This is a genomic window from Mesorhizobium sp. M1078 (assembly GCF_040318615.1).
GTDB lineage: Bacteria > Pseudomonadota > Alphaproteobacteria > Rhizobiales > Rhizobiaceae > Mesorhizobium.
Genome location: NZ_JAMYMP010000002.1, coordinates 1 through 54,477 on the forward strand (window position 1 = coordinate 1; position 54,477 = coordinate 54,477).

Annotated in this window: 56 protein-coding genes, 1 tRNA gene and 2 pseudogenes (1 of these 59 only partly in view); 21 read left to right on the forward strand and 38 right to left on the reverse strand. The window is 63.2% G+C overall.

What is annotated here, in order from left to right; genetic code table 11:
• Nucleotides 1-141: 141 nt before the first annotated feature.
• Nucleotides 142-735 (reverse strand): biotin transporter BioY, encoded by a 594-nt coding sequence (locus tag NKH38_RS04130; protein WP_352904330.1) that lies wholly within the window; start codon nucleotides 733-735, stop codon nucleotides 142-144.
• A gap of 117 nt (nucleotides 736-852) precedes the next feature.
• Between NKH38_RS04130 and NKH38_RS04135 the strand changes: the two genes are divergently transcribed.
• The gene (locus NKH38_RS04135; RefSeq protein WP_023692735.1) at nucleotides 853-1,761 is read left to right on the forward strand and encodes an MBL fold metallo-hydrolase; all 909 of its coding nucleotides are present in this window, start codon (nucleotides 853-855) and stop codon (nucleotides 1,759-1,761) included.
• Between the two features lie 4 nt (nucleotides 1,762-1,765).
• Here NKH38_RS04135 and NKH38_RS04140 read toward each other — a convergent pair whose 3' ends face one another.
• Nucleotides 1,766-2,548 carry a DUF1499 domain-containing protein gene (locus NKH38_RS04140; RefSeq protein WP_023684603.1) on the reverse strand — a complete coding sequence of 261 codons (783 nt, stop codon included), beginning with the start codon at nucleotides 2,546-2,548 and terminating at the stop codon, nucleotides 1,766-1,768.
• 122 nt (nucleotides 2,549-2,670) lie between these two features.
• Nucleotides 2,671-4,299, reverse strand: a complete 1,629-nt coding sequence (locus NKH38_RS04145) for a fatty-acid--CoA ligase (RefSeq protein WP_023732079.1) — start codon at nucleotides 4,297-4,299, stop codon at nucleotides 2,671-2,673.
• Nucleotides 4,300-4,626: 327 nt separating this feature from the next.
• Between NKH38_RS04145 and NKH38_RS04150 the strand changes: the two genes are divergently transcribed.
• Nucleotides 4,627-4,986, forward strand: a complete 360-nt coding sequence (locus NKH38_RS04150; protein WP_023670697.1) for a hypothetical protein — start codon at nucleotides 4,627-4,629, stop codon at nucleotides 4,984-4,986.
• Between the two features lie 158 nt (nucleotides 4,987-5,144).
• Nucleotides 5,145-5,534, forward strand: a complete 390-nt coding sequence (locus NKH38_RS04155; RefSeq protein WP_023731365.1) for a DUF427 domain-containing protein — start codon at nucleotides 5,145-5,147, stop codon at nucleotides 5,532-5,534.
• A 165-nt stretch (nucleotides 5,535-5,699) separates the two neighbouring features.
• On the opposite strand, the pseudogene NKH38_RS04160 reads toward NKH38_RS04155, so the two are convergent.
• From NKH38_RS04160 to ppdK, 3 genes and pseudogenes are all read right to left on the reverse strand, one after another.
• Nucleotides 5,700-6,469, reverse strand: a pseudogene (locus tag NKH38_RS04160) (polysaccharide deacetylase family protein).
• Between the two features lie 89 nt (nucleotides 6,470-6,558).
• A complete protein-coding gene (locus NKH38_RS04165; protein WP_023670694.1) occupies nucleotides 6,559-7,659 on the reverse strand; it encodes a glycosyltransferase family 9 protein in 1,101 nt (366 codons plus the stop codon).
• Between the two features lie 174 nt (nucleotides 7,660-7,833).
• Nucleotides 7,834-10,539: a pyruvate, phosphate dikinase gene (gene ppdK / locus NKH38_RS04170; RefSeq protein ID WP_352760691.1), complete on the reverse strand. Its 2,706-nt coding sequence runs from the start codon at nucleotides 10,537-10,539 to the stop codon at nucleotides 7,834-7,836.
• A gap of 217 nt (nucleotides 10,540-10,756) precedes the next feature.
• Here ppdK and NKH38_RS04175 point away from each other — a divergent pair.
• Nucleotides 10,757-11,101, forward strand: a pseudogene (locus NKH38_RS04175) (VOC family protein).
• Between the two features lie 110 nt (nucleotides 11,102-11,211).
• A tRNA-Gln gene (locus NKH38_RS04180) sits at nucleotides 11,212-11,286 on the forward strand.
• Nucleotides 11,287-11,403: 117 nt separating this feature from the next.
• On the opposite strand, the gene NKH38_RS04185 is transcribed toward NKH38_RS04180, so the two are convergent.
• The 4 genes from NKH38_RS04185 to NKH38_RS04200 all read right to left on the reverse strand — a co-directional run bounded on the left by NKH38_RS04185 (nucleotide 11,404) and on the right by NKH38_RS04200 (nucleotide 17,873).
• On the reverse strand, nucleotides 11,404-11,712 hold the full coding sequence (locus NKH38_RS04185) for a hypothetical protein (RefSeq protein ID WP_023670691.1): 309 nt from the start codon (nucleotides 11,710-11,712) through the stop codon (nucleotides 11,404-11,406).
• Between the two features lie 1,230 nt (nucleotides 11,713-12,942).
• Nucleotides 12,943-16,401 (reverse strand): chromosome segregation protein SMC, encoded by a 3,459-nt coding sequence (smc, locus tag NKH38_RS04190; RefSeq protein ID WP_352904331.1) that lies wholly within the window; start codon nucleotides 16,399-16,401, stop codon nucleotides 12,943-12,945.
• Nucleotides 16,402-16,470: 69 nt separating this feature from the next.
• Nucleotides 16,471-17,199 (reverse strand): DsbA family protein, encoded by a 729-nt coding sequence (locus NKH38_RS04195; RefSeq protein WP_023692056.1) that lies wholly within the window; start codon nucleotides 17,197-17,199, stop codon nucleotides 16,471-16,473.
• Nucleotides 17,200-17,366: 167 nt separating this feature from the next.
• Nucleotides 17,367-17,873, reverse strand: coding sequence for a DUF721 domain-containing protein (locus NKH38_RS04200; RefSeq protein WP_023687168.1), 507 nt, complete (start codon nucleotides 17,871-17,873; stop codon nucleotides 17,367-17,369).
• 50 nt (nucleotides 17,874-17,923) lie between these two features.
• On the opposite strand from NKH38_RS04200, the gene mutY reads away from it, so the two are divergent.
• Nucleotides 17,924-19,045 (forward strand): A/G-specific adenine glycosylase, encoded by a 1,122-nt coding sequence (mutY, locus tag NKH38_RS04205; protein ID WP_023731298.1) that lies wholly within the window; start codon nucleotides 17,924-17,926, stop codon nucleotides 19,043-19,045.
• Nucleotides 19,046-19,067: 22 nt separating this feature from the next.
• Nucleotides 19,068-19,679, forward strand: a complete 612-nt coding sequence (locus tag NKH38_RS04210) for an HAD family hydrolase (RefSeq protein ID WP_023706678.1) — start codon at nucleotides 19,068-19,070, stop codon at nucleotides 19,677-19,679.
• Nucleotides 19,680-19,727: 48 nt separating this feature from the next.
• Here NKH38_RS04210 and NKH38_RS04215 read toward each other — a convergent pair whose 3' ends face one another.
• On the reverse strand, nucleotides 19,728-20,861 hold the full coding sequence (locus NKH38_RS04215) for a site-specific DNA-methyltransferase (protein WP_023668392.1): 1,134 nt from the start codon (nucleotides 20,859-20,861) through the stop codon (nucleotides 19,728-19,730).
• A gap of 188 nt (nucleotides 20,862-21,049) precedes the next feature.
• On the opposite strand from NKH38_RS04215, the gene NKH38_RS04220 reads away from it, so the two are divergent.
• Entirely contained in the window at nucleotides 21,050-21,736 is a 687-nt protein-coding gene (locus tag NKH38_RS04220; RefSeq protein ID WP_023698533.1) for an HAD family hydrolase, read from the forward strand.
• Nucleotides 21,737-21,741: 5 nt separating this feature from the next.
• Here NKH38_RS04220 and NKH38_RS04225 read toward each other — a convergent pair whose 3' ends face one another.
• From NKH38_RS04225 to NKH38_RS04255, 7 genes are all read right to left on the reverse strand, one after another.
• Nucleotides 21,742-22,173 carry a DUF1801 domain-containing protein gene (locus NKH38_RS04225; RefSeq protein ID WP_023731299.1) on the reverse strand — a complete coding sequence of 144 codons (432 nt, stop codon included), beginning with the start codon at nucleotides 22,171-22,173 and terminating at the stop codon, nucleotides 21,742-21,744.
• A gap of 13 nt (nucleotides 22,174-22,186) precedes the next feature.
• A complete protein-coding gene (locus tag NKH38_RS04230; RefSeq protein WP_352760701.1) occupies nucleotides 22,187-22,645 on the reverse strand; it encodes a DUF1801 domain-containing protein in 459 nt (152 codons plus the stop codon).
• Nucleotides 22,646-22,648: 3 nt separating this feature from the next.
• Nucleotides 22,649-22,870: a hypothetical protein gene (locus tag NKH38_RS04235; RefSeq protein ID WP_023731301.1), complete on the reverse strand. Its 222-nt coding sequence runs from the start codon at nucleotides 22,868-22,870 to the stop codon at nucleotides 22,649-22,651.
• Between the two features lie 26 nt (nucleotides 22,871-22,896).
• On the reverse strand, nucleotides 22,897-23,289 hold the full coding sequence (locus tag NKH38_RS04240) for a VOC family protein (RefSeq protein WP_023731302.1): 393 nt from the start codon (nucleotides 23,287-23,289) through the stop codon (nucleotides 22,897-22,899).
• 58 nt (nucleotides 23,290-23,347) lie between these two features.
• Nucleotides 23,348-23,773, reverse strand: a complete 426-nt coding sequence (locus NKH38_RS04245) for an SRPBCC family protein (protein WP_352760706.1) — start codon at nucleotides 23,771-23,773, stop codon at nucleotides 23,348-23,350.
• Nucleotides 23,770-24,093: an ArsR/SmtB family transcription factor gene (locus NKH38_RS04250; protein WP_352760709.1), complete on the reverse strand. Its 324-nt coding sequence runs from the start codon at nucleotides 24,091-24,093 to the stop codon at nucleotides 23,770-23,772. Before NKH38_RS04250 ends, NKH38_RS04245 begins: the two co-directional genes overlap by 4 nt.
• A gap of 196 nt (nucleotides 24,094-24,289) precedes the next feature.
• A complete protein-coding gene (locus NKH38_RS04255) occupies nucleotides 24,290-25,021 on the reverse strand; it encodes a hypothetical protein (protein WP_352760712.1) in 732 nt (243 codons plus the stop codon).
• A gap of 128 nt (nucleotides 25,022-25,149) precedes the next feature.
• Between NKH38_RS04255 and thrC the strand changes: the two genes are divergently transcribed.
• From thrC to NKH38_RS04275, 4 genes are read left to right on the forward strand one after another with little or no spacing between them, the layout of a single operon-like run.
• On the forward strand, nucleotides 25,150-26,547 hold the full coding sequence (thrC, locus tag NKH38_RS04260; protein WP_352760715.1) for a threonine synthase: 1,398 nt from the start codon (nucleotides 25,150-25,152) through the stop codon (nucleotides 26,545-26,547).
• A gap of 14 nt (nucleotides 26,548-26,561) precedes the next feature.
• Nucleotides 26,562-27,854, forward strand: a complete 1,293-nt coding sequence (locus tag NKH38_RS04265) for a M16 family metallopeptidase (RefSeq protein WP_023668402.1) — start codon at nucleotides 26,562-26,564, stop codon at nucleotides 27,852-27,854.
• A gap of 14 nt (nucleotides 27,855-27,868) precedes the next feature.
• Nucleotides 27,869-28,465 carry a GNAT family N-acetyltransferase gene (locus NKH38_RS04270; RefSeq protein ID WP_023668403.1) on the forward strand — a complete coding sequence of 199 codons (597 nt, stop codon included), beginning with the start codon at nucleotides 27,869-27,871 and terminating at the stop codon, nucleotides 28,463-28,465.
• 3 nt (nucleotides 28,466-28,468) lie between these two features.
• On the forward strand, nucleotides 28,469-31,357 hold the full coding sequence (locus tag NKH38_RS04275; RefSeq protein WP_023706671.1) for an EAL domain-containing protein: 2,889 nt from the start codon (nucleotides 28,469-28,471) through the stop codon (nucleotides 31,355-31,357).
• A gap of 195 nt (nucleotides 31,358-31,552) precedes the next feature.
• Here the strand turns inward: NKH38_RS04275 and NKH38_RS04280 are convergent, their stop codons facing one another.
• Nucleotides 31,553-32,161, reverse strand: a complete 609-nt coding sequence (locus tag NKH38_RS04280; protein ID WP_023668405.1) for a YqgE/AlgH family protein — start codon at nucleotides 32,159-32,161, stop codon at nucleotides 31,553-31,555.
• Between the two features lie 215 nt (nucleotides 32,162-32,376).
• Between NKH38_RS04280 and NKH38_RS04285 the strand changes: the two genes are divergently transcribed.
• The 3 genes from NKH38_RS04285 (at nucleotide 32,377) to NKH38_RS04295 (ending at nucleotide 34,344) form a co-directional block, all read left to right on the forward strand.
• The gene (locus tag NKH38_RS04285; protein WP_023706670.1) at nucleotides 32,377-33,183 is read left to right on the forward strand and encodes a protein-disulfide reductase DsbD domain-containing protein; all 807 of its coding nucleotides are present in this window, start codon (nucleotides 32,377-32,379) and stop codon (nucleotides 33,181-33,183) included.
• A gap of 111 nt (nucleotides 33,184-33,294) precedes the next feature.
• The gene (locus tag NKH38_RS04290; RefSeq protein WP_023698522.1) at nucleotides 33,295-33,777 is read left to right on the forward strand and encodes a peroxiredoxin; all 483 of its coding nucleotides are present in this window, start codon (nucleotides 33,295-33,297) and stop codon (nucleotides 33,775-33,777) included.
• 87 nt (nucleotides 33,778-33,864) lie between these two features.
• Nucleotides 33,865-34,344 (forward strand): DUF2938 domain-containing protein, encoded by a 480-nt coding sequence (locus NKH38_RS04295; protein ID WP_023731307.1) that lies wholly within the window; start codon nucleotides 33,865-33,867, stop codon nucleotides 34,342-34,344.
• Between the two features lie 28 nt (nucleotides 34,345-34,372).
• Here NKH38_RS04295 and NKH38_RS04300 read toward each other — a convergent pair whose 3' ends face one another.
• The 13 genes from NKH38_RS04300 to coxB all read right to left on the reverse strand — a co-directional run bounded on the left by NKH38_RS04300 (nucleotide 34,373) and on the right by coxB (nucleotide 44,353).
• Complete coding sequence (locus tag NKH38_RS04300) at nucleotides 34,373-34,996, reverse strand: histidine phosphatase family protein (protein WP_023731308.1); 624 nt, start codon at nucleotides 34,994-34,996, stop codon at nucleotides 34,373-34,375.
• A gap of 29 nt (nucleotides 34,997-35,025) precedes the next feature.
• Complete coding sequence (gene rnhA / locus NKH38_RS04305; protein WP_352760720.1) at nucleotides 35,026-35,571, reverse strand: ribonuclease HI; 546 nt, start codon at nucleotides 35,569-35,571, stop codon at nucleotides 35,026-35,028.
• Complete coding sequence (locus NKH38_RS04310) at nucleotides 35,568-36,530, reverse strand: homoserine kinase (RefSeq protein WP_023731310.1); 963 nt, start codon at nucleotides 36,528-36,530, stop codon at nucleotides 35,568-35,570. The genes rnhA and NKH38_RS04310 overlap by 4 nt, the downstream gene beginning before the upstream one ends.
• A gap of 7 nt (nucleotides 36,531-36,537) precedes the next feature.
• Nucleotides 36,538-37,548: a 4-hydroxy-3-methylbut-2-enyl diphosphate reductase gene (ispH, locus tag NKH38_RS04315; RefSeq protein WP_023731311.1), complete on the reverse strand. Its 1,011-nt coding sequence runs from the start codon at nucleotides 37,546-37,548 to the stop codon at nucleotides 36,538-36,540.
• A gap of 163 nt (nucleotides 37,549-37,711) precedes the next feature.
• Nucleotides 37,712-38,467 carry an SURF1 family protein gene (locus tag NKH38_RS04320; protein ID WP_352638735.1) on the reverse strand — a complete coding sequence of 252 codons (756 nt, stop codon included), beginning with the start codon at nucleotides 38,465-38,467 and terminating at the stop codon, nucleotides 37,712-37,714.
• The gene (locus NKH38_RS04325) at nucleotides 38,464-38,850 is read right to left on the reverse strand and encodes a DUF983 domain-containing protein (protein ID WP_023685423.1); all 387 of its coding nucleotides are present in this window, start codon (nucleotides 38,848-38,850) and stop codon (nucleotides 38,464-38,466) included. The genes NKH38_RS04320 and NKH38_RS04325 overlap by 4 nt, the downstream gene beginning before the upstream one ends.
• Nucleotides 38,851-38,863: 13 nt before the next feature.
• Complete coding sequence (locus NKH38_RS04330) at nucleotides 38,864-39,004, reverse strand: L,D-transpeptidase family protein (protein ID WP_023735578.1); 141 nt, start codon at nucleotides 39,002-39,004, stop codon at nucleotides 38,864-38,866.
• Between the two features lie 76 nt (nucleotides 39,005-39,080).
• A complete protein-coding gene (locus tag NKH38_RS04335) occupies nucleotides 39,081-39,962 on the reverse strand; it encodes a cytochrome c oxidase subunit 3 (protein ID WP_023668416.1) in 882 nt (293 codons plus the stop codon).
• A 1-nt stretch (nucleotide 39,963) separates the two neighbouring features.
• Nucleotides 39,964-40,590: a cytochrome c oxidase assembly protein gene (locus NKH38_RS04340; protein WP_023692073.1), complete on the reverse strand. Its 627-nt coding sequence runs from the start codon at nucleotides 40,588-40,590 to the stop codon at nucleotides 39,964-39,966.
• 8 nt (nucleotides 40,591-40,598) lie between these two features.
• The gene (locus NKH38_RS04345) at nucleotides 40,599-40,754 is read right to left on the reverse strand and encodes a cytochrome c oxidase system small membrane protein (protein WP_023668418.1); all 156 of its coding nucleotides are present in this window, start codon (nucleotides 40,752-40,754) and stop codon (nucleotides 40,599-40,601) included.
• Nucleotides 40,751-41,695 carry a heme o synthase gene (locus NKH38_RS04350; protein WP_352760726.1) on the reverse strand — a complete coding sequence of 315 codons (945 nt, stop codon included), beginning with the start codon at nucleotides 41,693-41,695 and terminating at the stop codon, nucleotides 40,751-40,753. The genes NKH38_RS04345 and NKH38_RS04350 overlap by 4 nt, the downstream gene beginning before the upstream one ends.
• Nucleotides 41,696-41,765: 70 nt before the next feature.
• Nucleotides 41,766-43,418, reverse strand: coding sequence for a cytochrome c oxidase subunit I (gene ctaD, locus NKH38_RS04355; RefSeq protein ID WP_023668420.1), 1,653 nt, complete (start codon nucleotides 43,416-43,418; stop codon nucleotides 41,766-41,768).
• Between the two features lie 38 nt (nucleotides 43,419-43,456).
• A complete protein-coding gene (gene coxB, locus NKH38_RS04360) occupies nucleotides 43,457-44,353 on the reverse strand; it encodes a cytochrome c oxidase subunit II (protein WP_050485823.1) in 897 nt (298 codons plus the stop codon).
• Between the two features lie 363 nt (nucleotides 44,354-44,716).
• On the opposite strand from coxB, the gene NKH38_RS04365 reads away from it, so the two are divergent.
• The 5 genes from NKH38_RS04365 (at nucleotide 44,717) to NKH38_RS04385 (ending at nucleotide 48,194) form a co-directional block, all read left to right on the forward strand.
• Nucleotides 44,717-45,301, forward strand: a complete 585-nt coding sequence (locus tag NKH38_RS04365) for an invasion associated locus B family protein (protein WP_023668422.1) — start codon at nucleotides 44,717-44,719, stop codon at nucleotides 45,299-45,301.
• 73 nt (nucleotides 45,302-45,374) lie between these two features.
• Complete coding sequence (locus NKH38_RS04370) at nucleotides 45,375-45,842, forward strand: YbjN domain-containing protein (RefSeq protein ID WP_352760730.1); 468 nt, start codon at nucleotides 45,375-45,377, stop codon at nucleotides 45,840-45,842.
• Between the two features lie 210 nt (nucleotides 45,843-46,052).
• On the forward strand, nucleotides 46,053-47,465 hold the full coding sequence (tldD, locus tag NKH38_RS04375; protein WP_352760732.1) for a metalloprotease TldD: 1,413 nt from the start codon (nucleotides 46,053-46,055) through the stop codon (nucleotides 47,463-47,465).
• 77 nt (nucleotides 47,466-47,542) lie between these two features.
• Nucleotides 47,543-47,818: an AbrB/MazE/SpoVT family DNA-binding domain-containing protein gene (locus tag NKH38_RS04380; RefSeq protein ID WP_081732289.1), complete on the forward strand. Its 276-nt coding sequence runs from the start codon at nucleotides 47,543-47,545 to the stop codon at nucleotides 47,816-47,818.
• Nucleotides 47,805-48,194 (forward strand): type II toxin-antitoxin system VapC family toxin, encoded by a 390-nt coding sequence (locus NKH38_RS04385; RefSeq protein WP_023692077.1) that lies wholly within the window; start codon nucleotides 47,805-47,807, stop codon nucleotides 48,192-48,194. The genes NKH38_RS04380 and NKH38_RS04385 overlap by 14 nt, the downstream gene beginning before the upstream one ends.
• 66 nt (nucleotides 48,195-48,260) lie before the next feature.
• Here the strand turns inward: NKH38_RS04385 and NKH38_RS04390 are convergent, their stop codons facing one another.
• Both NKH38_RS04390 and NKH38_RS04395 read right to left on the reverse strand, forming a co-directional pair.
• On the reverse strand, nucleotides 48,261-49,496 hold the full coding sequence (locus tag NKH38_RS04390; RefSeq protein ID WP_023668426.1) for a class I SAM-dependent RNA methyltransferase: 1,236 nt from the start codon (nucleotides 49,494-49,496) through the stop codon (nucleotides 48,261-48,263).
• The gene (locus tag NKH38_RS04395; protein WP_352760736.1) at nucleotides 49,493-50,302 is read right to left on the reverse strand and encodes a TlyA family RNA methyltransferase; all 810 of its coding nucleotides are present in this window, start codon (nucleotides 50,300-50,302) and stop codon (nucleotides 49,493-49,495) included. The genes NKH38_RS04390 and NKH38_RS04395 overlap by 4 nt, the downstream gene beginning before the upstream one ends.
• Before the next feature lie 146 nt (nucleotides 50,303-50,448).
• Here NKH38_RS04395 and NKH38_RS04400 point away from each other — a divergent pair, with 146 nt between their 5' ends.
• Entirely contained in the window at nucleotides 50,449-50,850 is a 402-nt protein-coding gene (locus tag NKH38_RS04400) for a GFA family protein (protein ID WP_023692079.1), read from the forward strand.
• Here NKH38_RS04400 and NKH38_RS04405 read toward each other — a convergent pair.
• The 4 genes from NKH38_RS04405 to NKH38_RS04420 form a co-directional block, all read right to left on the reverse strand.
• Entirely contained in the window at nucleotides 50,847-51,131 is a 285-nt protein-coding gene (locus NKH38_RS04405; RefSeq protein ID WP_352760740.1) for a hypothetical protein, read from the reverse strand. The two genes, NKH38_RS04400 and NKH38_RS04405, sit on opposite strands and share 4 nt — an antisense overlap.
• Nucleotides 51,132-51,277: 146 nt before the next feature.
• Nucleotides 51,278-53,191, reverse strand: coding sequence for a 1-deoxy-D-xylulose-5-phosphate synthase (dxs, locus tag NKH38_RS04410; protein WP_352760743.1), 1,914 nt, complete (start codon nucleotides 53,189-53,191; stop codon nucleotides 51,278-51,280).
• A 101-nt stretch (nucleotides 53,192-53,292) separates the two neighbouring features.
• Nucleotides 53,293-54,213, reverse strand: coding sequence for a pirin family protein (locus NKH38_RS04415; RefSeq protein WP_352760746.1), 921 nt, complete (start codon nucleotides 54,211-54,213; stop codon nucleotides 53,293-53,295).
• Nucleotides 54,214-54,223: 10 nt separating this feature from the next.
• A protein-coding gene (locus NKH38_RS04420) for a DUF2277 domain-containing protein (RefSeq protein WP_023668432.1) crosses the window boundary here: on the reverse strand, nucleotides 54,224-54,477 show its 3' portion. Its footprint extends 13 nt past the window's final position; 254 of the gene's 267 nt are visible here — the last part of the coding sequence; its start codon lies off the right edge, out of view; the stop codon is at nucleotides 54,224-54,226.

Sequence of the window (54,477 nt, forward strand, 5' to 3'; positions counted from 1 at the left end):
AATTTACCCCCCCCCAATCCGGTCACCCTCTAAAATCGTGCCGGTTTTGCCCCACCCGCCCCCCCCTCTTAGTTTTTTACCAAAAAAAAAAAACCCCGCGGGCGCGGTGGGCCCCCCCCGGCTCATTGTGTCGTCCGGTTTTCAGGGCTGCTTGGGCAGCAGCGACCATACCGCCGGCACCAGGCTGGCGGCGAGCGCAACCTTGATCAGGTCGCCGAGGACGAACGGCAAAACGCCGAACTGCCACGCCTTTTCCGCGCCGATGAGGGTGGCCAGCCAGGCAAAGCCCATGACCATCATGACGATTTCGGCGACCAGCATGGCGTTGAACAACTTGATCGGGTGGCGGTCCCAGCTGCGGTCGGCGGCCCAGCCGACAATGGCCGCCATGACGACGAAGCCGGCGAGATAACCGCCGGTGCCGCCGATCATGTAGGCGATGCCGATGCCCTTTTCAGGCGTGCTCTGGAAGACCGGGAAGCCCATGGCGCCTTCGGCCATGTAGAGAAGCAGGGTAGCGACGCCAAGCCGCAGGCCAAATGCGGTGGCGATCAGCAGGACGGCCAGCGTCTGCATCGAGATGTCGACCGGCCCGAGCACGACTTTCGTCTTGGCCGACAGGGTCAAAAGCAGCGTTCCGGCGATCGCCAGCAAAAGCTGGGTTGCCAGGCGCTGCGCGCCCTCCTGGGGCAAAGCGAGAGAAACAAGCGGGCGCATCGTCGTTGCAAGTGCCATGGTCTTCCCCAATCCGGATTGCCGCAGATCGCGGCCTTGCGTTTTTCTATATTGGCTTCCGTGTTATGCGGCAATCAGTTTTGCCGTCTTCCTGAACAGAGATTCAACGACACCGCCATGGCGCTCAAATTCGACACCAGCTTCGATCCGGCCTATGGCGAGGGCGTCACCGTTGCGCCGGACGTCTTGCGCGTCACCGCCAAAAACCCCAGCCCGTTCACCTTTCACGGCACCAACAGCTACATCGTCGGGCGCGATACGCTGGCGGTGATCGATCCCGGCCCCGATGACGAGGCGCATTTCCAGACGCTGCTCAAGGTGATCGCAAACCGGCCGGTCAGCCATATCTTCGTCAGCCACACGCATCGCGACCATTCTCCGCTGGCCGCCCGGCTGAAAGCGCACACCGGCGCTATTGTACTGGCCGAAGGCCCGCACCGCCCGGCAAGGCCGCTGCGGATCGGCGAGATCAACCCGCTCGACGCCAGCGCCGACACGGTTTTCGTCCCGGAGATCGCGTTGCCCGACAATGCGCTGGTCGAGGGCGATGACTGGACGATCCGGACGGTGCTGACGCCGGGCCACACCGCCAATCACGCGGCATTTGCGCTCGAAGGCACTGGCATCCTGTTTTCAGCCGACCATGTGATGGCGTGGGCGACATCGATCGTGGCGCCGCCGGACGGAGCGATGGCCGACTACATGGCCTCGCTCGACAGGCTGATCGCGCGCGGCGATCGCCTGCTGCTGCCCGGCCATGGCGGCCCGGTGACCGCGCCGCGCAGCTTCATGCGCGGCCTCAAGACCCATCGCAAGATGCGCGAACGGGCGATCCTCGAGCGGATCCGCGACAGCGACCGGACGATCCCGGACATGGTCAAGGCTATCTACCGGGACACCGACCCGCGCCTGCATGGCGCCGCCGGCCTGTCGGTGCTTGCCCATCTCGAGGACCTGGTGGCGCGCGGCCTGGTTGCTACCCAGGGTGACCCGGCCATCGACGGCGTTTTTGTGCCGGTGGGGTAGAGAACTATTCAGCCGGCGCGGCACCCACCTGCCCTGCAACCTCCTGGTCGAGTTCGGCGAGGAACCCGACGATGCGCGCCGCATTGTCGCCGAGGTCGTAGCGGCCGTAGCGGGAGGCCGAGCGCATGTCGACGACGATCGTGTCGCCGTCATTGCTGACCCGGATGGCGACGTCGGCGGGCAGGCCGACCACGAAGCTCCGGGCAACGGCCGATATCGTCACCTCGTCCTGACCGTCCGTCACCGGATATGGCGCAGTAAGTTGCCAATCGCGGCGGTCGAGCACGGTTTCAACGGCGTCGACGACGGTTTCGAAAGGCAGATTGTAGCTATGCCCGGTGACCAGCGGATAGGCGTCGGCCTGCAGGCGCGCTTCGCCCGGCGTTGGCAGCGCGAGCACGTTCATGTCCTTGGTGCGGTCGCTGGTGTCGAGCACTGGCGGATTGTCGAGGTCCGTCGTGATGTCCCTCAGGGGCGGCGTGGTCGCCGCCAAATAGGTGGCAAAGCCGTAGGGCGTCAGCACCAGCAGCGCCAGCAGGGCGCCGACCGAGAGGTCGCGGCCGCCACGGTCACCGAAATGCCACAGCCGGGACAAAGCGAGGCCGGCAAACAGCAAAGCGAACGCGGCAAGCAAGGCGACGATCGCCAGCACCCACAGGAAGGCCGGCGTTTCGACCAGTTCGAAATGATGGCCGGCCAGCACGGTCAGCAGCAGGACCAGGGCAAAAGCGCCCGTGCGCCGCGACCAGCCGGCCGCCTTCGATGTCTGCCGCTCGTCAATTTCCATTGTCTTCAGCACCGCCCCAACCCGCACAGACGCTTAGAGCAAAGGATGCTCAAATTGAACATCCCCTGCCCTAACGTTTTTGCCGCCGGTAGCTTGAAGGTCAAGGAAACGCACGGTCCCGGTCAATCCGTCGGCAGGCGGTAGTCGCTGAACTGCTTGCGCAAGGTGATCTTCTGGATCTTGCCGGTGGCGGTGTGCGGGATTTCGCTGATGAAAGCGACGTCGTCGGGCATCCACCATTTCGCCACCTTGCCGTCCATGAACGCCAGTATGTCCGCCTTGCTCGGCTCCTTGCCGGGTTTGGCGACCACGACCAGCAAGGGCCGTTCGCCCCATTTCGAATGATGGACGCCGATCGCCGCGGCCTCGGCGACATCGGGATGGCCGACGGCGAGGTTCTCCAGGTCGATGGTCGATATCCACTCGCCGCCCGACTTGATGACGTCCTTGGCGCGATCGGTGATCTGCATGTAGCCGCCGGAATCGATATGGGCGACATCGCCAGTGTCGAACCAGCCGTCCTTGTCGAACTGCTCGGCGCCGACGCCGCCATAATAGGCGCTGGCGACGGCTGGACCGCGCACCTTCAGCCGGCCGAAGGTCTTGCCGTCCCAGGGCAGTTCCTTGTCGTCATCGTCCGTCACCTTCATCTCGACGCCGAAGGGCGGGTAGCCCTGCTTGCCCTGGATATCGAGCCGGGCCTCGCCCTCGAGCGCTTGATATTGCGGCTTCATGGTGCACAGCGTGCCGAGCGGCGACATTTCGGTCATGCCCCAGGCATGGATGACTTCGACGCCGTAATTGTCCTGGAATTTCCTGGTGATGGCGCGCGGACAGGACGAGCCGCCGATGACGACTTTGCTGAGATGGGGAAGCTTCTTGCCGGTCTCTTCGAGATGCTGCAGCAGCATCATCCAGACGGTCGGCACGGCGGCGCTGAAGGTCACTTTCTCGGTGTCGAGCAGCTCGTAGATCGAGGCGCCGTCCATCTTGCAACCGGGCATGACCAGCTTGGCGCCGATCATCGGCGCGCTCTGGCCAAGGCCCCAGGCATTGGCATGAAACATTGGCACGACGGGGAGGATCGTGTCCCGCGCCGATAGGCCCATGGCGTCGGGCATGGCGGCGATCATGGCATGCAGCACATTCGAGCGGTGGCTGTAGAGCACGCCTTTGGGATCGCCCGTCGTGCCGGAGGTGTAGCACATGCCGGCTGCGGTGTTTTCGCCGAAAACCTTCCAGGCGAAGTCGCCATCGGCCTCGTTCAGCCAGTCCTCATAGGCAACCACATTCGGCAGCGTCGTTTCAGGCAGATGCGCCTTGTCGGTCAGGACGATCACCTTTTTCAGCGATTTGACCGCGCCGGCGATCTTTTCCAGCAGCGGCATGAAGGTCAGGTCGACGAAGATCCCTCTATCCTGCGCATTGTTCATGATCCAGACGATCTGCTCGGGGAACAAACGCGGGTTAAGCGTATGGTAGATGGCGCCGATGCCCATGATGCCGTACCAGGCCTCTATGTGGCGCGCCGTGTTCCAGGCCAGGGTCGCGATGCGGTCGCCGAGCACAAAGCCATCGCGCTCCAACCGTTGAGCGACCTTGAGCGCGCGGCGATGAACTTCAGCATAGGTGGTGCGAACGACAGGACCTTCGATCGAGCGCGAGACGATCTCGCGCGTCCCGTGCTGCCGCTCGGCATTGTCGATCAGCTTGTGGCAGAGCAGCGGCCATTCCTGCATCAGTCCGAGCATCTGGTTCCTCCCATTGCTTCCTCGTTTTTCCCGTCTTTTGTTCCATTGTGGGACGAACGGACGGATTGTCCAGCCATGACGTCTCCAACCGTTAACGGCTGAAGCAAGCAGTGATCGAAAGGCGGGGAAAACCGCCACAATCCGGCCATCGTCGACGTTAAGGTTCGTTAACGGGGTAGGGGTGCGGATTGGCGACTGAAAGAGGTTCGCATGGACACGCAGCTCGACGACAAGCAGATCGACGACAAGCAGATCGACGGCAGGCAGATCGACGACAGGCAGATCGACGACAGGCAGCTGGATGACAGCGGGGCCCAAGACGTGCAGTTGGACGATATTCAACTCGACGACAAAGAGCTTGAAGACACGCTTGCCGCAAGTCTGGCCGATCTCGTGCCGGAGGCCAAAAAGGTCTCCGAAGACGAATTTGTCGAGGTGGTCGGCGGCGCCCTTGAAGCGGTCGGCGGCACGCTGCTGTTCAAAATGTGCGTCCAGAACGAAGGCGAAGGCCAGCATGTCGCCGCCGCATCGATCGGCGATGGCGGCAATCGCCAGTTCCTGCTGCTCACCTTGCCGACAGGCGGCGGCCCACTGAAGGTCGAGACGACGTCAAGAAGCACCAACCCGGTAGCCGGTATTGCCGCGGCCTATGCCGGCCTCATGGACGTGTTCAAGACCGCAGCCTGAGCATTCCACGCGGGATCGTTTTTAGTGATCGGAAGGCCAGCTCTGGGCTACTGGCGAAGGCTTGCGCAACGGGTTCTCCAGACACATTTTAGAGACATGGGAAGCATCCCGCACGCTCTCAATCGGACTGTGCTCCCAATGAACAAGGAGAACCCCGCATGGACCAGATCGCCAACCCCGCCCCCGGCTTTCAGAGCAATCCCGGCAAGGTCATCACCGTCGAACCCTATCGCGGTACCGTGGTCGTGCGTGCCGGCGATACGGTGATCGCCTCATCGACGCGGGCGAAGCTTCTGTCCGAACCGCCCTACCGCCAGGCATTCTACATCCCCTTCGAAGACATCGACTTCACCCAGCTCGGCAAAACCACCCTGTCGACCCACTGCCCCTACAAGGGCGACGCCAGCTACTGGAGCGTGCTGCCGGCCGGCGAGACCGGCAAGGACGCAATGTGGGGCTATGAGCAGCCGTTCGACGAAATGGCTGAGATTCGCGACCACGGCGCCTTCTATCCCGACAGGGTGACGATCGAAGCAGCACCGGCCTGAGCAAGCGACTCAAGCCGCCGTTGCTCGCTTCGTCATCCCAGGGTCTTCGCGACGGAGCTTCGCTCCTGTTTCATCCTGGGATGACGAAGCTCAGAGGCCTCGGCTAATCTCAAACGTCGGCGACGTCAGTCCAAAGGCGGTGAAACTGCCTGCCGCCGCTTGATCCTAATCAGTCGTCCCGTCGTTGCCGACACCGTCGGCGTCATCCAGCCGCACGAACATCAGCCCCTTGGCCTTCAGCGCGAGCAGACCTTGCACGACGCCCTCGCCGGCGGCGTGGGTCGGCTGGTTGATGTGGGCGATGATGACATCGCCATCCTTGGCGGCGGCGATGCGCCGGGCGGTTTCTTTGCGCCGAGCAACGAGCCGCCATCGCCGTTGATCGAAAAGCCGGCGACCTTGAAGCCAAGCTTGCGGATCATGGCGATAGCCGACGGGCTGTATTCGGCGGTCGCGCCGCGAAACCATTTCGGCGCCGGCTCGCCGGTGCCAGCGAGAGCGGCAGCGCCCGATTCGACTTCGGCCTGCACCGCTTCCGGGCTGCCGGCGCTGCGGATGCCATAGATCTTGCGCGGCGTGTCGACGGCCGGGATGTGATGGCCGCCATGGTTTTCCAGTTCGAACAGGTCCGGATGCGCGCGCATGATCTCGACGGCGGCGGCGTTGCGCTTCAGCCAGATACCGGTGACGAAGATCGTCGCCGGAATCCGGTTCTCCACCAGCGCCGACAGGATCCTCGTATCGGTCTGGCCGCCGCAGGCGTCGAGCGTAAGCGCGACGCGGCCGACACTGCTACCGTCCTCAGCCTTCAGATGCAGCGCCGGCTCGACAAGCGGCGCGGCCTGGGCCGAGGACACGGCCACGATAGATAGCGCCAAGGCGCAAAACAGCTTTTGCAAGGGATGCCTGTCTTGTCTGAGAATCGGCGCTGTCATAGCCGCATCCCAGGACCCGCAACAAGGCGGAAATCGGGATAGTGGCCGTGAGAAAGCTGATATCCCGACAATGTGACCGCCGCGCACCGTCAGACGGCGTGTTCCAGTTCCACATGCGTGCGTGACAGGACTTCGCGCACGGCCGCGACGACCGGTTCGACCTCGAGGCGCCAGACGCAGCAGGCCTTGCTGGGATCGAGCGGATTGCACAGGCTGCCCGCCACGCAATTGCACGGCATGGATGGCTGCAAGGCGAGGCTGGGCACGCCGACCGGTCCCCAGACGGCCGGGCTGGTCAGGCCGAAAAGGCCGACAACCGGCGTTCCGGCCGCTGCTGCCATGTGCATGGGGCCGCTCTCATTGCCGACAAACAGCCGCGCCTGCTGCAACACCGCCAGCAGCGTTTCCAGCGACAGCGCGCCGACGAGGTTGACGATCGACGCGGCACTGGCGAGGATCTGCTCGGCCGGCTTGCGCTCGTCAGGGCCGCCGACGAGTACGAAATCCAGTCCGGTTTCGCGCGAAATCGTGTCGATCACGGCGGCAAAGCGTTCATGCTGCCAGCGCCGGCCGTGAAAACTTGCGCCGGCATGCACCGCGATAAAGCCGTTTGGCCGCAAATGGTGTTTGTCCAGCAATGCCTGGGCCCTCGCCGTCTCCATCGGCAATGGCCGAATCGACGGCACCCGCACGCGCAGGCCGACGCCGAGCGGCTCGAGCGGCGAAAGGTAGCGGTAGAGATAGTGACGTTCGCCAAAACCGAACGGCTCGGCAAAGACATTGGCGGGCTGGCGCTCATGCCAGCGCAGCGGCCTTTCCGGAGGATTGTAGCCGATGCGGGTGCTGGCGTTGAGGAACCTGACGATGAGCCGCGATGTCTTTGAATCGGTGAGGTCGATGGTCAGGTCGAAACGGAATTGGCGCAGCTTGCTGATCATAGAATAGAGCTCGCGCCCACGCTCCAGCGGGGTGCCGCGCATGGCGGCGCGGCGGAAGCTGACGACCTCGGCGGCGATGCCGTGCGCGGTGACGAAACTGGCGAGGCGCGCCTCGCAGAGAAAGACGATCCTGACACCGGGATATTCGAGCTGCAGGTTCTTGGCGAGCGTGGAGGACAGAACAATATCGCCGATGAACTTGGTCTGGATAATCAGGATCGAGCGGAAGGGTCTGGGCGAAATCTGTAACATCTTTTTCTCGGCACCGGGCGGGTTGGGGGGCCGTGAAATTGGGAAGAAACGATGTCTGGATTGCGTGTTGGGGCGCGCACATCAGCGTGAATTTGCTTACAAAATCGTAAGCTTAGCGCCAAACGGCCACCCACGGGTGGCCGTTTCATCGATACCGAAAGGACTGTGTCGAAATCAGGATGCCGCGGCGCTCTTTTTGGGGCGCGGCGCTGCTGTTTTGGCAATCTGCACCGCGGCTTGGGCTGCGGCCAATCTTGCGATCGGCACGCGGTAGGGAGAGCACGAGACATAGTCGAGGCCGACCTCTTCGCAGAAGCGGATCGAGGCCGGATCGCCGCCATGTTCACCGCATATGCCGAGCTTGATGTCGGGCCGTGTCGCCCTGCCCTTTTGCGCAGCCATGCGCACCAGTTCGCCGACGCCCTCGATGTCGAGCGAGACGAACGGGTCCTGCTCGATGATGCCTTTCTGCCGATAGGTCTCGAGGAAGGACGCCGCATCGTCGCGCGAGATGCCGAAAGTGGTCTGGGTGAGGTCGTTGGTGCCGAAGGAGAAGAACTCGGCCGTAGCAGCGATGACGTGGGCGCGGATCGCCGCGCGCGGAAGCTCGATCATCGTGCCGGTGAGATAGTCGATCTTGACGCCGGTCTCGTCCATGACAGCCTTGGCGACCGCATCGATGCGCGCCTTGACGTAGTCGAGCTCCTTCACCAGGCCGACCAGCGGCACCATGATCTCGGGAACGACCAGCGCGCCGGCTTTCTTGCCGGCCTCGACGGCTGCCTCGAAAATGGCGCGCGCCTGCATCTCGGCAATCTCGGGATAGGAGACGGCGAGGCGGCAGCCGCGATGGCCGAGCATCGGGTTGAACTCGTGCAGGGCTTCGGTGCGCTGCCTGAGCTTGTCGAGCGAGACGTTCATGGCGGCGGCGACCTCCGCCACCTCCGCTTCCGTCTTGGGCAGGAATTCGTGCAGCGGCGGATCGAGCAGCCGGATCGTCACCGGCAGGCCTGCCATGATCTCGAACAGTTCGAGGAAATCCGAGCGCTGCATCGGCAACAGCTTGGCAAGCGCGGTGCGGCGGTCCTTCTCGGTATCGGCCAGGATCATCTCGCGCATGGCGACGATACGCTCGCCGTCGAAGAACATGTGCTCGGTGCGGCAGAGGCCGATGCCTTCGGCGCCGAAGGAGCGCGCCATGCGCGCATCGAGCGGCGTCTCGGCATTGGTGCGCACCTTCATGCGGCGCACCGCATCGGCCCATTCCATGATGGCGGCGAAATCGCCCGACAGTTCCGGCTGCAGCATCGACACGGCGCCCTTCAGCACCTGGCCGTTGCTACCATCGATGGTGATGATGTCGCCCTTGCGGAAGGTCTGGCCCATCGACATCAGCGTGCCGGCCTTGTAGTCGACACGCAGCGAGCCGGCGCCCGAAACGCAAGGCTTGCCCATGCCGCGCGCGACCACGGCGGCGTGGCTGGTCATGCCGCCGCGCGTGGTCAGGATGCCTTCTGAAGCATGCATGCCGTGAATGTCTTCGGGGCTGGTTTCGATGCGCACCAGGATTGCCTTGCGACCTTGCGTCTTCAGATCCTCGGCATCGGCGGACGAGAAGACGATCTCGCCGGTCGCGGCGCCCGGAGAAGCCGGCAGGCCGACGCCGATGACATCGCGCGCGGCCTTGGGGTCGATGGTAGGATGCAACAGCTGATCGAGCGAGGCGGGATCGATGCGGGCGACCGCCTCCTCCGTCGTGATCAGCTTGTCGCGCGCCATTTCGACGGCAATCTTCAGCGCCGCCTTGGCGGTGCGCTTGCCGGAACGCGTCTGCAGCATCCACAATTTGCCGCGCTCGATGGTGAATTCGAGATCCTGCATGTCGCGGTAGTGCTGTTCCAGGCGGTCGGAGATGTCGACGAAGGACCGGAACGCGTCCGGCATCAGTTTCTGCAGCGACGGCTTGTCGGAGCCGGCGGCGATGCGCGCCGCCTCGGTGATGTTTTGCGGCGTGCGGATGCCGGCTACGACATCCTCGCCCTGCGCGTTCACCAGGAATTCGCCATAGAGCATCTTTTCGCCGGTCGAGGGGTTGCGCGTGAAGGCGACGCCGGTGGCCGACGTCTCGCCCATGTTGCCGAATACCATGGCCTGGACATTGACCGCCGTGCCCCAGCTTTCCGGGATGTCGTGTAGGCGCCGGTAGGTGATGGCGCGGTTGTTCATCCAGCTGGAAAACACCGCGCCGATCGCCCCCCACAGCTGCTCGTGCGGGTCCTGCGGAAACGGCCTGTCGAGCTCCTCCTCGACCTTGGCCTTGTAGAGGGCAATGACGCTCTGCCATTCCTGCGCTGTCAGTTCGGTGTCGAGCTCGTGGCCGAGGCTCGCCTTCTGGTCCTCGAGGATTTCCTCGAACACTTCGTGGTCGAGACCCATGACGACATCGGAATACATCTGGATGAAGCGGCGGTAGCTGTCATAGGCAAAGCGGGCATCGCCGGAATCGGCTGCCAGCGCCTCGACCGTCTCGTCATTGAGGCCGAGATTGAGCACGGTGTCCATCATGCCCGGCATCGAGGCCCTGGCCCCGGAGCGGACCGAGACCAGAAGCAGCTTCGACGGATCGCCGAAACGGCGCCCGGTCAGTTGCCCGATATGGTCCAGCGCCTTGACGACGTCGGCCTGCAACGCGGCCGGATAGCTGTTGCCGTTGGCGTAATAGGCGTTGCAGACTTCGGTGGTGAGGGTGAAGCCCGGCGGCACGGGCAGGCCAAGACTGCACATCTCGGCCAGATTGGCGCCTTTGCCGCCGAGAAGGTTGCGGTCGCCCGCACGTCCTTCCGCGGCGCCATCGCCGAAGGTGTAGACCCATTTGGTCATGCTCGCCCTCCAAGTTCTCGGAAGATTAGAACCCCGGGGCCAAGACCCGGTTCCCCCCGCGCTCCGACCCGAGCGTTATTATGCTGCAGTGCGAAAGGCAAGGTGTGGCAGCGAAGCCCGGCGACTACAATCGATTAAGCAAAAGCTGCGTCGAAAAGACTTGCCGTATCGCTGCCCAAGATATAGAACATATAGGGAACAAGTTGGGAGCAGCGTGATGAAACTCAACGGAAAACTCGACTATCTCGAACTGCCCGCGACCGGCGCGACGCTGGGCAGCGTCAAGGCTTTCTACAGCGCCGCCTTCTCGTGGTCGTTCACCGATTAAGGGCCGACCTATTCGGCCTTCGGCGAAGGGCTCGATGGCGGCTTCCAGGCCGATGCAGCCGAGGCTCCGGCGAAACCATTGCCGGTGCTCTATTCGCAGGATCTGGAAGCAACGCTCGACGTTGTCGAAAGCGCCGGCGGCACGATCGTCAAGCCGATATTCTCGTTCCCGGGCGGCAGGCGGTTCCATTTCACCGATCCCGCCGGCAACGAGTTGGCGGTCTGGGGCGAATAGCGCTTCCCCGCGCGAAGCGGTGGATCAGTTTTGCACAGTGGCCAACTCGGCATTGAGCTTTCGTGCCGCTCGTCTTATAAGGCCGCGCGCAACGGGCAAAGCTCGCTTGCTGGGGCGTCGCCAAGTGGTAAGGCATCGGTTTTTGGTACCGACATTCCCAGGTTCGAATCCTGGCGCCCCAGCCAAATCACATGCCTTTGGAATCAATGATTTACCGACCTCATCGATGGCTGCCGTCAGGAGCTATCTGACTCCCACGCGACCCCGACTCCGTTGACAGAGCCGGGGCCGTGCGGAGAGGATCAGTAATCGTTGTCGTCCTGGATGACGACGGGATGATGCCGATGATGTCGATAATAGCGATGATGGCTGCGCTCGATCGAGCCGGTCACGATGACCGTATCCCGGCGATGATGTCTGCGGCCGTGGTCGTAGAAGGCAACCGTGCCGTGTCTGCGGTGATGAAGGCGTTGACCCTGGTCATTGATGACCTTTACGCTCCTGTGATGATGTCGATGGTGGGTCGTGATGACCACGTCAGCTTCGGCTGCCGGAGCTATCGTCGGCATGGCAATGAACAGCGCCAAGGCGCTCACGATCATTGTTTTCATTGTAATATCTCCACCTGCTAATTATCCCTTCGCGGGGATAACCGCGTCCCATCCCTTTGGTTCCGAGTAGCGTCGTCGGTCCACGGGCGCGATCAGTGACGGCTGCTCCCGTGCAACACGGCGTATCGAAAGAAGAAGTTGCGACAGCAGCTCCTGTTGGCAACTTCTGGTAAAGGCGCTCTTTCAAGCCGACCACCAGGGTTACGCCACTCGACAAAGGAGCGCTGCACAGGACCCTTCTATGTCGTCGCGTTCGATCTCCTGATCTGTGACGGGAAACACCCGTCTTGCGAGGAAGACCGTCGGCACAATTTGTGAGATCTACGAGACCAATCAGGCCATTTCAGATCCCATAGGTCGGGCCGTCTCAGATCCCGTAAGAAAGTGCAAGGTAAACCACCGGCGCCAAGATCAGCAGAACCGCGATTCCGATAACCACTGCGATTGCCAGGCGCTCTGTTCGCCTGACAAGCTCAGCGACCTTGTCGTCGTCAGCCGATGGTATGAGGTCAAGAACGGAAGAAACTTCCGCAGGACTGTCGTTGTCGTTTGCGGGTCGGGTTGCGCCGTCACGCACTGATCTCTGGACAAAGGTCACTGTCAGCCTCTCTATTGAACGAACACCGCTTGGCGGTGTCACGACGATCGGGTGCCCGCTAACCTCTCAGGAATGGCGGGCACCCGATTGACCACCGATGAAGGGACTCATGCTCGGCAGCCGGGTTCCAATGTATCGGGAGGGCATAGGTTGCCCGCCTTCGGGCCTATGGCTCCGACGTCAGGACTTCAGTCATACCCTGTTCGGACCTTGGTCTGGCAATCGACGAAGCGATGGCCGCCATTTTGTTTCGACGCAGAAAATGCGGGAACATTAGTAGGCTCTTACGAGTTCACTCCCAGCAACTAGTTCGGGAGAGATACGGTGAACAACATAATCTGGCTCATCGGAGCAGTCGTTATCGTGATTGCGATACTGAGCTTCCTGGGCTTCCGATAAACGTGGCAGCTGAATTGCTGTCGGAGCCTATTGCCATCTGCGCCTTGTAGGCATCGCTTTCGCGTTGGCCGGCGCTTTGCATGTGGGCTTTGGCGTTCGCTCTCAGGTGGCGCTTAAATTCCTTCTCTTCGAACCTTACAGAATGCGCGTCGCAAGCAGGTCGCAAGGGCGACGGTCCTGTTGCAACAGTCGGATCGAGGCCATCGCCGACGAAATCAACAAAGCATGCTGCGTCAGCTCGCCTCGCGCATCGCCTCGGCGGCCTGCAGATCGACCGAGACCAGTTGGCTGACGCCCTGCTCGGCCATGGTCACGCCGAACAGGCGGTTCATGCGCGCCATCGTGATCGGGTTGTGGGTGATGATGACGAAGCGCGTCTCGGTGGTCGCGGCCATTTCGTCCATAAGGTTGCAGAAGCGCTCGACATTGTGATCGTCGAGCGGCGCGTCGACTTCGTCGAGCACGCAGATCGGCGCCGGATTGGTCAGGAACACGGCAAATATCAGCGACATCGCCGTCAGTGCCTGCTCGCCGCCGGACAGCAGCGTCATGGTCTGCGGCTTCTTGCCGGGCGGACGGGCAAGGATTTCGAGACCGGCTTCCAGCGGGTCGTCGGATTCGATCAGCTGCAGTTCGGCCGTGCCGCCACCGAACAGATGCGAGAACAGCCGCTGGAAATGGCCGTTGACCACCTCGAAAGCGGCAAGCAGCCGTTCGCGGCCTTCGCGGTTCAGGCTCTGGATCGCTTGCCTGAGCTTGCGGATCGCCTCGATGATGTCCTCGCGCTCGGAAACGATGGCCTCCAGCCGGTCCGACAATTCCTTCTGCTCTTCCTCGGCGCGCAAATTGACGGCGCCGAGCCGCTCGCGCTCAACCTTCAGCCGGTCGAGCTGGCGCTCGATGTCGCCCATTTCGGGCATCGGGCTGTCGGCTTCCAGGCCAGTATGGCGAATGACCAGATGCGGCGGCGTGTTCAGCGTTTCCTGGATGCGCGCCTCGACCTCGAGCCGGCGCTCATCGGCGGCGGTCAAACGCTCTTCGGCGCGGACGCGGGTTTCGCGGGAATCGGCCAGCGACTGGATCGCCGCGGTGGCGGCCTTGTCCAGCTCGGCCTGCTTGTTCTCGGCCTCCTGCAAGCGGTCGGCGGCCGCCTTGCGCAAGGTCTCTGCCTCGGTCAGCTGCGACAGCAGCGCGCGGCGCCTGGCGTCGATCTCGTCGGGGGCGTCGGCCAGCGTTTCGCGCTCGGCCTCGGCCTCGGCCCTGCGCTCGCCGAGCGAGGCGATCTGCGTCGAGGCGTTTTCGGCCCGCTGCAGCCAGTTGCTGCGCTCGGCGCCGATGGCATCCAGCCGGCGCGTGCGCGCCTCGGCTTCGCGGCGCAGGCCTTCATGGACGGCGCGCGCGTCGGCCAAGGTTGCGCGATCGCGGCTGACATTGGCGGCGGTCTGTTCGAGCTGAAGTTGCAGGTCGCCGAGATCGGGGGCGTCCTGCAGCAGCATTTCGGCCTCGGCGAAGGCGGCGGCCGTCTCTTCATGGCTGTCGACGATGCGCGCGCGCGCCTCGTCGAGCGCGGCGCGGCGGCTTGCCAATTCGCCGCCGGCCTTTTCGGCCTCGGCCAGTGCGCTGCGGGCGGCGTCCAGGCCGTGCTGGGCATCGCGCCCGGCCTGGCGGGCATTGCGTTCGGCCTCACTCGCCTGGCGGAGTGCCTGTTCGGCCTGGGCAAGGGCGGCTTCGGCCTCGCGCACGATCTGCGTCGCCTGTACCGCCTCGGCATCGAGCTCGGCCAGCCGGTTCTTCTGCGCCAGCCTTTGCGCGGCCGCGGTCGGTGCATCGGCGCTGGCGGTCAGCCCGTCCCAGCGCCACAGCGCGCCGTCGCGGCTGACCAGCCGCTGGCCGGGAGCGAGTAGAGCCTGCAGCCGGCGGCCGTCAGAGGTGTCGACAATGCCGATCTGCGCCAACCGTCGGGCAAGCTGCGAAGGCGCGCGCACCACGCTGGCGAGGCTCTTGAGGCCTTCCGGCAAGGCCGCATCGCCTGATTGAACCTGGCTTTCGCCCCAGTGCACCGGCGCGCTGCGGTCGAGCGGCACGTCGAGATCCTCGCCAAGCGCAGCACCAAGGGCCGTCTCATAGCCGCGTTCGACGCTGAGTTGCTCCAGCACCGACGGGAAAAGATCGCCGCTGGCGGCATTGAGGATCTTGGCCAGCGTGCGGGCTTCGGTCTCGATGCCGGCGAGTTCGGCCCTGGCATCCTGCAGCGGCGGACGGGCGGCACTCTCGGTGGCGCGCGCCTCGGCGACCGCCTGTTCGGCAGCAATGGCGCCGGCCTCGGCCTCCTCCAACCGGGCGAGCGCGTCCTCGACCAGAGCGCGCTTCTCGGCGGGATCGGGCAAGCCCGCAACCTTCGACACAATCTCGGACAATTCGCGGTCGACATCGGCCAGCTGGCGGGCAAAGCGATCGCGGCGTTCGGCGTTTTCGCGCAGCGTTCGTTCGATCTGATTGCGCGCGGCGGCGGCCTCGGCGCGTTCGGCGGTCAGCGCAGCGAGCTTGGCTTCGCTCTGCGACAGCGTTGCGCCGGCCTGCTCGAAAGCGGCCCGCGTCGTGGCTTCGCGCTCGGCGGCGCCGGCATTGTCTGAGTTGAGCGTGGCTTCTTCCTCGCGCAGGCGCTCAAGAATATCCGCATTGTCGCGGACCATGCGCTCCTCGCGGGCGATGTCGCCGTCGAGCTGCTGCAGCCGGCGCTCGAGTTCGGCCTGGCGGGCGCGGATGCGGCCTGCCTCCTCCTCGATCTGCGCCTTGGCGATCGACAGGCGCTGGAAGGCGGCAGCCGCGGCGGCCGCGGCATCGCGCAGATCGGGCAGCCGGTGGGCACCGATGCCTTGCTCACGGGCGGCAGCCATCTGGGCGGCGGCGCGGTCGCCGACCAGAGCTGTGGCAACCGCCAATGCCGAACGCGCATCGCCCTCCTGGGTTTTGGCCAAAGTCCAGCGCAGATGCAAGAGCGTGGCTTCCGCCTTGCGGATATCGGCCGACAGGTTCTTGAAGCGCGATGCCTGGCGCGCCTGGCGCTTAAGGCTTTCGATCTGGCTCTCCAGTTCGCCGACGACATCGTCCAGCCGTTCCAGATTTTGTTCGGCCGCCTTCAGCCGAAGCTCGGCCTCGTGACGGCGCGTGTGCAGGCCGGAAATGCCGGCGGCCTCTTCGAGCAGCGCGCGGCGCGCCTGCGGCTTGGCCTGGATCAGTTCGCCGATACGGCCCTGTCCGACCATGGAAGGCGAGCGCGCGCCGGTCGACTGGTCGGCGAACAGAAGCTGCACGTCCTTGGCGCGGGCTTCCTTGCCGTTGATGCGGTAGAGCGAGCCGGCTTCGCGCTCGATGCGGCGCGACACCTGCAATTCATCGGCGTCGTTGAAGGCGGCGGGCGCGGTCCGGTCGCTATTGTCGAGGAACAGCGTGACTTCGGCGGTGTTGCGGGCCGGGCGCGTTCCCGAGCCGGAAAAGATCACGTCGTCCATGCCGGACGCGCGCATGTTCTTGTATGAGCTTTCGCCCATCACCCAGCGCATCGCCTCGACAAGGTTCGACTTGCCGCAGCCATTCGGCCCGACAATGCCGGTCAGGCCACGTTCGATGACGAACTCGCCGGGTTCGACGAAGGACTTGAAGCCGAGGAGGCGAAGGCGCGAAAACTTCATTCGCGCCTGCCTGGAAGGCACAAAGGTGCGCTGACGCCGAAGCGCAGTCGCTCCGGCGCCGCCTGGACGTCAGAGCAGAGGGTCGATGATGGCCGATATTTCCTCAATCGACATCGCACCTTTGTAGGTTTTCCCGTTGATGAAGAAGGTCGGCGTCGAGTCGACCTTGAATTCATCGGCGCCGCGCTTCTGGACCGATCTCACATCGTCCAGAAGTTTCTGGTCCGTCAAGCAGGCCTCGAAGGACTCCTGTGTAAAACCGGCGAGCTTGGAGATCTGCAGCAGCGCATCCTTGGTATTGTTGACGCCGACCCAGTTGGCCTGCTGCTTGAACAGCACGTCGACCATCGGGAAATAATTGTCCTTCGAACAGCGCGCCAGCATGAAACCGGCCTCGGCGCTCGGATCGAACGGGAATTCGCGCAGGATGTAACGCGCCTTGCCGGTGTCGATGTACTTCGTCTTCAACTCAGGGAAGGTGGTCGCGGCGAAATGCGCACAATGCGGGCAGGTCATCGAGGCATATTCGACGATGGTGACCTTGGCGTCATCCTTGCCGAGCTGCTTGTCGGGCAAAGCGCCGGGCTTCAGCAGTTCGGCCATGTCGACATTGCCGGAAGACTCCGGGACCTTGACGGCGGCCGGAGTGGCAGGCGTCGAAGCAGGCGCGGGAGCCGCAGGCTTCACATCCGCTGCTTTGGCATCCTCGCCTGAATCGCTGCATGCGGCGAGCATAGCCACTGCCGGAATGACGGCCAGCGAAGACAGGAGGTTTCTGCGGGACAAGCTACGGTTCATGCGAATCACCTGACTGTGGTTTGATTTTGCAACGCAAAGGCTAGAAAAGGCGAGAGTTGGCGGGAATTAAGGCATCGCCGTCCCCATTCCAATCGCCAAACTCTACATGCAGGATCACGAATGCGCGAGATAGATGACGCGTTCATGACCGACTGATTACCGGTTGATTACCTTGGCCGCTTCCTTTGGCCAAGAATTGTGGCGCCAAGACGCTCCAGCGAGGCGCGCAAGCCTTCATCCTCGATCTTGCCGACGGTATCCGACAATTTGGCCTTTTCGACAGAAGTCAGTGCTCTCGGCGTCGGTTTCGGCCGGGCTTTGTCCCTCAGCACCGGCTTTTGCACGATCCGGATCCTGCCGATCGCGTTGAAGCCGAGAAAGGCATTGACGCGGTTGATGATCTCGCCGGTCTCGTGCTGTAGGTGCAGCGCGGCCATGCCTTCGCAGGCGATGACCAGCACCGCCGGCTCGAACGGATCGTCCTCATGCATGCGGCGCGGCCACTGGATTTTTTCGGGGCGCGAATGGCCGGCGAGCCTGGGGCCGGCGATCTCTTCCCATGACTGCACCAGCCCGATCGAAATGCCGGCCCGCTTGCGCAGCACGGGGTCGAGGATCGCGGTCGCGAGATCGCTCACCGGAACGGGATTGCCGTAAGGCGTTCTCCCTGCCATGTACGTTCTCCAGCCACGCTCCTCACCAGCCTAGAGCCAGCCCGCGATCAATGGCACTGCACGAACAGACCCGCAAGGCCGCATCCGGACCAACTCTATCGGGAGAGATCGCCGCGCGTCTGCTTGCCTGGTACGACGCGCACCATCGCGAACTGCCGTGGCGGATCACGCCGCACGCCGCGGCCGGCGGTGCACGGCCGGACCCCTATCGCATCTGGCTTTCGGAAGTGATGCTGCAGCAGACCACGGTCGAAGCGGTAAAATCCTATTTTCGCGCCTTTGTCGAGAAATGGCCTGATGTGAAGGCGCTGGCGGCTGCGCCGGCCGAGGATGTGATGAAGGCCTGGGCCGGGCTCGGCTATTATTCACGGGCGCGCAACCTCAAGGCCTGCGCCGATCTGGTTGCGAGCCAGGGCGGCCGTTTTCCCGACAACGAAACGGGATTGAGGGAATTGCCGGGGATCGGCGCCTATACGGCGGCGGCGATCGCGGCGATCGCCTTTGACCGTCCGGCGGCGGTCGTCGACGGCAATGTCGAACGTGTCATCTCGCGGCTCTATTCGATCGCAACGCCGCTCAGCGAGGCAAAGCCTGAAATCCGCGCGCTCGTCGAAAGACTGGTTCCGCAGACAAGGCCGGGCGACTTCGCCCAGGCAATGATGGACCTTGGCGCCACGATCTGCACGCCAAGACGGCCGCGCTGCATGCTGTGCCCGGTGCGCGAGGATTGCAGCGCCATCCTGTCCGGCGACCCCGAGCGCTTTGCGGTCCGCCTGCCCAAGGTCGACAAACCACTCAGGCGGGGTGCCGCCTTCGTCGCCGAGCGCGGCGACGGCGCCATCCTGTTGCGCAAGCGGCCTGACAAGGGCCTGCTCGGCGGCATGACCGAGGTGCCGACCACAGATTGGACAGCGCGGATCGACGGTGCAACCACTTCGGAGGCAGCGCCCTTCCCTGCGGACTGGCGGCGCGCCGGAGAGATCACGCATGTCTTCACCCATTTCGCGCTCGCGCTCGAAGTTTTTCACGCTCAAGTGAAAAGTGATGCGCCGGAAGGGCATTTCTGGTCGCTGGCCCATGACATTTCCGGAGAAGCGCTGCCGACCGTCATGAAAAAGGTCATCGAAGCAGCGATACCGGGCGCAACCAAAAAACACCGCCCGATTGACTAGCATTCGCTTTGAAAGGCCAGAAATGACTGAAATCCGCCATATCGTGTTCGACATCGGCCGCGTCTTGCTCCACTACGATCCGAACATTCCGTTCAGCCGCCTCATTCCCGATGCCGAAGAGCGCAAGTGGTTCTTCGACAATGTCTGCACGCATGACTGGAACATCGAGCAGGATCGTGGCCGGACGTGGGAAGAGGCGGAAGCGCTGCTGATCGCGGATTACCCGGATCATGCTGAAAACATTCGCAATTTCCGGCGCTATTGGAACGACATGGTGCCGCATGCCTATGAGGACAGCGTCGCCATCATGCTCGGCCTGATCGAGAGCGGCCGCGACGTGACCATGCTGACGAACTTCGCCGCCGACACGCTTGCCGAGGCAAGACTGCGCTTCGATTTCCTTAGCCGCCCGCGCGGCGTGACCGTGTCGGCCGATATCCGTGAGATCAAGCCCGACCGCGCCATCTACGACCATCACGTGGTCGCGTTCGGCCTGGAGCCCTCCGCCACGCTGTTCATCGACGACAGCCCCAGGAATGTCGACGGAGCCAGGGCGGCTGGCTGGAATGCTGTGCTGTTCACAGATGCAAAAACGCTCAAGGCGGACCTAGAGCGGTATGGCATCGCGGTGTGAGCCGCGCAGAGGCCGGAAGGTAGCGCTCTACGACTTTACACCCTGAGATCAAGCCCCTGCCCGTTCCATGCCGAGCCTGGCGATGCGGCGCAGTTCGTCGATCGGGGTCAGGCCGCCCGAGCGCTCATAGTGCCAGAAGGTCCAGCCATTGCAGGCGTCCAGGCCCTGCACTTCGGCGCCGATCTTGTGGATCGAGCCGGCGCTGTCACCGATGGCAACCGTGCCGTCGGCGCGTACCTTGGCCGACCAGCGCTTCTTGGCATCGTAAAGCGTGGCGCCGGGCTGCATAAGCCCGGTATCGATGAGGCTGACAAAGGCGACGCGCGGCTCGGCGCGCTTGCCGGTGAGCACGGTGAGATCGGCGGTTTCCAGCGGCCGCACGGCATCGATGCGCTCATTGGCGGCGTCGATATAGGCCTGCTCGCGCTCGATGCCGACGAAATGGCGGCCAAGCCGCTTGGCCACGGCGCCGGTTGTGCCGGAGCCGAAGAACGGGTCGAGCACGATGTCGCCCGGCTTGGTCGAGGCCATCATGATGCGGGCGAGCAGCGCTTCCGGCTTCTGCGTCGGATGCAGCTTGTCGCCATTGTCGTTCTTCAGCCGCTCGCCGCCAGTGCAGATCGGGAACAGCCAGTCGGAGCGCATCTGGATGTCGTCGTTCGATGCCTTCATGGCTTCGTAGTTGAAGGTATAGCCCTTGCCCTTCTGGTCGCGCGAGGCCCAGATCATGGTCTCATGCGCGTTCTGGAAGCGGCGACCGCGGAAATTAGGCATTGGGTTGGTCTTGCGCCAGACGACATCGTTGAGGATCCAGAAGCCGAGATCCTGCATCTTGGCGCCGACGCGGAAGATGTTGTGGTAGGAGCCGATGACCCAGATGGTGCCATTCGGCTTCAGCACGCGGCGTGCCGCCAGGAGCCAGGCGCGGGTGAAGGCGTCATAGGCCTCGAAACTCTCGAACTGGTCCCAGTCATCGTCGACGGCGTCGACCTTGGACTGGTCGGGCCGGTGCAAATCGCCGTCGAGTTGCAGATTGTAAGGCGGATCGGCGAAGATGACGTCGATGGATTTTTCCGGCAGCCGGTCGAGCGCGGCGACACAATCGCCCTTGAGGATCGTGTCCAGCCACTCGGATTGCTGGGGGGCGTGGGAGAGGTCGGCGAGAAGACGCACGGCAGACATTTTTACACCCAAGGCACGCGTTACTGTTTACTCCCCGTTATGGTTACCGATCAGCGTAAATATTCGGTGAAGGACGCAACGGTCCAGGCAGCCCTGACGTCGTCAATTTGCGCAGCCCGGCCCGTTGGTGTATGTCGCGCCGCTTGAGCCTTGCCGGGCCTCCATCACCCTCCCTCGTTCGGATTGCCATGCCCCAGCCAGATCTTGTCATCTTCGATTGCGACGGCGTGCTCGTCGATTCCGAAATCATCGCAGCCCGCGTCGAGGCCGAATTGCTGACCTTGGCCGGATATGAAATCTCGGCTGAGGAATACGCCGAAACCTATGCCGGACTGACCTTCAAGGACATCATGATGCGGGTCGAGCAAAAATCCGCCATCCCGTTCCAGGCCTCGATGATCGACCGGGCCGAAGAGCTGGTCGACCGCAAACTGCGCAGCGACGTGCGCGCCATCGACGGCGTGCGCGAGGCGGTCGCCGCGGTCACCGCGCCGCGCTGCGTCTGCTCGAACTCACGCTTGGAGCGGATCGAGTTCATGCTCGAGAAAGTGGGCCTGCTGCCGTTCTTCGCCGGCCGGATTTTTTCAGCGCTGGAAATACCAAGCAAGAAAACCAAGCCCGCGCCGGATGTGTTCCTGATCGCGGCGCAGCAACTCAACGCCAATCCGGCAAACACCTTCGTCATCGAGGATTCGGTGCACGGCGTCACCGGCGCCAGGGCCGCTGGCATGCGCGTGATCGGCTTCACCGGCGCCGCGCACAGCTATCCCGGCCATGCCGATGTGCTGACCGAAGCCGGCGCCGAAACCGTCATCCGCCGATGGGCCGAACTGAAAAGTGTGATTGCCGCTCTGTCGGAGTGGTCGGACGCCTGAACCGATCAGTCCTTAGCTTTGGCCGACTTAGCCGGTTTCTTCTTAGCCCTGTTGTAGGCAATCGCGGCGCGGACGAGCGCTTTCAGCGCATCCGCATCGATCTCGTCGCCCTCCGACACATCGATGGCGCGCCACACCTTGCCGTTGAGCCCGTTGTTGAACAGCCTGTAGGGATCCGGCAGGCTGGCACCGTGAGAAAAGGTCAGCTTCACCTTGTCCTTGTGAGCGTTGCCGACGGCGATCATGCCGTCGCGTGACCATACCGGGCTGCCCATCCACTTCCACTCCTCGATGATTTCCGGGTCGGCGTCGAGGATGGTCTTGCGCAGGCTGGCCAACGTCTTGCCCCGCCAATCGTCCAGCTCCCGGATTCGGGCATCTATCCGCTCGGAGGCAGAGGCGCCTCCCTCATCCTTGCTCGACATGCTGATCTTCATGGTCTGCCTCCGTTCACATCTTATCGCCGGGCAATCGGCTGGCCTGCTTCACCCAGGAGGCGAAGCGGGCTTCGTCGATCTCTTCGCCTTCATGGATGTCGAGATAGCGCACTTCCTTTTGCCTGGAACCGCCGGGAGGCACAGGATCGAGCGACGTGCCGCGAAGGAAGGCGACTTTGACGTATCTGGTGAAGCAATGCAGGCTGAGGAACCAACCCTCGCCCTCGATGCCATAGAACGGTGAGTTCCACTTCACCGCCTTGCAGACGCCGGGGACGGCGCTGACGATAAGTGCGTCGATCCGGCGCCCGACATCGCTTTTCCAGCCCGGCATGGCAGCAATATACGCCTGCACCGGAGCGTCCCCACAGGCCTTCGGGATCTGCGGGTTGCCGCCCGAAAGCAGGACCGGCTTTTCCGGCTTGTCTGGGGCCGGTTTTGCGACCTTCGATTTTCCCAGCGCCTTGGCCATGTCCTACCCTTGCGTGCCCTGCTCGCCACGCGATCTCGCGACGTAAGGCAGCACGAACATATAGAGGCCACTGAACAGCAGCAGGAATAGCGGCAGCAGCGGCGAATAGACCACCCAGGCCGGAGGTTGCCCGAACGCCATGGTGATGAAATTGGCTGCCACGGTCAGCGTGAAGATGATCGACAGCCAACGATGGGTTTGACGTATCCATTTGCTCAAGTTCATTGCAACCCTCCTGTTGAAACCAGCGCCTACCAACGCGCCAGTTGGGTGATCTGGATGAGATTGCCGCAGCTGTCGTTGAGCTGGGCGATGGTCGAGCCGGTCACTTCTGTCGGCGCCGTGGCGAACGCACCGCCGCGTCCCTTGATGCGCTCGTAATCACCCTTGACGTCGTCGGTGAACAGCATGAGCGCGGGCTGCCCCTGCTTGAAGATGGCCTGCTGGTAGGCCTTGGCGGCCGGACTTTCGTTGAGCGCCAGTTGTAGCTCGGTTCCCTCGGGCTCATCGGGTGAGATGACGGTCAGCCAACGAAAAGGCCCTTTGCTGAAGTCGGCCTTCACGGCAAAGCCCAGCACGTCGGTGTAGAAGCGCAGTGCGTTGTCCTGGTTGTCCACATAGACGCTGGTCAGCTTGATCTTCATCGATTTCCTCCTTTTTGCATTCGGTTGCCCCCGCGGTCAGGGCGTGGTCCGGCAGGCTTCAATCCGGCTTCGCCAGAAGCTGCTCCAGCTTGGTGAGGAATTGCTGCCACCCGGCCCTGGCGCCGCCATAGGCCTGCTTCTGGCTCGGATGGAAACCCGACTGCTCGACGCGCAGATGGGTCCCCGTGCTGGTGGGCGTGAGCGTGAACGTCACCACGCTCTTCAGATTGTAGGCGGCATCCTCATGCGCAAAATCCCAGCTGTAGGACAGCGTCCTGCCTTGCTCGACGGCGAGGACCTCGCAATCGAGCACGCCGCCCCAGTCGCCGCGAAGATTGAAGCTGTGGCCGACGACAGGCTTGAAATCGTTCTTCATGAGCCAATCCTCCATCAGATGCGGCTGCGTCAACGCGCGCCAGATCTTCTCCGCCGGCCAGGATATTTCACGTTCGACGACGACCGTGCGCAGTTCGGGATTGCTCACTGGTCCATCCTTTTCAGCAGGTTCTCGAGGTCATCGAAGCGGCTCTCCCAGAATCCTGTCATTTGAACTGTCCAGTCGGTCAGCGGACCAAGTGCCGCGGGCTGGGCGCTGTAGTGGGTCTGGCGTCCGGCGTGGCGATCACGCACCAGCCCGGCCAGCTTCAGGACGCCGAGATGCTTCGACACCGCCGGTTGCGAAACCCCGGACTCCGCCGTCAGGGCCCCCACGGTCTGCTCACCCTGGCGGCAAAGGCGCTCGAAGATGGACCGCCGGGTCGGGTCGGCAAGCGTTCTGAACAAAGTATCGTGGGCGTCTGGCATAGGATCGATAACCTGCGAGCTATTGATCGACGTATAACCGCCGAGATATGAATGAGTCAAGTGCGCTGGAATGGATCGAGATTAAAGCGCAGACGCGACCTGCCCGCAGGCGCACACCTGCAGGATTACGATCGGATCGTTTGGATCTTTCAAAGAGTTAACCGGCACCGTCGCAGCAGCGACGGCGCCCAGGAGCTTAGTTCGTCGCGGGAGCGCGCTTCTTTTTCTTGCCGGACTTCTTGTCTGCCGCCGCCGGCGCGATGTCGTCATAGCCGGCATAGACAGTGTAATCCCGGGCGGAGGGTTCGGGCACGACGACGTTGGGATCGGTGAACACGAACTGGGTGGCGGTCGAGGGATCGCTGACCTGGATCTGATAGGGGTGGATCTGCGAATAAAGTACGTCGGGGCCGTGCATGACGGCAATGCGGATCGGCATGGTGATGGTGCCGGGGGCGAACAGCGGTCCCGGCACGATCTTGCCGGCAACCCCAACCTTCATCGTCAACTGGCCGTTGGCACGGCTGCAATCGCGGCTCACATCGCTGATCGAGGCCTGGTAGATGATCTTGGCCGGATCCTTGTTCGGATCGACGATGGAGCCGTCAGGCGCCGTCTGCGCGGCGGCAGCGGCCTCGGCATCCTGTGTTGCATCAGCCTTTTTCTTTTTCGGCTGCGGCGCGCCCTTGGCGTAGGTATTGAAGTATGCGGTGCCGTCACGCACCGTCACTTTCGGGCAGTAGGCCTGCAACTGGCTGGCGAGAACCTTGGGATCCTGAGGCGGTATTGGCGCATTCGGGTCGGTCTTCTTGCCGAAACCGAGATTGAGGATGCCATTGTCGCTCGATTGGCAACCGGCGGCGGCAAGCATAAAGCCGGTTAGCGCCAGACCCGCGACAAAGCGACGGTTGAACTTATGAAACGCCATGAAACTGCACTTCCCTCTCGCAAAGTTGGTGACGTATAGCAACGCCACGGCAAAAATGCGACTGAGGCGGCTCGGAAAATTAACCAATTGCCGTGGATGAAACCGGCGGCAGCAATGGACCTTTGACGATGCGCTATGTGAGTACCCGCGGGGATGCGCCCGTGCTTGGATTTGCCGATGCGGTGCTGGCGGGGCTGGCCCGCGACGGCGGGCTTTATGTGCCGCAGACATGGCCGCAGTTTTCGGCAGCCGAGATCCGCGCCATGCGCGGCCTGCCCTATGCGGACCTCGCCATCCGCGTGCTGACGCCCTTCCTCGGCGGCGAGATCGCCGCACCCGTTTTCGAGCGCCTGGTGCGAGAAGCCTATGCCACCTTCCGCCACCGGGCCGTCTGCCCGCTGGTGCAGACCGGCGCCAACACGTTCATCCTCGAGCTCTTCCACGGTCCGACGCTGGCCTTCAAGGACGTTGCCATGCAGCTGCTTGCCCGGCTGATGGACCATGTACTGACTGAGCGCGGCCAGCGCGCCACCATCGTCGGCGCGACCTCGGGTGACACTGGCGGCGCCGCCATCGATGCCTTTGCCGGCCGCGACCGAACTGACATTTTCGTGATGTTCCCGCATGGCCGCGTCTCGCCGGTGCAGCAGCGGCAGATGACGACATCGACGGCCGCCAACGTCCAGGCGCTGGCGATCGAAGGCAATTTCGACGATTGCCAGGGCCTGCTGAAGGATATGTTCAACGATCATGGTTTTCGTGATCGCGTGTCGCTGTCGGGCGTCAATTCGATCAACTGGGCCCGCATCATGGCCCAGATCGTCTATTATTTTTCCTCGGCGCTTTCGCTCGGCGCGCCGGACAGGCCGGTCTCCTTTACCGTGCCGACCGGCAATTTCGGCGATATTTTCGCCGGTTACGCCGCCAAGAAGATGGGCCTGCCGATCGAGCGGCTGATCGTCGCCACCAACGACAACGACATATTGGCGCGCACTTTCGCGACCGGTGAATACCGCACCAAGGGTGTGTTTGCGACGACGTCGCCATCGATGGACATCCAGGTATCGTCGAACTTCGAGCGACTGCTGTTCGAGGCCTGCGACCGTAACGCAGAGACGGTGCGGCGTTACATGGCCGGCCTCAAGCAATCCGGCGCCTTCACCATCGAGACCGCAGAAATCGACCGGATGCGGTCCGAATTCGACGCCGGACGCGCTGATATGGACGAGGTTGCCGCCACCATCCGTTCAACGCTCGAATCCAGCAATTATCTGCTCGATCCGCACACGGCCGCGGCCGTGCATGTCGCCGCCGGCAAGGCTGACGGTGCAGTGCCGATGGTGGTGCTGGGCACGGCGCACCCGGCCAAGTTCCCGGCCGCGGTCGAAGCCGCCTGCGGCGTGTCGCCGGCCCTGCCCGCATGGCTGGGGTCCTTGATGTCAGCCGACGAAAAGTACACGGTACTTCCATCCGACCTGAAAATGGTGGAAGATTACGTGAGCCGCCACTCAAGGGCAGCGCGTTAGGGAGTACTTGCCATATGGGTGTTGAGGTAAGCCGTCTGTCGAACGGCCTGACAGTCGCCACCGAAACCCTTCCAAGCCTCGAATCCGTTGCCCTTGGCGCCTGGGTCAAGTCCGGCGCCCGCAATGAGCGTGACGACGAGCACGGAATGGCCCATCTGCTCGAGCATATGGCCTTCAAGGGTACGAAAAGGCGGACGGCCTTCGAGATCGCCTCGGAAATCGAGGATGTCGGCGGCGAGATCAATGCCGCCACATCAGTCGAGACGACGTCCTATTACGCCAGGGTGCTGTCCGACGATGTGCCGCTGGCGGTGGATATCCTTGCCGATATCCTGCAGGAGTCCGAATTCGACCCAGAGGAACTGGAGCGCGAGCAGCATGTGATCCTGCAGGAGATCGGCGCCGCGCACGACACGCCCGACGACATCGTCTTCGACCGTTTCACCGAGACCGCCTTCCGCCACCAGACGATCGGCCGCTCGATCCTCGGCACGCCGGAAACCGTCAAATCCTTCACCTCCAAACAGCTGCATGATTTCATAGAGCGCCAGTATGGCGCCGAGAAGATGGTGATCGTGGCGGCAGGCGACATTAAGCACGACAATTTCGTGCGCGAGGTCGAAAAGCAGCTCGGCGGTTTCCGCAGCAAGTCCGACAGCACGATGCCGCAATATGCGCAGTATGTCGGCGGCGATTTCCGCGAGGATCGCGACCTGATGGACGCGCAGATCGTGCTCGGCTTCGAAGGCCGAGCCTATCATGTGCGCGATTTCTACGCTTCGCAGGTGCTGTCGATGATCCTCGGCGGCGGCATGTCGTCCCGGCTGTTCCAGGAGGTCCGCGAAAAGCGTGGCCTGTGCTATTCGGTCTATGCCTTCCACTGGGGTTTTTCCGATACCGGCATCTTCGGCGTTCATGCCGCGACCGGGCAGAGCGACATTGCCGAACTGGTGCCGGTCATTATCGACGAGCTGCAGAAGGCCGGCGAGAATATCCTTCAGGAAGAGCTCGACCGCGCCCGCGCGCAATATCGCGCCGGCCTGATCATGTCGGCTGAAAGCCCGGCCAGCCGCGCCTCGCAGATCGCCAGGCAGCTGCTTCTGTTCGGTCGGCCGATCGCCAAGGAGGAATTGATGGAACGGCTGTCGGCGCTGACCGTCGAGCGGCTGACCGACCTTTCGTCCCGGCTGTTTTCGACCAAGCCGACGCTGACCGCGGTTGGACCGGTGGGTACGCTCGCGCCCTATGAGGCGATTCTCGATTCGCTTGCGGGCACGCACACCACGGCCCGCAAGCTCGCCGTCTAAGCCTTCAAGCGCCGGTGTTCGCGCTCCCTTTCTTTCGCCGTGACCTGCCGGCACTGAAAGGCGACCGGGTCATGCTGCGCGTGCCCTACACCAACGACTATCGCGAATGGTCAGCGGTGCGCGGCGAAAGCCGTGCCTTCCTCGAACCGTGGGAGCCGCGCTGGACGCCCGATGAACTCGACCGCACCGCCTGGCGGCTGCGCATCGGCCGCTACCGCGAAGACTATGCGCAGGGGACAGCCATCGCCTTCTTCATCTTCGAGAAGGCGAGCGGCAAGCTTGCCGGCGGCATTACGCTCGGCAATATCCGCCACGGCGTCTCGCAAAGCGGCCATGTCGGGTACTGGATCGGGGAGCGGTTTGGCGGCCGCGGCCTGATGACCGACGCGGTCAAGGTGGTCTGCCGCTTCGCCTTCGATACGCTGAGGTTGCACCGGATCGAAGCTGCCTGTATTCCCGACAATGTCCGGTCGATCCGCGTGCTTGAAAAAGCCGGATTCCGGCGCGAAGGACTTCTGCGATCCTACCTCAGGATCAACGGCATCTGGCAGGACCACTACCTCTACGCCCGGATCGCGGACGATCCGCCGGGCGCTGGAACGAAGGACTGATTTTTGACGAATTTCCTGCGAAACGGGTCGCTGTTGGCCTTTGTTCTGGCGGTTGTCGTCACGCTTTGCGCGGCGCTCCCGGCCTTCGCCGTCGAACCGATCAAGATTGCCCGCGACGATGTCGCGCTCGACCTGTCGCGCGCCGTCCAGATCTACGTCAATCAGGGCGAAAACTTCCAGGTGTCGACCGCGCCCGGTCCCGACGGCATCGTGCGGCGCATCGAGGTCGAGGCCAATGACGCGCGCTCGAGCGGCGACTGGGCGGTATTCGCGCTCGCCAACACCACCGACCAGCAGCTCGACCGGCTGATCGTGGCGCCGCATTTCCGGCTGGTGAATTCCGGCATCTTCTGGCCCGATCTCGGCGCCACCCGCATCGCCGCGATCACCCCCAGCGAGGGCTTCGCGCTCGACCGGCAGTCAAGCTCCGACGCCGACGTGTTCCGGGTGACGCTGAACCCGGGAACGGTGATCACCTTCATCGCCGAACTCGCCTCGCCGAAGCTGCCGCAGGTCTATCTATGGGAGCCGGAAGCCTACAAGGACTCGGTCAATTCCTATACGCTGTTCCGCGGCATCGTCATCGGCATCGCCGGGCTGCTGGCGCTCTTCCTGACCATCCTTTTCGTCGTCAAGGGAACCTCGATGTTTCCGGCGACAGCCGCACTTGCGTGGGCGGTACTTGCCTATATCTGCGTCGATTTCGGCTTTCTAAACAAGATCATAGAGATATCGCCCGGGAACGAGCAGATGTGGCGGGCGGGAACGGAGGTGGCGCTTGCGGCGACCTTCGTGGTGTTCCTGTTCGCCTATCTCAACCTCAACCGGTGGCACGGCCATTTCAGCTATGGCGCGCTGGTCTGGATCCTCGGCCTGGTGCTGATTGCGGGTGTGGCCATCATCGATCCGGCCGTCGCCGCCGGTATTGCCCGGCTGTCCTTCGCCGCCACCGCGCTGACCGGGCTTGGCCTCATCATCCTGCTCGGTCTTCGTGGTTATGACCGTGCGATCATGCTGGTGCCCAGTTGGGTGATGGTGCTGCTATGGCTATGCGGGTCGTGGATGGCGATCACCGGCATGCTCGACAACGACATCGCCCAGCCGGCATTGGGCGGCGGGCTGATCCTGATCATCCTTTTGATCGGCTTCACCGTCATGCAGCATGCCTTTGCCGGCGGCGCGCTGCATCAGGGCCTGTTCTCCGACCTCGAACGGCAGGCGCTGGCCGTAGCCGGCTCCGGCGACACGGTGTGGGACTGGGACGTGCTGCGCGACCGCGTCGTCACCAAGCCCGACGTCAGCATCCAGCTTGGCCTCGCTCCCAACAGCCTGGGGGGTGCGGCCCGCAACTGGCTGCCGGTGCTGCATGCCGACGACCGCGACACGTTCCGCACCACGCTCGACGTGGTGCTCGAACATCGGCGCGGCCGGGTCTCGCAGAATTTCCGCCTGCGCGGCGCCGACGGGCACTACCACTGGTTCTTGCTTCGGGCGCGGCCGGTGATCGGCTCGGATGGCGAAGTGATTCGCTGCGTCGGCACCATGGTCGACGTTACCGAGCAGAAAAAGTCCGAGGAAAGGCTGCTGCACGATGCCGTTCACGACAATCTGACCGGCCTGCCCAACCGCGAACTTCTGATGAACCGGCTGGAAGCCATCATCTCGATCGCGCGCACCGAAGAGAAGGTGCGCCCCACCGTCTTCGTCATCGACATCGACCGTTTCAAGCAGGTCAATGACGGGCTTGGCATCTCGGCCGGCGACACCATCCTGCTCACCATTGCGCGCCGCTTGCACCGGCTGTTGAAACCTAAGGATTCGCTGTCGCGCTTTGCCGGTGACCAGTTCGCCCTGATGCTGCTCTCCGAACAGGAACCCTCCCGCATCGCGGCGGTGGCAGACGCCATCAAGCACGCCATCAACAACCCGATCACCTTCGCCAAGCGCGAGATCGTGCTGACTGCCTCGATCGGCCTGATCACCTGGACCTCGGCGCAGACTTCGGCAGAAGACATGGTCAAGGACGCCGAGCTTGCCATGCACCAGGCCAAGCGCTTCGGCGGCGACAGGATCGAGCCGTTCCGACCGGCCTTCCGCACCGTCGGCACCGACCGGCTGCAATTCGAATCCGATCTGCGCCGCGCCATCGAGCGGCGTGAGTTCACCCTTGCCTACCAGCCGATCGTACGGCTGGAGGACGGCAGCATTGCCGGCTTCGAGGCGCTGCTGCGTTGGGACCATCCGCGCCGCGGCATGATCCCGCCGGGCGATTTCATCCCGGTCGCCGAAAGCTGTGGCCTGATCGTGCAGCTTGGGCTGTTTGCCATGCAGCAGGCGGCCGAAGACCTCGCCGGTTGGCAAAAGCAGATCGGCGACACGCCGCTGTCGGTGTCGGTCAATCTGTCCAGTCGCCAGCTGATCCGCCGCGACCTGGTCAGCGATGTCCGCTCGGTCATCGCCCGCGCCAATCTGAAGCCGCGCTGCTTCCGGCTCGAACTTACCGAATCGCTGGTCATGGACAATCCAGAGCAGACCTCGCATGTGCTGACCAAGCTCAAGCAGCTCGGCATCGGCCTGTCGCTGGACGATTTCGGCACCGGCTATTCCTCGCTCGCCTATCTGACCCGCTTCCCCTTCGACACCATCAAGATCGACAAGAGCTTCGTCGACGACGCGACGCCGAAGCGGGCGGTGCTGCTCAAATCCATGGTCAACATGGCGCATGAACTCGGCCTGTCGGTGGTGGCCGAGGGCATTTCCGACGAAAGCGATGCGCTGGAATTGCGCCAGATGGGCTGCGAATATGTGCAAAGCTTCATGTTCGGCGCGCCGATGCCAGGCGACCAGGTGCTGAAGGCGTTGAAAGAACAGTACCCGATGACGCAGGCGTGATGGGTGAGGCATGCGTCGTGCAGGCGCGTGGTTACATTGGAATGAACCCCGAAAATTAGCTGAAGCGACCGCGCCTTCGTCATCCTAGGGCGAAGCAAGAGCGCAGCGACGCGGCGCAGACCCTAGGATGACGAAAGTGGCGGGCGGCTTCGGCTAGTCGCGAAGGTTCGGCGGAACGTCGGCGAAGGCGAGGCTTCAGGCGTGCCCCGCGGCCAGGCTCAAATGCGCCAGATCAATCCCGATCGATGCCAGGATGCGGTCGTACTTCCGCTCGATGTCGGCGTCGAACAGCAGCTCCGGCGTGGCCGGACAGGTCAGCCAGCCATTCTCGGCGATCTCGGTTTCCAGCTGGCCGGCGCCCCAGCCGGAATAGCCGAGCGCCATCAACGCGCGCCGCGGGCCGCGGCCGGACGAGATGGCGCGCAATATGTCGACCGTCGCGGTCAGGCAGATATCGTCGGAGACGGTGAGCGAGGATTCCACCCGGTAGTCGCCCGAGTGAAGGACGAAGCCGCGGCTGCGGTCCACTGGGCCGCCATTGCGCACCACGAAGTCGCGGGCCTGCGCAGGCAGCCTGATCGCCTCCTGTTCGTTCATGATGCCGAGCTGCACCAGAAGATCGGGAAACAGCATCTGCTGCGTCTGGTTGATGATCAGGCCCATGGCGCCTTCATCGCTGTGCGCGCAGATGTAGATGACCGAGCGCGTGAAGCGATCGTCCTTCATGCCGGGCATGGCAATCAGGAACTGGTCGTCAAGAAAGCCGCGTCCACCGGCTGTCTTTTTGTGGCGCAACAAGTCCATGGACTGGAGCGTAACGCGTTTCCGGGACGCCGAAAAGATGCGCCGCGTGCGATTCGGCCAAAGCCCAACGGTTGGAACAACGGAATCTTGACTGCGAACTTCACTCGGCCGATTGCTTGAAGCCAACTGTTCCTTGCCCGAAGGTCACGCAAATATGATACGCAGAGCGCCATGAAAACATTGCGCGGCCATGAACTGACGATCAAATCAACGCCATGCAAAGCTTGAAAATCCTGCTGCTCGGTATTGCTATCGGATGCGGAGCAGTCCTGCCCGCCGCCGCCTCCTCGTCGGAATGGTACAACAGCGAAGGCGGCAAGGTGCGGCTGGTGACAACAGGCAAGGCCGACGAGGCCGGTCGCATACAGGGCGTGCTCGACATCGCGCTCAAGCCCGGCTGGAAAACTTATTGGCGCGATCCGGGCGACGCCGGCGTGCCGCCGCAGATCGACGTTTCGGCCAGCACCAACATCACCGATGCGGCGTTTTCCTTCCCGCCGCCGCAGCGCCATGACGACGGCTACGGCAAATGGGCCGGCTACAACCATCCGGTCTCGCTGCCGGTGACATTCACTTTGTCGTCGCCTGGGGATGCGGCCGTCATCGATGCCGACATCTTTCTTGGCATCTGCGAGACGATCTGTATTCCGGTGCAGACGCGGCTGAGCGTCGATCCCGCCGCCGATCCCGACAATGCCGAGGATGCGGCGCTGGTGAAGGCTGCACTCGCCACCTTGCCCGCGCCTGCCAAGCCCGATTTCGGGATCAAGGTGCTGCCGGGCGACCATGAGACGCTGATGGTCGAGGCGACTTTTCCCGGAGATCCGGAGGCGGCGGATTTATTCGTCGCCGGGGGACGCGATTATATGTTCGGGGCGCCTGCACGCAGCGAAAAGGACGGCCGGCTGGTATTTACCATTCCGATCCTCGACCGGCCGTCGACGACACCGACCGATGGCGGGTTGTATTACACCCTGACAAGTGCCGAAGGCGCGGTCGAGGGCGTTCTGCCGTTCCCCTGATACCGAACCCGATCCGGGCTTTCCCTTGATCCAGGCCTTGTCGGCGGTTGCGGGAGATGCCCGATTTCGCTATCGCAAGAAACCTTCCCTGCTTTTCACACGAGGACCATCATGACGATTGCCGTTGGCGACAAACTGCCCGATGCGACCTTCAAGGAAATGACCGCCGACGGCGCCAAGGTGATCACCTCGGCCGAGATTTTCGCGGGCAAGAAGGTCGTGCTGTTCGGCGTTCCAGGCGCCTTCACGCCGACCTGCAGCAACAATCATCTGCCGGGCTATCTCGAGAACCACGATGCCATCCTGGCCCGCGGCGTCGACACCATCGCCGTCGTGTCCGTCAACGATGTCCATGTCATGGGCGCCTGGGCCAATTTCACCGGCGGTCAAGGCAAGATCCTCTATCTCGCCGACGGCAATGGCGACTTCGCCAGGTCGATCGGCCTCGACTCCGACTATTCCAGCGGCGGCATGGGATTGCGCTCGAAGCGCTTCTCGATGATCGTCGACAACGGCAAGGTCACGGCGCTCAATGTCGAGACCAAGCCAGGAGTCGACACATCGGGTGCCGCTCACATTCTGAGCCAGCTCTAAACCGCGGCGGCCGCGTCGGCTCATGAGCGCCATGGCCTGACGACGACGCGCTTCCAGCCGGATTGCCTGCTTTGGGGGACATCGACGATGTTTGACATCATCTGGCGCAGCGTTGCGATCGGCATCGGCGCCACGGTGCTGATGGATCTTTGGGCGCTGTTCCTGCATCTGGCGCTCAGCCAGCCGCGGCCGAACTGGGGGCCGCCCGGCCGCTGGGTCTGGCACCTTAGGGAAGGCAAGGTTTTCCACGACGATATCGCCCAAGCCGCATCCTATGCGCATGAGCAGGCGCTGGGCTGGGCTTTCCACTATGTCACCGGCATCGTCTACGGCTTCATCCTGGTGGCGCTGGTGGGCACGGCATGGCTGGACGCGCCGACCTTCCTGCCGGCCTTCATCCTCGGCATGGTCACCATCGGCGCCGGCTGGTTCCTGCTGGCGCCCGGCATGGGCGCCGGTTGGGCCGCCTCAAAGCGCCCCAACGCGATGCAGATCCGCGCCTTCAACGTGATCTCGCACACGGTGTTCGCGCTCGGCCTCTACGGCACGGCCCTTTTGATCCGCTGAGGATTCTATTTGCTGATCGTGAGCGGCTTCATCGCGGCGAGGGTATCGATGATTTCCTGACGCCGCTTTGGCGCGGCGCCAGACTGTCGATCGGCCGCCAGCCGTGGACGACGCGGCGCGTGCCGACATCATAGGCGAAGTAATTACCACCGCCGGCCGGCTGATCCGCCTCGCGGCTGATTGCGCGGCCGCTGAGCGAGAGCAGCAAGAGCGTTCCTACGCCGCCATGGCCGACGAAGGCAATGTCGCCGCCATCCGCAGCACCCAGCACCGTTTCGACCTCGCTGACAATGCGTTGTTGGGCATCGATGGCCCGCTCCCAGCCGCGGATGCTTTTGTGCGGGTTGGCGAAGAACTGGTCGGCGACCGCCTCGAACTCCGGCGGCGGCAGGAAGCCGGTTGCCGACCGATCGTTCTCGTGCATGCGCTCCCGCACCTCGACCGCGAGGCCGAGGTGTTTGCCAAGAATCTCGGCGGTTTCGATCGCCTTGCGTTCGGCCGACGAGACGACCCGCCGGATCGACCCGACCCATGGCTGCTCGAGCATGGCTGATGCTCGAGCCCGTCCGATCTCGGACAGCCCCCAGTGCGGCACGGGAACGTTGGCATCGATCTGAACCTGGGGATGGGCGATGTAGTATACGATCGGCATGAGTGAGGTCTCCTGCCGGTAGCTTGAGCTCAATAGCTCTGGGTCGAGCGCCGTGCCCGTGGCGCCGCAGGCTGCTTCTCGGATGCCGCCGGCTTCAGCGCCGCCGCAGGCTTCGGCGCCACAGGTTTTAACGGACCCTTCTTGAACGGCGCCATGCCTTCCCTTGCGAGTTCGTCGGCGCGTTCGTTCTCGGTGTGGCCGGCATGGCCCTTGACCCAGTTCCAGGTCACCTTGTGGCGCCGATTGGCCTCATCCAGCGCCTGCCACAGTTCACCGTTCTTGACCGGCTTCCTGTCAGCGGTCTTCCAGCCGTTTTTCTTCCAGCCGTGGATCCATTTGGAGATACCGTCCATGACATATTTGCTGTCGGTGTGAAGCTCGACGGCGCACGGCTCCTTCAGCGCATTCAGCGCCGAGATGGCGGCCAGCAGCTCCATACGGTTATTGGTCGTCTCGGCCTCGCCGCCCGACAATTCCCTGGTCTTGCCGTTGAAGCGCAGGATGGCGCCCCAGCCGCCGGGACCGGGATTGCCCGAGCAGGCGCCGTCGGTGAAGATTTCAACCTGCTTGGTCATGTCAGTCCGTATTCAGAAGGCGACTTGATCGCGCGGTGGAAGCGCATGCGGCGGATATATTCGGTCGGATCGCGCTTCATGACCAGCCCGCCGTCGGGAACGGTCAGCCAGTCATAGAGCCGGGTCAGCATAAAGCGCAGCGCCGAGCCGCGAGAAAGCATCGGCAGCGCTGCTTTCTCGCCATCGCTCAAAGGCCGCACGCTCTGATAGCCGGCCAGCAGCGCCGTGCCTTTGGTCAGGTTGAAGGAGAAATCCTTCTCGAAACACCAGGCGTTGAGACAGGTGGCGACGTCATAGGCGTAGAGGTCGTGGCAGGCGAAATAGAAGTCGATGAGGCCGGACAGTTTCTCGCCGAGGAAGAAGACATTGTCGGGAAACAGATCGGCATGGATGATGCCTGCCGGCAGGCCTGGCGGCCAATGGCGTTCGAAATCCGCGAAATCCGCGTCGACCTCGGCCGCCAGTCCCGGCTCGACCTCGTCGGCTCGGTCGCGCGAGGCATTCCAGAGTTTGCGCCAGCCCTCGATGGCGAGCGCGTTGTCACGCGTCATCGCAAAATCCTGGCCGGCGAGATGCAGGGCGGCGAGCGCCTTGCCGACCTCCGCGCAATGCGCCGCTGTCGGCCGCCGGAGCGACAGGCCCTCGAGGAAGGTGATGATGACCGCGGGGCGGCCGGCCAGCGTGCCGATGACGGTGCCGTCATGCGCGGTCACCGGCAACGGGCAGGAAATGCCTTTGCGGGCGAGATGGCCCATCAGGCCGAGGAAGAACGGCAGGTCGGCCTTGTCGACGCGCTTCTCGTAAAGCGTCAGTATGTAAGAGCCGCTTGAGGTGTGCAGCAAAAAGTTCGAATTCTCGGTGCCTTCGGCGATCCCCTTGTAGGACAAGAGTTCGCCGACCGGATATGCCCTCAGGAACGCGCCGAGTTCGCCCTCATTGACGTCGGTGTAGACCGCCATGGGCTGTTCACGCGGCTCCGTTGACGAAGGCCATGTCGGCCCGCGTCAGTTCGACATCGCGCAGAACCCGCATGACTGGAAAATCCTCCGTTTCGGTGGCGGTGATCGCCAGGTCGATGGTCACCTCGAAGCGCTGGCGGAAGGCATCGATGATCTCGTCGACGATGATCTCCGGCGCCGACGCGCCGGCAGACAGGCCGAGCGTCGAGATGTTTGTGACGTCATTCCACGGAATTTCGGCGGCGCGCTGTACGAGAAGCGACATGGTGGCGCCGGCGCGCTCCGCCACTTCGACAAGACGGCGCGAATTGGAGGAATTGGGCGCACCGACGATCAGATAGAGATCGGCGCCGGCGGCGGTTTCCTTGACCGCTTCCTGGCGGTTGGTGGTGGCGTAGCAGATCGATTCGGCGGCCGGTGCATGCAGTTGCGGGAAGCGCTCCTGCAGCACCCGCAATATGCCGGCAGTGTCTTCGACCGACAACGTTGTCTGGCTTACGAAGCCGAGCGCTTCCGGGTCGGCGGGGGCAAAGGTCCCAGCGTCGGCTTCGGTCTCGATCAGCGTGACGGCGCCTTCAGCCAGTTGGCCCATGGTGCCGATCACTTCGGGATGGCCGGCATGGCCGATCAGAAGCACATGGCGGCCGAGCCGCTGATGGCGCATCGCCTGCTTGTGCACCTTGGACACCAGCGGGCAGGTGGCGTCGAGATAGAAGAGCTCGCGTGCCTTGGCGTCGGCCGGCACCGATTTCGGCACGCCGTGGGCCGAGAAGACAACCGGCGACTTGCGGTGCTCGGCCGGGATTTCCGAGAGTTCCTCGATGAAAACCGCGCCAAGGCTTTGCAGGCCCTCGACGACATAGCGGTTGTGCACGATCTCGTGGCGGACATAGACCGGCGCGCCGTATTTCTTCAACGCCAGCACGACGATCTGGATCGCGCGGTCGACACCGGCGCAAAAGCCGCGCGGCTGGCAGAGCCGGATCGTCAGCGGTGGTTTTGTGGCGGTCTGCAGCATGATTCCAGATCGGTTGATCGTATCGTGACGCGAAATGAGGTGTGCACCCCTGCCCTGTCAAGGGCAGTTGAGATCAGGTTGAATGGTCAGCCTGATCTAACTCTTTGTTGGAGCATGATCTTGTCCGAAAACCGGTTCCCACTTTTCGGGATGATGCTCTGGATCATTCAGTCTTTGCCGGACGGCGCAGCCTGACGATCAGAACCGCGGCAAGAGCCGCCGCCAGGCCATACCAGGTGAAGGCATATTGCAGATGAGAGTTCGGCAGGTCGATGATGGTGACGCCGCCGACCGGCAGCCCGCCCGGGTTCGGCGTCTTGTCGGCGTCGATGAAGATCGGCACCAGCACGGCACCGGCCGGCAGGCCGGCACTCGCCGCCATGGCATCGCGATCCTTCCAATAGAAGATGTTCTTGGCCACGTCATTGTCGGGCAGCATCATCGACGGCTTGGCCGGCAGCGGGTTGCGCGCCAGGCCGGTGACCGTGACCTTGCCGGTCACCTGCCCTTGCGGGCGCTTGGCGGCATCCTTTACATCATAGGGAACGAAGCCGCGGTTGATCAGGACATAGCGGCCATCGTCGAGGGCCAGCGGGGTATAGACGTTGAAGCCGGCGTCGCCGTCCCATGTGGCGTAGAAATGCCGCTCGCCGGAGTGCAGGAACGTCCCGCTGACGGTGACCGGCGTGTAGTCGACATCACCGGTGGCGGCGAATTCCTTCTCGACGTCCGCCAGCGGCTGCGGCGTTGAATGGGTGCGCTGGTCGATGGTCTGCAGAAGGGCTTCCTTCCAGTACAGGCGCTGCACCTGCCATGTGCCAAGCCCGAGCAGGATGACGAACACCACCAGGCCGAGGCCGAGCAGCAATGCCGTCTTCGGCCGCAAGCGGCCGGCGGGCTTGGTCAGAGCCTCGTTCATTGCCCCTGGTCCAGGCGGCCTTCGGCCGCCTTGTTGGCGTATTGAAGCGTCAGCAGCACCCCCTTGATCAACCTCAGCGCCGTCAGGCACAGTCCCACGGCCAGCGGTATCCAGATGATGAAATGCAGCCAGAGCGGCGGGCTCAGCGTCACCTCCACCCACAGCGCCAGCCCCACGACGATGAAGCCGATGATCAGGATGACGAACACCGCCGGGCCGTCGCCGGCATCGGCGTAGGAATAGTCGAGGCCGCAATTGTTGCAGCGCTTGCCGACGGTGAGGAAGCCGGAAAACAGCCGTCCTTCGCCGCAGCGCGGGCAGCGTCCGTGCAGGCCGGCCGAGATCGGCTCGATGGGTGGCCAGATCGCCCTATCTTCACTCATGGATAGTCATGCTTTACGGCTCGATTTCGATCAGCGTTCCATCCGGCACCATAGTCCAGATTTCGTCCATGTCGCAGTCGGTAACCCCAATGCAGCCATCGGTCCAGTCGACCAATTGAAGCAGCCAGCCCGACCAGCCGAATCCGTTGGACATTAACGGGCGCCGAAAAGAAGAAAGGCGACCGCGTTGCCGCGACCGCCCTTCTGATTTGTCGGTTCGGTGAAAGCCGTCAGTGGCCTTCGATCACCGCGCCGACCGATCCCCAGACGTAGATCGATGCGAACAGGAACAGCCAGACCACGTCGACGAAGTGCCAGTACCAGGCAGCCGCCTCGAAGCCGAAATGCTGCTTGGGCGTGAAGTCGCCTTTCCAGGCGCGGATCAGGCAGACCAGCAGGAAGATGGTGCCGATGATGACGTGGAAGCCATGGAAGCCGGTCGCCATGAAGAAGGTGGCGCCGTAGATGGAATCCTTGAAGCCGAACGGAGCGTGCATGTACTCGTAGGCCTGCACCATGGTGAACAGCATGCCGAGGCCGACGGTCAGCACCAGGCCGTTGATCAGGCCCTTGCGGTCGCCATGGATGAGCGAATGGTGCGCCCATGTCACCGTGGTGCCCGACAGAAGCAGGATGATGGTGTTGTAGAGCGGCAGATGGAACGGATCGAGGACTTCGAGACCCTTCGGCGGCCAGACGCCGCCAGTGAAAGCGGTGCGGGCGTAATTCTGCACTTCGCTCGGAAACAGGCTGGCATCGAAATAGGCCCAGAACCAGGCAACGAAGAACATCACTTCCGAAGCGATGAACATGATCATGCCGTAGCGCAGATGCAGCGACACGACGCGCGTGTGGTGGCCCTCATGCGCTTCCTTGATGGTGTCCGACCACCAGGCAAACATCGTGTAGAGGACGATGACGAGGCCGATGAAGAACAGCCATGGATTGGCGATGTTGTGGCCGAAAATTGGAAAATCGCCGTTCTTGAGATACTGCATCAGGGCGACGCCGCCGACTGCAGTCACCAGCGCGCCGATCGACCCCAGGAAGGGCCACGGGCTCGGGTTGACGAGATGGTAGTCGTGTTGTGGTTTTGCGTGCGCGTCTGCCATATCAACCCCCGAGATTTGCTTCGGTATCTGAAACTTTGCTGCTGCTGTCCGGCGTCGATGACGCCACCGGCTTGTTCTTTTGGACCGGGAACATGGTGTAGGACAGGGTGATCGTCTTCAAGTCCTTCAGTTCCGGCACGTTGACGATATCGGGATCCACATAGAACACGACCGGCATGTCCAGCGTCTCGCCGGGCTTCAGCGTCGTGTCGGTGAAGCAGAAACACTCGACCTTGTTGAAGTAGGGGCCCGCCAGTTCCGGCTGCACGTTGAAGGTGGCGCGGCCGGTAACGGCGCGGTCGAACTTGTTGGTGGCGCTGTAATGCGCCTGCGTGGTCTCGCCGATCTTGATGGTGACCGAGCGGGCGACCGGCTGGAACTGCCAGGGAATGCCGTTGGTGTTGGCGTCGAAGCGCACGGTGATGTCGCGGTCGAGGATGCGGCCGGCATATTGCTTTTCGGCGCGCTGCGTCGTGCCGCCATAGCCGGTGGCCTGGCAGAACATCTTGTAGAGCGGCACCGCGGCGTAGGCCATCCCGATCATGCCGCCGAAAAAGGCGACGCAGACGGCGGCGACGACGCGGTTGGTGTTCTTCTTCCTGGGATCGGTCACGGTCTGGCGGGTCATCATCGGCCTCATCCGGTATGGCCGAATTTCACGATGGTCGCGACGTAGAAGATGACGACCAGAATCGCCAGCGCGACGCCGATCGCCGCCGAACGGTTGCGCCGCGCCTTCTTCTGGCTTTCGGTCAGCGTGACCAGTTCAAGCTTCTTGTCGATCATGGTCATGCTCCACCGATGGCCAAAGCGCGACCGACGACACAGTCGGCAAGATAGATGGCGAAGATGGCGAAGAGGTAGAGCAGCGAATAGGCGAACAGAGCCTTGGCCGGCTTCATGACGCGGTCGCTATCGGCCATGCACAGCACTTTCCAGGCATACCAGACGAAGCCGGCGCCGAGAGCCACTGATGCGACGCCATAGAAGGCGGTGGTGAAACCGAGCACCCAGGGCAGCACACCGATCGGCGCCAGGATCAGGGCGTAGGCAAAGATCTGGCGGCGGGTCGAGGCCTGGCCGGCAACGTTCGGCATCATCGGGATGCCGGCCTTGGCGTAGTCGTCGGACTTGAACAGTGCCAGCGCCCAGAAGTGCGGCGGCGTCCACAGGAAGATGATCAGGAACAGGACGAGGCTTTCCAGGCTCACCGTTCCGGTCACCGCGGCCCAGCCGATGACCGGCGGGATGGCGCCGGCGGCACCGCCGATGACGATGTTCTGCGGCGTCGAGCGCTTCAGCCACATCGTGTAGACGACGGCGTAGAAGAAGATGGTGAAGGCAAGCAGCGCCGCCGACAGCCAGTTGACCAGTACGCCCAGCGTCATCACCGATAGCACCGAAAGCACAAGGCCGAAGCTCAGGGCTTCGCCGGGCAGGATGCGGCCGGAGGGTACCGGGCGGCCGGCGGTCCGGCTCATTACTGCGTCGATGTCGGCGTCGTACCACATGTTGAGCGCACCAGAGGCGCCGGCGCCGATGGCAATGGCCAGGATGGCGATCACCGCCAGCAGCGGGTTGATGGTCACGGGCGCAGCGACCATGCCGACAAAGGCCGTGAACACCACCAGCGACATGACGCGCGGCTTCAGCAGGGCGAAGAAATCGCCCGACATGGCTTCCGACATGCGAAAGCCCGCTTCGTCAATCATTGGGTCGTCGACAAGGGCCATGCGTACATAAGTCCAATCATTCCGTTGGCCGAAACCGCCGGCGGGCCGGCGGTTTCGTATTCGGGCTGCCTTACTTGATCTTCGGCAGCTGTTCCCACTGGTGGAAGGGCGGCGGCGAAGGCAGCTGCCATTCGAGCGTCGTTGCACCCTCGCCCCACGGATTGGCGCCGGCGACGCGCTTCTTCTGGAAGGCCTCGAACACGCCATAGAGGAAGATCACCACGCCGACGGCCGATATATAGGAGCCGTAGGACGACACCATGTTCCAGCCGGCGAACGCGTCGGGATAGTCGATGGTGCGGCGCGGCATGCCGGCCAGGCCGAGGAAATGCTGCGGGAAGAAGATCAAATTGACGCCGACGAAGGTGACCCAGAAGTGGGTGTTGGCGATCACCGGCGAGTACATGTAGCCGGTCATCTTGGGGAACCAGTAGTACCAGCCGGCGAAGATGGCGAAGACCGCACCCAGCGACAGCACATAGTGGAAGTGGGCAATGACGAAATAGGTGTCATGCAGCGAGCGGTCGAGGCCGGCGTTGGCGAGCTGGACGCCGGTGACGCCGCCGACCGTGAACAGGAAGATGAAGCCCAGCGCCCACAGCATCGGCGTCTTGAACGAGATCGAGCCGCCCCACATCGTCGCGATCCAGGAGAAGATCTTCACGCCTGTCGGTACGGCGATGACCATGGTGGCGAAGACGAAGTAGCGCTGCGTGTCGAGCGACAGGCCGGTCGTGTACATGTGGTGCGCCCAGACGATGAAGCCGACGGCGCCGATCGCGACCATGGCGTAGGCCATGCCGAGATAGCCGAACACCGGCTTCTTCGAGAAGGTCGAGACGATGTGGCTGATGATGCCGAAGCCCGGCAGGATCAGGATGTACACTTCGGGGTGACCAAAGAACCAGAACAGATGCTGGAACAGGATCGGATCGCCGCCGCCATCCGGGGCGAAGAAGGTGGTGCCGAAATTGCGGTCGGTAAGCAGCATGGTGATGCCACCGGCCAGAACCGGAAGCGACAAGAGCAGCAGGAAGGCGGTGATCAGAACCGACCAGGCAAATAGCGGCATTTTGTGCAGCGTCATGCCCGGCGCGCGCATGTTGAAAATGGTGGTGATGAAGTTGATGGCGCCGAGGATCGAGGACGCGCCGGCAATGTGGATCGACAGGATCGCCAGATCCATGGCCGGCCCGGGCTGGCCGGAGGTCGACAGCGGCGGATAGAGCGTCCAGCCGCCGCCAACGCCATAGGCGCCGGGCGCGCTCGGCATGAAAGCCGAAGCGATGAGCAGCAGGAAGGCCGGCGGCAGCAGCCAGAACGAGATGTTGTTCATGCGCGGGAAGGCCATGTCAGGCGCGCCGATCATGATCGGCACCATCCAGTTGGCGAAGCCGCCGATCAGCGCCGGCATGACCATGAAGAAGATCATGATCAGCGCGTGCGCGGTGCCGAAGGCGTTGTACATGCTCTTGCCGCCGTCGATGGCGGCATCGCCGTTCATGCCATAGACCATCTGCGCCAGACCGGTGAAGATCTGGATGCCCGGCTCCTGCAGCTCCATGCGGATCACGACCGAAAGCGCGCCGCCGACGATGCCCGCGAAGATCGCGAAGATCAGGTAGAGCGTGCCGATGTCCTTGTGGTTGGTGGAGTACACCCACCGGACCCAGCCATGATAGGGCTTGTGGTCGTGGTCGTCGTGAGCTGCAGCTTCTGCCATGGTCGGCTCCGTTCCCTAATTCTTGCTAACCCGCGGCATCAATTGCCGGCGGCCGCTACCTTGTTGGTACCGTCGACCTCGGCCATCAGCGCCTTGTTGGCGCCGGGGAGGTCGGTCTTGGCTGCTGCCAGCCAGGTCTTGTACTGCGCATCGGATACGACGCGGACGGCGATCGGCATGAAGGCATGGTCCTTGCCGCAGAGCTGCGAGCACTGGCCGTAATAGATGCCTTCCTTTTCCGCCTTGAACCACGTCTCGTTGGTGCGGCCGGGAACCGCGTCCATCTTGATGCCGAAGGCCGGAACGGCAAAGGAATGGATCACGTCGGCTGCGGTAACCAGGACGCGCGTCATGGTGTTGACCGGCACGACCAGCTCGTTGTCGACCGCCAGCAGGCGCGGATAGACCTTGCGGTCTTCCTTGCCGATCGCGGCGCGGTCGGCGTCCTGCAGGATGGCCGAGTTGAAGGAGAGCGTGTTCTCGGTCTGGTACTCATAGTCCCAGTTCCACTGATTGCCCGTTACCTTGACGGTCAGCTTGGCCTCTTCCGGCGGCGTGTACTGCGCCGTCAGCAACTGGAACGAGGGAATGGCGATGAACAGCAGGACGACGACCGGCCCGACTGTCCAGATGATCTCGATCAGCGTGTTGTGGCTGGTCTTGGACGGAACCGGGTTTTTGCTGGCGCGGAACCTGAAGATGCACCAGGCGAGAAGCGCCAGAACCAAAGCAGTGATCGGGACGACGAACCACATCGTGTAGTTCCCGAACCACTCGATCTGCCGCATCATGTCTGTCGCCGGCGGCTGAAAAGTCATCTCCCACGGCTGCGGCTGGGCCGCATGGGCGGAGGCACCGGCGAAAAATGCGGCGGCGGCGCCTGCCGTTGCCATCAATTTGGCGCTTGCTGGGAATTTTCTCATCGCCCTCTTCATCTCCCGGTTCCTCGCGATCGCGACGCAAGAATATCGAACAATGCCGGGATGGGAATCCCGGACAGTCCCAAGGGTGGTTCAAACCATACTCTATTTCCCTCCGCAAGAAAGGAGCGGGCGAAACCGTGCGGCATTTTTGCGCGCAAGTGCTGCCGCGCTGTTTCGACGGCCTCGTGGCCCGCGCGGGTCGTCGACAGACAGGCTATGCGGGCTTGTGTCCGGAATGCGCCCGACGGTCGCAATTCGGGCGAATTTGCTAGGGAAAAGCGCATTATTGCGCCTGCCGGGGCTGACCGGCGGTCGCCCTATCCTTTACTTGGCCTTGGCGCGGCTTAAAGTGCCGTGATTCGCAATGGAGCCGTCATGACCTCTTGGCTTTCGAGAAACGCCTGGCATTCGAAGAGCGCCTGGCATTCGAAAAGCGCTTGGCTTTCGAGAAGCGGGGCGAAGGTCGTTTTTCTCGCCGCCCTGATCGGTATCGGCTCGTCCGCAACCGGCGTCGCCAATGCAGCGCAGCCCAGCGGCACGGTCAAGTCAACGCATGGCGCGTGGTCGATCATCTGCGACACGCCGGCCGGCGCCACCTCGGAACAATGCGTGATGATGCAGAACGTCGTTGCCGAGGATCGCCCGGAAATGGGACTGTCCGTCGTCGTCCTGCGCACCGCCGACAACAAGGCCGAGATCCTGCGCGTGCTGGCCCCGCTCGGCGTTCTGCTGCCCAATGGCCTGGGCCTCAATGTCGACGGCAAGGATATTGGCCGCGCCTATTTCGTGCGCTGCTTCCAGGACGGCTGCTATGCCGAGGTCATTCTCGAAAAGCCGCTGCTCGATACGCTGAAGACCGGGACGTCGGCCACCTTCATCGTCTTCCAGACGCCGGAAGAAGGCATCGGCATCCCTGTCGACCTCAAGGGCTTCGCCGACGGTTTTGCCGCCCTGCCCTGAGCTTGATGCTTGCGAAACCGTCTTTCCTGACGCACAATTCCCACGGGTTTGATTGTTGGCTGTGGGGGTCATCATGCGTGCTTGTTCTTTGCTTTTCTCGACCGGTCTGATCCTGACCGGCGCCGTTTCCGTCGCCTTTGCCGAGGATACCGAAATCATCACGGCGCCCGATCCGGCCGTCATTTTCGAGCTTGCGAAAGGCTATGGCTCGGCCAAGATGGACAAGGACGACGGCGGCGATCCGATGGTCTCGGGCCGGCTTCAGGGCATGAAATATGTCATCTACTTCTATGGCTGCGAAAACCATGAGAAGTGCAAGTCGATCCAGTTCTCCTCGGGCTATACCGACCCCTTCACGGCCGACCAGGCCAATGAATGGAACAAGAAATACCGCTGGGTGAAGGCCTTTTCGGGTGACGGGTCGAACTTCAAGATGGATGTCATGTTCAGGGGCGGGGTTACCCGCTCCTACCTCGAAGAGCAGTTCTCGAACTGGGATTCCATGACCAGCGACATCAAATCGTTCGTGGACGAGAAGTAGAGCCCTAAAGCGCGTCGCGCTGAAACGGATTCATACGACGCGCTTTAGGTCTTTGTTTGATGCATGTCGTTGTCCCAGAACCGCGGCACACTTCTGGGCGACATGCATTAGCGCTCCACTGTCCGGCTGCGGATCGTCATTGCGGATTGTGCAGGCGCGTCTTCGCGCCTACATCGTGGCAACACCATTCCTCCTGTGAGCGGACCTGCCATGAACAGCCTGACCGGCCAATTCGACATTTCAGATGATCGCATCAAGCGGATCGTCGCCGACACACTGAACGGCGCCGACGACGGCGAACTGTTCCTCGAATACAGCGAGAGTGAAGCGCTGATGTTCGACAATGGCAGGCTGAAGACCGCCAATTTCAACACCGACCAGGGTTTTGGCCTGCGCGCCGTGGCCGGCGAGGCCAGCGGCTACGCCCATTCCAGCGATCTTTCGGAGGCGTCGCTGCTGCGCGCCGCCGACGCGGTCTCGACCGTCAAGGGCGGCTATTCCGGCACGCTTGCCGCGGCACCCGCGCGCACCAACCGCCATCTCTATGGCGAGGAGAACCCGATCCCCTCGCCTTCCTTCGAGGTCAAGGCCAAGCTGTTGCAGGAGATCGACGCATGGCTGCGTGCCGAGGACCCGCGCGTGCGCCAGGCGACGGCCTCGCTCGCGGCTTCCTGGCAGCATGTCGAGATCGTGCGCGCCGACGGCCAGATCGTGCGCGACATCCGCCCGCTGGTCCGCATCAACGTTTCCGTCGTCGTCGGCGACGGCGACCGCCAGGAAAGCGGCTCCTATGGCATGGGCGGGCGCAAGGCGTTCGGCGAGTTCCTGGTCGAGGACGCCTGGAAGCATGCTGCCAGGGAGGCCCTCAGGCAGGCGCTGGTCAATCTCGAAGCCATTCCCGCGCCGGCCGGAACGTTCGACATCGTTTTGTCCAGCGGCTGGCCGGGCGTGATGCTGCACGAAGCCGTCGGCCACGGGCTGGAGGGCGACTTCAACCGCAAGAAGACCTCCGCCTTTGCCGGCCTGCTCGGCCAGCAGGTCGCCGCCAAGGGCGTTACCGTGGTCGATGACGGCACCATGCCGGAGCGGCGGGGTTCGCTGACCGTCGACGATGAAGGCACGCCTTCGGCCCGCAATGTGCTGATCGAGGACGGCAAGCTTGTCGGCTACATGCAGGACCGCCAGAACGCCCGGCTGATGGGCATGAAAGCCACGGGAAACGGCCGGCGCGAAGGCTATGCGCACCAGCCGATGCCGCGCATGACCAACACCTATATGACGGCAGGCGACATGGAGCCGGACGAGATCATCGCCTCGGTCAAGAACGGCATCTATGCCGTATCCTTCGGCGGCGGCCAGGTCGACATCACCTCAGGCAAGTTCGTGTTCGGCTGCACCGAGGCCTACATGATCGAGAACGGCAAGGTGACGCAGCCGATCAAGGGCGCCATGCTGATCGGCAACGGACCGGACGCCATGCACCGTGTGTCGATGATCGGCAACGACATGAAGCTCGACACCGGCATCGGCATGTGCGGCAAGGCCGGACAAGGCGTGCCGGTCGGCGTCGGCCAGCCGCATCTCAGGATGAACCAGATGACGGTCGGCGGCACCAGGGTTTGAGGATACGAATCCGGTCGGCTTGAATACCTTCCGCGATAGGGCTATCTTACGTTCGTCTTACGCAAAGGTCCTTCGCGATGGCTGCGACCGAAAAACTCATAACGACCGTCTCGACCAAGGGACAAGTCATCCTGCCCAGCGCTATCCGCAAACGGAGGGACTGGGGCGCGGGCACGCGCCTGCAGGTCGAAGACACACCGGACGGTGTACTTTTGAGACCGGCGCCTGCCTTTGCCCCGACACGACCAGAAGATGTCTTTGGTGTCCTGCCGCACAGTGGCAGACCGAAGACCTTGGAGGAGATGGACGCGGCCGTCCTTGCTGAAGCACGGCGGCGCCATGCTCGCGATTGATACCAACGTTGTCGTCAGGTATCTGACGAACGACGATCCCGAGCAGTCACCGCGAGCCCGGCGGCTGATCGACGGTCAGCCCGTTTTCGTCGCCGTCACGGTGATCCTGGAGGCTGAGTGGGTGCTGCGCAGCGGCTATGGTTATGATCAGGCCTCGATCGTCAATGCGCTGCGGGTGTTCGGCGGGCTTCCCACTGTCGAGATAGAGGATGCTGCGATCGTCTCTTCCGCGGTCGATCTAGCCGAGACGGGAATGGATTTCGCCGATGCGCTCCATCTGGGCAAGTCCTCGCACTGCTCAGCATTTGTGTCCTTCGACCGTAAGTTCATCAAGGCCGCACAAGCGGCCGGGTACGAAAGCGTTCGCGAAGGCTAGTTTGCCAGCCGGCTACGTCTTGCGGGGGGCGGCAAACTCAAGCACGGCCTTGTGAAAATCGGCGGATTAACGTCGCCGTTTCGGCTTCTCCAGCAGCGCCACGGCCTCGACATGCGGCGACCACAGGAACTGGTCGATGGGCGTGACGCTCTTCAAGATGTAGCCGCCGTCGATCAGGATGCGCAGGTCGCGTGCCAGCGTCACCGGATTGCAGGAGACGGCGGCGACGAACGGCACATCCGAGCGGGCGATCTGCTTCGACTGGTCCTCGGCGCCGGCGCGCGGCGGGTCGAAGACGACGCCATCGAAAGCATTCAGCTCCTTGAACGTCAGCGGCCGCCGGAACAGGTCGCGGCGTTCGCCGGTTACCCGCTTCAGGCCGGTGGCGAAGCGCGATCCGCGGTCGAGCGCCGAAAGGGCTGCCGCGTCGCCTTCGACCGCGTGGACTTCGGATTTGGCCGCCAGCCGAAGCGCAAAGCTGCCGCAGCCGGCGAAAAGATCCGCGACTTTCCTGGCACGCTTCAGATGTCCGCCAACGAGATCGGCCATCGTCTGTTCGGCGGCTTGCGTTGCCTGCAGGAAGGCGCCAGGCGGTATGGCGACAGCGACGGTGCCGAACATGACCACCGGCTTTTTCGGCTCGATGACAATCTCGTCGTCGATCGAAAGCCGGGCAAAGCCATTGGCCATGATGAAGTTGGAGGCGACCCGGCGCTGGTTCTCGCCCAGCTTGCCCGACTCATAGACAGCGACGTCAAGCCCCGAGCCCGTCACAGTGACCGCCATCCGGAACGATTTGGTGGTGGCGCAAACCAGGTCGGCGACCGACCTCAAGCGATCGAGCGCGGCAACGATCTCCGGCAGCGAGATCGGACATTCCTCGATGGGGATGATTTCCGGCGACAGATGGCGATGGAAGCCAAGCAGCATGCCTGTGTCGGCGCGCCTGGCGGCAAGCACGACGCGGCGGCGTGTGTGTGGCGCACACGGCACCAGGGCGCCGATGTCGCCGGCAATGCCTTTCAAAGCGTGCACGACCTTGTCGCGTTTCCATTGCTGGTAAGCGTCGGCTTGCAGATGCTGGACGGCGCAGCCGCCACATTCGGTGAAATGCCGGCAGGCCGGATCGATACGCAGCGGCGACGTCTCCAATACCGCCATCAGCATGGCGCGATCCCTCTCGCGCGCGGCGGTGACGGTCTCGCCGGGCAGGGTGAAGGGAATGAACAGCTCGCCGGTTTCCGTCTCGGCGACGCCGTCGCCCTGCGAACCCAGTCTCTTGATGGTGAAGCCCGTGCTCATCGGTCCTTGATCCCGGCATCCTTGGTCCCGGCATCCTTGATCCCGGCATCCTTGATCCCGGCAAGCAGGAATTCGCGGTTGCCGTCGCCGCCTTCGATCGGCGACATGTGCAGACCCAATGTACGCCAGCCAGGGACGCCTTCGAGCCATTCCTGCAGCAAGCCGGCCACACGGGCGGCGTCATAAGGGTCTTTCAAAAGACCGCCCTTGCCGATCGCCTCGCGGCCGGCCTCGAATTGCGGCTTGACCAGAAACACCGCACGAGCGCCGTCCCGTGCCAATGCCAACGCCGGTGGCATCGCCAGTTTCAACGAGATGAAGCTGACATCGGAGACGATGAAATCGGGGATACGGCCGCCGAGATCGGCAGCCGCGAGCTCGCGAGCGTTGAGGCCCTCGATCACGGTGACGCGCGGGTCGGACGAGACACCGGGATGCATCTGGCCGTGGCCGACATCGATGGCAGTGACATGGGCCGCGCCGCGTTCGAGCAGCACCTGGGTGAAGCCGCCTGTCGAGGCGCCGATATCGAGGGCTTCACTGCCCGCGGGATCGAGACTGAAATGGTCGAGCCCGGCGATCAGCTTCAGCGCCGCGCGTGAGACATAACCCTGCGCCGGGTCGTCGATGACGATGTGACAGTGCGGCAGAACCGTCTGGCCGGGCTTGCGGGCGACCACGCCGTCGACCGTCACGGTGCCGCGCTCGACCGCGTCGCGGGCGCGCGAGCGGCTCGCAAACAGGCCGCGCTGGACGAGCAATTCGTCGAGCCGCTGGCGTGTGCTGGCTGGCAGAGGGGAGTTCATCGGCCTTCATGGCGAAAGCCGGCCGCGAAGGCAAGGACATTGGCATAGGAGGACGTCGAGACCCGGGCCGCAAGCCAGTCCGCCCGGTTGAATAGCGCAGCCAGTCCGGCAAGATGTAGAGGCTCAGGCAATGCGGAGGAAGACGAATGCTGACGGGAACCTGCCATTGCGGCGCCGCCCACTGGACCCTGGAAGGCGATCCCGGCCCGATCACGGCCTGCAATTGCACGCTTTGCCGCCGCTATGGCACACTCTGGGCCTATGACTTTGTCGACGAGCGTATCCGGCTTGTGGGGCCTGTGCAGTCCTACACCCGCGCTGGCAAGGAGACGCCGTCGCTGGAAATACTGTTTTGCCCGACATGTGCCTGTGTGCTTGCCTGGCGCGGTTTGCGCCGCAGCGACAGCGGCCGCACGCGGATCGCCGTCAATGTCAGGCTGGCACCGCCGGAGGCGGTCGCCGACCTGCCGATCGACCATTTCGACGGGCTGGACACTTATGACGACCTGCCGCGCGATGGGCGCTGCGTGCGCGATATGTGGTTTTAGAAGATCGTCCGTGAGACCTGCCGTTCAACGGCCGGCATCAGGCCGTCGCTTCCGTCATCTGAAGCCTGCTTGCGCGGGCGCTCGACAGCAACGACTGGTGCGTCCGGCACGACGACAAGCTGCGGCACCTGCTTGTAGGAAAAAGCGCCCCTGATATCGCCCATCTTGCGGGCGACGATGCCTGCCACCGCCTGTTCGAGCTTTTGGTCATAGCGCGTCTCGGCCATGGCCGGCGCGGCGATGACGGCCAAAAGGGCCGCGCGGCACAGAAGCGTTCGCATTGTTTTTAACTCCTCTGCCTGGAGGCAGTTCTAGCAGGGCGGCGTTGAAAAACGGCCAAAAGAGACGGTAAGCGAAACGCCAAAGAGAAGCGTTAACAAAGTGTCAGGCTTGCACAGGCAACTGCTTCAGCTGCGTGAGGTTTGATTCAGGCGCGCTGCGCGCGCGCGGAATGGCCGAGCGCGACGAACACGGTGCGCACGATGCCGGCCGCGTCGAGCCCGGCATCGGCATACATTTTTTCCGGCTTGGCGTGGTCGGTGAACTCGTCCGGCAGCACCAGCGGCCGAACTTTCAGACCGCTTTCCAGCAAGCCTTCATGGGCGAGGAACTGCAGCACGTGGCTGGCGAAACCGCCGACAGCCCCCTCTTCCACCGTCACCAGCACTTCGTGCGAGCGGGCGAGACGGCGGATCAAATCCTCGTCCAGCGGCTTGGCGAAACGGGCATCCGCAACCGTCGTCGAAAGCCCTGCCGCGCCGAGTTCCTCGGCCGCCAGCAGACAGTCCTGCAGTCTTGTGCCAAAGGACAGAAGCGCCACCTTGGTGCCTTCCCTGACGATGCGGCCCTTGCCGATTTCGAGCACCGAGCCGCGCTCCGGCATGTCGACGCCGACGCCATTGCCGCGCGGATAGCGGAAGGCGATCGGGCCTTCGTCATAATAGGCGGCGGTGCGCACCATGTGGCGAAGCTCCGCCTCGTCGGCAGCCGCCATCACCACGAAGCCCGGCAGCGTCGCCAGGAAGGTGGTGTCGAAGGCGCCGCAATGAGTGGCGCCGTCGGCGCCGACGAAACCGGCGCGGTCGATCGGGAAACGCACCGGCAGTTTCTGGATCGCCACATCATGGACGACCTGATCGAAGGCGCGCTGCAGGAAGGTCGAATAGATGGCGGCGAAGGGCTTGTAGCCCTCGCTGGCGAGGCCGGCGGCGAAGGTCACGGCATGTTGCTCGGCAATGCCGACATCGAAGGTCCGGGTCGGAAACGCTTCGCCGAACAAATCGAGGCCGGTGCCGTTCGGCATGGCCGCGGTGACGGCGACGATACGGTCGTCCAGGCGGGCTTCCTGGACCAGGCTTTCGGCGAACACCTTGGTGTAGGCCGGCGCATTGGCCGGGGCCTTGGTCTGCGCGCCGGTGATGACGTCGAATTTGTTGACGCCGTGATATTTGTCGGCCGCGGCCTCGGCCGGCGCGTAGCCCTTGCCCTTCTGGGTCACGACATGGATCAGCACCGGGCCGTCGGCATGGTCGCGGACGTTCTTCAAGACCGGGATCAGATGCTCGAGATTGTGGCCGTCGATCGGGCCGATGTGGTAGAAGCCAAGCTCCTCGAACAGCGTGCCGCCGGTGACGTAGCCGCGCGCATGCTCGACCGCCCGCTTGATGGCGCGATCGGCGCGTTTGCCGAGATAGGAGGTCAGTTTCTTGCCGAAATCGCGCAGGCCAAGATAGGTCTTGCCCGACGCGAGCCGCGCCAGATAGGCGCTCATCGCGCCGGTCGGCGGCGCGATCGACATGTCGTTGTCGTTGAGGATGACGATCAGGCGAGCATCGAGCGCGCCGGCATTGTTCATGGCTTCATAGGCCATGCCGGCAGACATGGCGCCGTCGCCGATGACGGCAATGACATTGTTGTGGCCGCCGGAGAGGTCGCGCGCCATGGCCATGCCGAGGCCGGCGGAAATCGAAGTCGACGAATGGGCAGCGCCGAACGGGTCGTATTCGCTCTCGGCGCGGCGGGTGAAGCCGGAAAGGCCGCCCTCCTGGCGCAGCGTGCGGATGCGGTCGCGGCGGCCGGTCAGGATCTTGTGTGGATAGGCCTGGTGGCCGACATCCCAGATCACGCGGTCTTCCGGCGTGTTGAAGACATAGTGCAGCGCCACCGTCAGTTCGACGACACCGAGGCCGGCGCCGAGATGCCCGCCCGTATGCGAGACGGCATCGATCAGCTCGGCGCGCAGCTCCGAGGCCAGCTGCGGCAGCTCGCTTTCGTCAAGCTTCTTCAGGTCGGCTGGAATGCGGACCTTGTCGAGAAGCGGCGTATGCAGCGTTGCGTTCACTGTTAAAGGGCCTGCTCAGCTATGATGCGCGTCGATCATGGCGAAATATGCCTGCGTCGCCGGAATGTAAATGCGTGTCAGTGACGCGGGTGATGCTGACGTTAATTGTCCGGTAACGGAATGAACTCTTCCTCGTCTCCGGGAACGATATCGAAGCGGCCCGTCTTCCATTCCTGCTTGGCCTGTTCGATGCGTTCCTTCGACGACGAGACGAAGTTCCACCAGATGTGGCGCGGGGAGCCGAGCGAAGCGCCGCCGAAGAGCATGAAATGGGCGCCGCGCTCGGACGACACGACGATCTCGTCGCCAGGCCGGAACACCAGCAGCCGTTCGGCCGGAAAACGGTCGCCCGAGATCGAGACATCGCCGTCCAGCGTGTAGATGGCGCGTTCCTCGGCGTCGGCGGGAATTTTGACGCTGGCGCCGGGCGCCAGCCTCAGATCGGCGTAGAGCGTCTCAGTGTCGGCTCTTACCGGCGAGCGCAGTCCAGCGAAATCGCCGATCACCACGCGGCCGGAAACGCCTTCGGCGTCGATCTCGGGCAGAAGGAGCGCGGCCGTGTTCTCGAACACCGGCGCCACTTCCTCCTTGCCGTCGGGCAAAGCCAGCCATGTTTGCAGGCCGGAGACCGACATTGGCGCGCCGCGCAGTTCTTCGGGCGTGCGCTCGGAATGGACGATACCGCGGCCGGCGGTCATCAAATTCACGTCGCCCGGCTGGATGACCATCTCGGTGCCGAGCGAATCGCGGTGCCTGATATTGCCGTCGAACAGATAGGTGACGGTGGAAAGCCCGATATGCGGGTGCGGGCGCACATCCATCGCCTGCCCGGCGCGCAAGATGGCCGGCCCCATGCGGTCGAAGAAGATGAAGGGACCAACCAGCCGCCGCTTTGCCGTCGGCAGAGCGCGGCGAACCTGGAAGCCGCCAATATCCTTGGCATTCGGAATGACCATCAACTCGATCTGGTCGCTGGCGAAGGCGTCGCCAGGCTCAGGGTCCTTGCCGGGGAAGAAACTCATCTGGATGTCCTCAGGCGAAGCGGAGCGCCGATTTGGCTTTTGCCTTGGCCGCCACCTCTTCGCGATTGCGCGGATGATGCGTGGTTTCCAGCGAATGCAGCAATTCATGCGCCGATTCGGCGATCGCCTCGACGGCACGGTCGAAGGCCGCCTGGTTGCGCTGCGAGGGCCGCGTCGTTCCGCTCAGTTTGCGCACGAATTGAAGCGCGGCGTCGCGGATCTCGTCATGGGTCGCCGGCGGCTCGAAATTGAACAGGGTCTTGA

What these genes read in the sequence shown, in the direction of transcription:
- NKH38_RS04130 (WP_352904330.1), bottom strand. Translation starts at nt 735, where the DNA reads ATGGCACTTGCAACGACGATGCGCCCGCTTGTTTCTCTCGCTTTGCCC.
- NKH38_RS04135 (WP_023692735.1), top strand. Translation starts at nt 853, where the DNA reads ATGGCGCTCAAATTCGACACCAGCTTCGATCCGGCCTATGGCGAGGGC.
- NKH38_RS04140 (WP_023684603.1), bottom strand. Translation starts at nt 2,548, where the DNA reads ATGGAAATTGACGAGCGGCAGACATCGAAGGCGGCCGGCTGGTCGCGG.
- NKH38_RS04145 (WP_023732079.1), bottom strand. Translation starts at nt 4,299, where the DNA reads ATGCTCGGACTGATGCAGGAATGGCCGCTGCTCTGCCACAAGCTGATC.
- NKH38_RS04155 (WP_023731365.1), top strand. Translation starts at nt 5,145, where the DNA reads ATGGACCAGATCGCCAACCCCGCCCCCGGCTTTCAGAGCAATCCCGGC.
- NKH38_RS04165 (WP_023670694.1), bottom strand. Translation starts at nt 7,659, where the DNA reads ATGTTACAGATTTCGCCCAGACCCTTCCGCTCGATCCTGATTATCCAG.
- ppdK (WP_352760691.1), bottom strand. Translation starts at nt 10,539, where the DNA reads ATGACCAAATGGGTCTACACCTTCGGCGATGGCGCCGCGGAAGGACGT.
- NKH38_RS04185 (WP_023670691.1), bottom strand. Translation starts at nt 11,712, where the DNA reads ATGAAAACAATGATCGTGAGCGCCTTGGCGCTGTTCATTGCCATGCCG.
- smc (WP_352904331.1), bottom strand. Translation starts at nt 16,401, where the DNA reads ATGAAGTTTTCGCGCCTTCGCCTCCTCGGCTTCAAGTCCTTCGTCGAA.
- NKH38_RS04195 (WP_023692056.1), bottom strand. Translation starts at nt 17,199, where the DNA reads ATGAACCGTAGCTTGTCCCGCAGAAACCTCCTGTCTTCGCTGGCCGTC.
- NKH38_RS04200 (WP_023687168.1), bottom strand. Translation starts at nt 17,873, where the DNA reads ATGGCAGGGAGAACGCCTTACGGCAATCCCGTTCCGGTGAGCGATCTC.
- mutY (WP_023731298.1), top strand. Translation starts at nt 17,924, where the DNA reads ATGGCACTGCACGAACAGACCCGCAAGGCCGCATCCGGACCAACTCTA.
- NKH38_RS04210 (WP_023706678.1), top strand. Translation starts at nt 19,068, where the DNA reads ATGACTGAAATCCGCCATATCGTGTTCGACATCGGCCGCGTCTTGCTC.
- NKH38_RS04215 (WP_023668392.1), bottom strand. Translation starts at nt 20,861, where the DNA reads ATGTCTGCCGTGCGTCTTCTCGCCGACCTCTCCCACGCCCCCCAGCAA.
- NKH38_RS04220 (WP_023698533.1), top strand. Translation starts at nt 21,050, where the DNA reads ATGCCCCAGCCAGATCTTGTCATCTTCGATTGCGACGGCGTGCTCGTC.
- NKH38_RS04225 (WP_023731299.1), bottom strand. Translation starts at nt 22,173, where the DNA reads ATGAAGATCAGCATGTCGAGCAAGGATGAGGGAGGCGCCTCTGCCTCC.
- NKH38_RS04230 (WP_352760701.1), bottom strand. Translation starts at nt 22,645, where the DNA reads ATGGCCAAGGCGCTGGGAAAATCGAAGGTCGCAAAACCGGCCCCAGAC.
- NKH38_RS04235 (WP_023731301.1), bottom strand. Translation starts at nt 22,870, where the DNA reads ATGAACTTGAGCAAATGGATACGTCAAACCCATCGTTGGCTGTCGATC.
- NKH38_RS04240 (WP_023731302.1), bottom strand. Translation starts at nt 23,289, where the DNA reads ATGAAGATCAAGCTGACCAGCGTCTATGTGGACAACCAGGACAACGCA.
- NKH38_RS04250 (WP_352760709.1), bottom strand. Translation starts at nt 24,093, where the DNA reads ATGCCAGACGCCCACGATACTTTGTTCAGAACGCTTGCCGACCCGACC.
- NKH38_RS04255 (WP_352760712.1), bottom strand. Translation starts at nt 25,021, where the DNA reads ATGGCGTTTCATAAGTTCAACCGTCGCTTTGTCGCGGGTCTGGCGCTA.
- thrC (WP_352760715.1), top strand. Translation starts at nt 25,150, where the DNA reads ATGCGCTATGTGAGTACCCGCGGGGATGCGCCCGTGCTTGGATTTGCC.
- NKH38_RS04265 (WP_023668402.1), top strand. Translation starts at nt 26,562, where the DNA reads ATGGGTGTTGAGGTAAGCCGTCTGTCGAACGGCCTGACAGTCGCCACC.
- NKH38_RS04280 (WP_023668405.1), bottom strand. Translation starts at nt 32,161, where the DNA reads ATGGACTTGTTGCGCCACAAAAAGACAGCCGGTGGACGCGGCTTTCTT.
- NKH38_RS04285 (WP_023706670.1), top strand. Translation starts at nt 32,377, where the DNA reads ATGCAAAGCTTGAAAATCCTGCTGCTCGGTATTGCTATCGGATGCGGA.
- NKH38_RS04290 (WP_023698522.1), top strand. Translation starts at nt 33,295, where the DNA reads ATGACGATTGCCGTTGGCGACAAACTGCCCGATGCGACCTTCAAGGAA.
- NKH38_RS04295 (WP_023731307.1), top strand. Translation starts at nt 33,865, where the DNA reads ATGTTTGACATCATCTGGCGCAGCGTTGCGATCGGCATCGGCGCCACG.
- NKH38_RS04300 (WP_023731308.1), bottom strand. Translation starts at nt 34,996, where the DNA reads ATGCCGATCGTATACTACATCGCCCATCCCCAGGTTCAGATCGATGCC.
- rnhA (WP_352760720.1), bottom strand. Translation starts at nt 35,571, where the DNA reads ATGACCAAGCAGGTTGAAATCTTCACCGACGGCGCCTGCTCGGGCAAT.
- NKH38_RS04310 (WP_023731310.1), bottom strand. Translation starts at nt 36,530, where the DNA reads ATGGCGGTCTACACCGACGTCAATGAGGGCGAACTCGGCGCGTTCCTG.
- ispH (WP_023731311.1), bottom strand. Translation starts at nt 37,548, where the DNA reads ATGCTGCAGACCGCCACAAAACCACCGCTGACGATCCGGCTCTGCCAG.
- NKH38_RS04320 (WP_352638735.1), bottom strand. Translation starts at nt 38,467, where the DNA reads ATGAACGAGGCTCTGACCAAGCCCGCCGGCCGCTTGCGGCCGAAGACG.
- NKH38_RS04325 (WP_023685423.1), bottom strand. Translation starts at nt 38,850, where the DNA reads ATGAGTGAAGATAGGGCGATCTGGCCACCCATCGAGCCGATCTCGGCC.
- NKH38_RS04330 (WP_023735578.1), bottom strand. Translation starts at nt 39,004, where the DNA reads ATGTCCAACGGATTCGGCTGGTCGGGCTGGCTGCTTCAATTGGTCGAC.
- NKH38_RS04335 (WP_023668416.1), bottom strand. Translation starts at nt 39,962, where the DNA reads ATGGCAGACGCGCACGCAAAACCACAACACGACTACCATCTCGTCAAC.
- NKH38_RS04340 (WP_023692073.1), bottom strand. Translation starts at nt 40,590, where the DNA reads ATGACCCGCCAGACCGTGACCGATCCCAGGAAGAAGAACACCAACCGC.
- NKH38_RS04345 (WP_023668418.1), bottom strand. Translation starts at nt 40,754, where the DNA reads ATGACCATGATCGACAAGAAGCTTGAACTGGTCACGCTGACCGAAAGC.
- NKH38_RS04350 (WP_352760726.1), bottom strand. Translation starts at nt 41,695, where the DNA reads ATGGCCCTTGTCGACGACCCAATGATTGACGAAGCGGGCTTTCGCATG.
- ctaD (WP_023668420.1), bottom strand. Translation starts at nt 43,418, where the DNA reads ATGGCAGAAGCTGCAGCTCACGACGACCACGACCACAAGCCCTATCAT.
- coxB (WP_050485823.1), bottom strand. Translation starts at nt 44,353, where the DNA reads ATGAAGAGGGCGATGAGAAAATTCCCAGCAAGCGCCAAATTGATGGCA.
- NKH38_RS04365 (WP_023668422.1), top strand. Translation starts at nt 44,717, where the DNA reads ATGACCTCTTGGCTTTCGAGAAACGCCTGGCATTCGAAGAGCGCCTGG.
- NKH38_RS04370 (WP_352760730.1), top strand. Translation starts at nt 45,375, where the DNA reads ATGCGTGCTTGTTCTTTGCTTTTCTCGACCGGTCTGATCCTGACCGGC.
- tldD (WP_352760732.1), top strand. Translation starts at nt 46,053, where the DNA reads ATGAACAGCCTGACCGGCCAATTCGACATTTCAGATGATCGCATCAAG.
- NKH38_RS04380 (WP_081732289.1), top strand. Translation starts at nt 47,543, where the DNA reads ATGGCTGCGACCGAAAAACTCATAACGACCGTCTCGACCAAGGGACAA.
- NKH38_RS04385 (WP_023692077.1), top strand. Translation starts at nt 47,805, where the DNA reads ATGCTCGCGATTGATACCAACGTTGTCGTCAGGTATCTGACGAACGAC.
- NKH38_RS04390 (WP_023668426.1), bottom strand. Translation starts at nt 49,496, where the DNA reads ATGAGCACGGGCTTCACCATCAAGAGACTGGGTTCGCAGGGCGACGGC.
- NKH38_RS04395 (WP_352760736.1), bottom strand. Translation starts at nt 50,302, where the DNA reads ATGAACTCCCCTCTGCCAGCCAGCACACGCCAGCGGCTCGACGAATTG.
- NKH38_RS04400 (WP_023692079.1), top strand. Translation starts at nt 50,449, where the DNA reads ATGCTGACGGGAACCTGCCATTGCGGCGCCGCCCACTGGACCCTGGAA.
- NKH38_RS04405 (WP_352760740.1), bottom strand. Translation starts at nt 51,131, where the DNA reads ATGCGAACGCTTCTGTGCCGCGCGGCCCTTTTGGCCGTCATCGCCGCG.
- NKH38_RS04415 (WP_352760746.1), bottom strand. Translation starts at nt 54,213, where the DNA reads ATGAGTTTCTTCCCCGGCAAGGACCCTGAGCCTGGCGACGCCTTCGCC.